The sequence below is a fragment of the Acidocella aquatica genome (assembly GCF_030160635.1).
In the GTDB taxonomy this organism is placed as follows: Bacteria; Pseudomonadota; Alphaproteobacteria; order Acetobacterales; family Acetobacteraceae; genus Acidocella; species Acidocella aquatica.
Genome location: NZ_BSOS01000088.1, coordinates 1 through 56,329 on the forward strand (window position 1 = coordinate 1; position 56,329 = coordinate 56,329).

Annotated in this window: 52 protein-coding genes and 2 riboswitches (1 of these 54 cut by a window edge); of the genes, 22 read left to right on the forward strand and 30 right to left on the reverse strand. The window is 62.7% G+C overall.

Going from position 1 to position 56,329, the window contains the following annotated elements; all coding sequences use genetic code 11:
- Positions 1-207: 207 nt before the first annotated feature.
- A complete protein-coding gene (locus tag QQJ84_RS15215; protein ID WP_284259161.1) occupies positions 208-2,205 on the reverse strand; it encodes a protein-L-isoaspartate(D-aspartate) O-methyltransferase in 1,998 nt (665 codons plus the stop codon).
- Between the two features lie 299 nt (positions 2,206-2,504).
- On the opposite strand from QQJ84_RS15215, the gene QQJ84_RS15220 reads away from it, so the two are divergent.
- Complete coding sequence (locus tag QQJ84_RS15220) at positions 2,505-3,884, forward strand: aromatic ring-hydroxylating oxygenase subunit alpha (RefSeq protein WP_284259162.1); 1,380 nt, start codon at positions 2,505-2,507, stop codon at positions 3,882-3,884.
- 102 nt (positions 3,885-3,986) lie between these two features.
- Here QQJ84_RS15220 and QQJ84_RS15225 read toward each other — a convergent pair whose 3' ends face one another.
- The gene (locus tag QQJ84_RS15225) at positions 3,987-4,745 is read right to left on the reverse strand and encodes an SDR family NAD(P)-dependent oxidoreductase (protein WP_284259163.1); all 759 of its coding nucleotides are present in this window, start codon (positions 4,743-4,745) and stop codon (positions 3,987-3,989) included.
- On the opposite strand from QQJ84_RS15225, the gene QQJ84_RS15230 reads away from it, so the two are divergent.
- Positions 4,744-5,133, forward strand: coding sequence for a hypothetical protein (locus QQJ84_RS15230; protein WP_284259164.1), 390 nt, complete (start codon positions 4,744-4,746; stop codon positions 5,131-5,133). The genes QQJ84_RS15225 and QQJ84_RS15230 overlap by 2 nt on opposite strands.
- A gap of 82 nt (positions 5,134-5,215) precedes the next feature.
- Positions 5,216-5,743, forward strand: coding sequence for a MarR family winged helix-turn-helix transcriptional regulator (locus tag QQJ84_RS15235; RefSeq protein WP_284259165.1), 528 nt, complete (start codon positions 5,216-5,218; stop codon positions 5,741-5,743).
- A gap of 107 nt (positions 5,744-5,850) precedes the next feature.
- Here QQJ84_RS15235 and QQJ84_RS15240 read toward each other — a convergent pair whose 3' ends face one another.
- The 10 genes from QQJ84_RS15240 to QQJ84_RS15285 form a co-directional block, all read right to left on the reverse strand.
- On the reverse strand, positions 5,851-7,047 hold the full coding sequence (locus tag QQJ84_RS15240; protein WP_284259166.1) for a YbfB/YjiJ family MFS transporter: 1,197 nt from the start codon (positions 7,045-7,047) through the stop codon (positions 5,851-5,853).
- A gap of 244 nt (positions 7,048-7,291) precedes the next feature.
- Entirely contained in the window at positions 7,292-8,659 is a 1,368-nt protein-coding gene (locus QQJ84_RS15245; RefSeq protein WP_284259167.1) for an L-serine ammonia-lyase, read from the reverse strand.
- A gap of 3 nt (positions 8,660-8,662) precedes the next feature.
- Positions 8,663-9,229 carry a sarcosine oxidase subunit gamma gene (locus QQJ84_RS15250; protein WP_284259168.1) on the reverse strand — a complete coding sequence of 189 codons (567 nt, stop codon included), beginning with the start codon at positions 9,227-9,229 and terminating at the stop codon, positions 8,663-8,665.
- On the reverse strand, positions 9,222-12,200 hold the full coding sequence (locus tag QQJ84_RS15255) for a sarcosine oxidase subunit alpha family protein (RefSeq protein ID WP_284259169.1): 2,979 nt from the start codon (positions 12,198-12,200) through the stop codon (positions 9,222-9,224). Before QQJ84_RS15255 ends, QQJ84_RS15250 begins: the two co-directional genes overlap by 8 nt.
- Positions 12,197-12,466 (reverse strand): sarcosine oxidase subunit delta, encoded by a 270-nt coding sequence (locus QQJ84_RS15260; RefSeq protein ID WP_284259170.1) that lies wholly within the window; start codon positions 12,464-12,466, stop codon positions 12,197-12,199. Before QQJ84_RS15260 ends, QQJ84_RS15255 begins: the two co-directional genes overlap by 4 nt.
- A 13-nt stretch (positions 12,467-12,479) precedes the next feature.
- Positions 12,480-13,733, reverse strand: coding sequence for a sarcosine oxidase subunit beta family protein (locus tag QQJ84_RS15265; RefSeq protein ID WP_284259171.1), 1,254 nt, complete (start codon positions 13,731-13,733; stop codon positions 12,480-12,482).
- A 181-nt stretch (positions 13,734-13,914) separates the two neighbouring features.
- Positions 13,915-15,195, reverse strand: a complete 1,281-nt coding sequence (gene glyA / locus QQJ84_RS15270) for a serine hydroxymethyltransferase (protein WP_284259172.1) — start codon at positions 15,193-15,195, stop codon at positions 13,915-13,917.
- 142 nt (positions 15,196-15,337) lie between these two features.
- On the reverse strand, positions 15,338-16,546 hold the full coding sequence (locus QQJ84_RS15275; RefSeq protein WP_284259173.1) for an aminopeptidase P family protein: 1,209 nt from the start codon (positions 16,544-16,546) through the stop codon (positions 15,338-15,340).
- Between the two features lie 345 nt (positions 16,547-16,891).
- Positions 16,892-18,328 carry a purine-cytosine permease family protein gene (locus QQJ84_RS15280; RefSeq protein WP_284259174.1) on the reverse strand — a complete coding sequence of 479 codons (1,437 nt, stop codon included), beginning with the start codon at positions 18,326-18,328 and terminating at the stop codon, positions 16,892-16,894.
- A 16-nt stretch (positions 18,329-18,344) separates the two neighbouring features.
- The gene (locus QQJ84_RS15285) at positions 18,345-19,127 is read right to left on the reverse strand and encodes a creatininase (RefSeq protein ID WP_284259175.1); all 783 of its coding nucleotides are present in this window, start codon (positions 19,125-19,127) and stop codon (positions 18,345-18,347) included.
- 488 nt (positions 19,128-19,615) lie between these two features.
- Here QQJ84_RS15285 and QQJ84_RS15290 point away from each other — a divergent pair, with 488 nt between their 5' ends.
- Genes QQJ84_RS15290 through rfbH form a run of 5 tightly spaced genes read left to right on the forward strand, consistent with a single transcriptional unit; the run spans position 19,616 to position 25,047 of the window.
- On the forward strand, positions 19,616-20,509 hold the full coding sequence (locus QQJ84_RS15290) for a LysR substrate-binding domain-containing protein (RefSeq protein ID WP_284259176.1): 894 nt from the start codon (positions 19,616-19,618) through the stop codon (positions 20,507-20,509).
- Positions 20,510-20,556: 47 nt separating this feature from the next.
- Positions 20,557-21,843, forward strand: coding sequence for a hypothetical protein (locus tag QQJ84_RS15295; protein WP_284259177.1), 1,287 nt, complete (start codon positions 20,557-20,559; stop codon positions 21,841-21,843).
- A gap of 35 nt (positions 21,844-21,878) precedes the next feature.
- Positions 21,879-22,682 (forward strand): glucose-1-phosphate cytidylyltransferase, encoded by an 804-nt coding sequence (gene rfbF / locus QQJ84_RS15300; protein WP_284259178.1) that lies wholly within the window; start codon positions 21,879-21,881, stop codon positions 22,680-22,682.
- A complete protein-coding gene (gene rfbG / locus QQJ84_RS15305) occupies positions 22,670-23,728 on the forward strand; it encodes a CDP-glucose 4,6-dehydratase (RefSeq protein WP_284259179.1) in 1,059 nt (352 codons plus the stop codon). The genes rfbF and rfbG overlap by 13 nt, the downstream gene beginning before the upstream one ends.
- Complete coding sequence (rfbH, locus tag QQJ84_RS15310; RefSeq protein WP_284259180.1) at positions 23,725-25,047, forward strand: lipopolysaccharide biosynthesis protein RfbH; 1,323 nt, start codon at positions 23,725-23,727, stop codon at positions 25,045-25,047. Before rfbG ends, rfbH begins: the two co-directional genes overlap by 4 nt.
- On the opposite strand, the gene speE is transcribed toward rfbH, so the two are convergent.
- The 5 genes from speE to gcvT all read right to left on the reverse strand — a co-directional run bounded on the left by speE (position 25,032) and on the right by gcvT (position 30,904).
- Positions 25,032-25,895 carry a polyamine aminopropyltransferase gene (speE, locus tag QQJ84_RS15315; protein WP_284259181.1) on the reverse strand — a complete coding sequence of 288 codons (864 nt, stop codon included), beginning with the start codon at positions 25,893-25,895 and terminating at the stop codon, positions 25,032-25,034. The genes rfbH and speE overlap by 16 nt on opposite strands.
- Before the next feature lie 110 nt (positions 25,896-26,005).
- On the reverse strand, positions 26,006-26,458 hold the full coding sequence (gene speD / locus QQJ84_RS15320) for an adenosylmethionine decarboxylase (protein WP_284259182.1): 453 nt from the start codon (positions 26,456-26,458) through the stop codon (positions 26,006-26,008).
- Between the two features lie 133 nt (positions 26,459-26,591).
- Complete coding sequence (gcvP, locus tag QQJ84_RS15325) at positions 26,592-29,462, reverse strand: aminomethyl-transferring glycine dehydrogenase (protein WP_284259183.1); 2,871 nt, start codon at positions 29,460-29,462, stop codon at positions 26,592-26,594.
- Positions 29,462-29,839, reverse strand: a complete 378-nt coding sequence (gene gcvH, locus QQJ84_RS15330; RefSeq protein ID WP_284259184.1) for a glycine cleavage system protein GcvH — start codon at positions 29,837-29,839, stop codon at positions 29,462-29,464. The genes gcvP and gcvH overlap by 1 nt, the downstream gene beginning before the upstream one ends.
- 12 nt (positions 29,840-29,851) lie before the next feature.
- Positions 29,852-30,904, reverse strand: a complete 1,053-nt coding sequence (gcvT, locus tag QQJ84_RS15335; protein WP_284259185.1) for a glycine cleavage system aminomethyltransferase GcvT — start codon at positions 30,902-30,904, stop codon at positions 29,852-29,854.
- Between the two features lie 45 nt (positions 30,905-30,949).
- Positions 30,950-31,059: riboswitch (glycine riboswitch) on the reverse strand.
- A riboswitch (glycine riboswitch) is annotated at positions 31,060-31,164 on the reverse strand.
- A 101-nt stretch (positions 31,165-31,265) separates the two neighbouring features.
- Here gcvT and QQJ84_RS15340 point away from each other — a divergent pair.
- Positions 31,266-32,051, forward strand: a complete 786-nt coding sequence (locus tag QQJ84_RS15340; protein ID WP_284259186.1) for an ABC transporter ATP-binding protein — start codon at positions 31,266-31,268, stop codon at positions 32,049-32,051.
- 181 nt (positions 32,052-32,232) lie between these two features.
- Complete coding sequence (locus tag QQJ84_RS15345; RefSeq protein WP_284259187.1) at positions 32,233-33,114, forward strand: J domain-containing protein; 882 nt, start codon at positions 32,233-32,235, stop codon at positions 33,112-33,114.
- A 157-nt stretch (positions 33,115-33,271) separates the two neighbouring features.
- Here QQJ84_RS15345 and rnhA read toward each other — a convergent pair whose 3' ends face one another.
- Both rnhA and QQJ84_RS15355 read right to left on the reverse strand, forming a co-directional pair.
- The gene (rnhA, locus tag QQJ84_RS15350; protein WP_284259188.1) at positions 33,272-33,751 is read right to left on the reverse strand and encodes a ribonuclease HI; all 480 of its coding nucleotides are present in this window, start codon (positions 33,749-33,751) and stop codon (positions 33,272-33,274) included.
- A complete protein-coding gene (locus QQJ84_RS15355; protein WP_284259189.1) occupies positions 33,741-34,700 on the reverse strand; it encodes a homoserine kinase in 960 nt (319 codons plus the stop codon). The genes rnhA and QQJ84_RS15355 overlap by 11 nt, the downstream gene beginning before the upstream one ends.
- 45 nt (positions 34,701-34,745) lie before the next feature.
- On the opposite strand from QQJ84_RS15355, the gene QQJ84_RS15360 reads away from it, so the two are divergent.
- The gene (locus QQJ84_RS15360; RefSeq protein ID WP_284259190.1) at positions 34,746-35,312 is read left to right on the forward strand and encodes a hypothetical protein; all 567 of its coding nucleotides are present in this window, start codon (positions 34,746-34,748) and stop codon (positions 35,310-35,312) included.
- Positions 35,313-35,350: 38 nt separating this feature from the next.
- Here QQJ84_RS15360 and QQJ84_RS15365 read toward each other — a convergent pair whose 3' ends face one another.
- Positions 35,351-36,391: a rod shape-determining protein gene (locus tag QQJ84_RS15365; RefSeq protein ID WP_284259191.1), complete on the reverse strand. Its 1,041-nt coding sequence runs from the start codon at positions 36,389-36,391 to the stop codon at positions 35,351-35,353.
- A 211-nt stretch (positions 36,392-36,602) separates the two neighbouring features.
- On the opposite strand from QQJ84_RS15365, the gene QQJ84_RS15370 reads away from it, so the two are divergent.
- Together QQJ84_RS15370 and QQJ84_RS15375 are read left to right on the forward strand one after the other, a co-directional pair.
- Positions 36,603-36,857, forward strand: coding sequence for a YMGG-like glycine zipper-containing protein (locus QQJ84_RS15370; RefSeq protein ID WP_348522685.1), 255 nt, complete (start codon positions 36,603-36,605; stop codon positions 36,855-36,857).
- A gap of 104 nt (positions 36,858-36,961) precedes the next feature.
- The gene (locus tag QQJ84_RS15375; RefSeq protein ID WP_284259192.1) at positions 36,962-37,198 is read left to right on the forward strand and encodes a YMGG-like glycine zipper-containing protein; all 237 of its coding nucleotides are present in this window, start codon (positions 36,962-36,964) and stop codon (positions 37,196-37,198) included.
- Positions 37,199-37,275: 77 nt separating this feature from the next.
- Here the strand turns inward: QQJ84_RS15375 and htpG are convergent, their stop codons facing one another.
- The 3 genes from htpG to QQJ84_RS15390 form a co-directional block, all read right to left on the reverse strand.
- On the reverse strand, positions 37,276-39,075 hold the full coding sequence (htpG, locus tag QQJ84_RS15380; RefSeq protein WP_284259193.1) for a molecular chaperone HtpG: 1,800 nt from the start codon (positions 39,073-39,075) through the stop codon (positions 37,276-37,278).
- A gap of 253 nt (positions 39,076-39,328) precedes the next feature.
- Entirely contained in the window at positions 39,329-40,108 is a 780-nt protein-coding gene (locus tag QQJ84_RS15385) for an inositol monophosphatase family protein (RefSeq protein ID WP_284259194.1), read from the reverse strand.
- Positions 40,105-41,097, reverse strand: coding sequence for a c-type cytochrome (locus QQJ84_RS15390; RefSeq protein WP_284259195.1), 993 nt, complete (start codon positions 41,095-41,097; stop codon positions 40,105-40,107). Before QQJ84_RS15390 ends, QQJ84_RS15385 begins: the two co-directional genes overlap by 4 nt.
- 94 nt (positions 41,098-41,191) lie before the next feature.
- Here QQJ84_RS15390 and QQJ84_RS15395 point away from each other — a divergent pair, with 94 nt between their 5' ends.
- Genes QQJ84_RS15395 through QQJ84_RS15405 form a run of 3 tightly spaced genes read left to right on the forward strand, consistent with a single transcriptional unit; the run spans position 41,192 to position 43,561 of the window.
- Positions 41,192-41,929, forward strand: a complete 738-nt coding sequence (locus QQJ84_RS15395) for a 3-deoxy-manno-octulosonate cytidylyltransferase (protein WP_284259196.1) — start codon at positions 41,192-41,194, stop codon at positions 41,927-41,929.
- The gene (locus QQJ84_RS15400; protein ID WP_284259197.1) at positions 41,926-42,774 is read left to right on the forward strand and encodes a prephenate dehydratase; all 849 of its coding nucleotides are present in this window, start codon (positions 41,926-41,928) and stop codon (positions 42,772-42,774) included. Before QQJ84_RS15395 ends, QQJ84_RS15400 begins: the two co-directional genes overlap by 4 nt.
- A gap of 4 nt (positions 42,775-42,778) precedes the next feature.
- Positions 42,779-43,561, forward strand: a complete 783-nt coding sequence (locus QQJ84_RS15405; protein ID WP_284259198.1) for a DODA-type extradiol aromatic ring-opening family dioxygenase — start codon at positions 42,779-42,781, stop codon at positions 43,559-43,561.
- A 182-nt stretch (positions 43,562-43,743) separates the two neighbouring features.
- On the opposite strand, the gene QQJ84_RS15410 is transcribed toward QQJ84_RS15405, so the two are convergent.
- From QQJ84_RS15410 to QQJ84_RS15420, 3 genes are all read right to left on the reverse strand, one after another.
- Positions 43,744-44,295, reverse strand: coding sequence for an REP-associated tyrosine transposase (locus QQJ84_RS15410; protein ID WP_284259199.1), 552 nt, complete (start codon positions 44,293-44,295; stop codon positions 43,744-43,746).
- A gap of 83 nt (positions 44,296-44,378) precedes the next feature.
- Positions 44,379-45,278, reverse strand: a complete 900-nt coding sequence (locus QQJ84_RS15415; RefSeq protein ID WP_284259200.1) for a slipin family protein — start codon at positions 45,276-45,278, stop codon at positions 44,379-44,381.
- Between the two features lie 15 nt (positions 45,279-45,293).
- A complete protein-coding gene (locus tag QQJ84_RS15420; protein ID WP_284259201.1) occupies positions 45,294-45,743 on the reverse strand; it encodes a MaoC family dehydratase in 450 nt (149 codons plus the stop codon).
- A gap of 44 nt (positions 45,744-45,787) precedes the next feature.
- Between QQJ84_RS15420 and QQJ84_RS15425 the strand changes: the two genes are divergently transcribed.
- Both QQJ84_RS15425 and QQJ84_RS15430 read left to right on the forward strand, forming a co-directional pair.
- Positions 45,788-47,032: a DNA recombination protein RmuC gene (locus tag QQJ84_RS15425; protein WP_284259202.1), complete on the forward strand. Its 1,245-nt coding sequence runs from the start codon at positions 45,788-45,790 to the stop codon at positions 47,030-47,032.
- Positions 47,029-47,613, forward strand: coding sequence for an SCO family protein (locus QQJ84_RS15430; RefSeq protein WP_284259203.1), 585 nt, complete (start codon positions 47,029-47,031; stop codon positions 47,611-47,613). The genes QQJ84_RS15425 and QQJ84_RS15430 overlap by 4 nt, the downstream gene beginning before the upstream one ends.
- 260 nt (positions 47,614-47,873) lie before the next feature.
- On the opposite strand, the gene QQJ84_RS15435 is transcribed toward QQJ84_RS15430, so the two are convergent.
- Positions 47,874-49,076: a pyridoxal phosphate-dependent aminotransferase gene (locus QQJ84_RS15435; RefSeq protein WP_284259204.1), complete on the reverse strand. Its 1,203-nt coding sequence runs from the start codon at positions 49,074-49,076 to the stop codon at positions 47,874-47,876.
- A gap of 220 nt (positions 49,077-49,296) precedes the next feature.
- The gene (locus QQJ84_RS15440) at positions 49,297-49,476 is read right to left on the reverse strand and encodes a DUF3309 family protein (protein WP_284259205.1); all 180 of its coding nucleotides are present in this window, start codon (positions 49,474-49,476) and stop codon (positions 49,297-49,299) included.
- Between the two features lie 173 nt (positions 49,477-49,649).
- Between QQJ84_RS15440 and lpdA the strand changes: the two genes are divergently transcribed.
- Positions 49,650-51,041, forward strand: coding sequence for a dihydrolipoyl dehydrogenase (lpdA, locus tag QQJ84_RS15445; RefSeq protein WP_284259206.1), 1,392 nt, complete (start codon positions 49,650-49,652; stop codon positions 51,039-51,041).
- Between the two features lie 3 nt (positions 51,042-51,044).
- Positions 51,045-51,812 carry a pyridoxine 5'-phosphate synthase gene (locus QQJ84_RS15450; RefSeq protein ID WP_284259207.1) on the forward strand — a complete coding sequence of 256 codons (768 nt, stop codon included), beginning with the start codon at positions 51,045-51,047 and terminating at the stop codon, positions 51,810-51,812.
- Positions 51,813-52,015: 203 nt separating this feature from the next.
- Here the strand turns inward: QQJ84_RS15450 and argJ are convergent, their stop codons facing one another.
- Together argJ and QQJ84_RS15460 are read right to left on the reverse strand one after the other, a co-directional pair.
- Entirely contained in the window at positions 52,016-53,245 is a 1,230-nt protein-coding gene (argJ, locus tag QQJ84_RS15455; protein WP_284259208.1) for a bifunctional glutamate N-acetyltransferase/amino-acid acetyltransferase ArgJ, read from the reverse strand.
- Positions 53,245-54,126 carry a peptidylprolyl isomerase gene (locus tag QQJ84_RS15460; RefSeq protein WP_284259209.1) on the reverse strand — a complete coding sequence of 294 codons (882 nt, stop codon included), beginning with the start codon at positions 54,124-54,126 and terminating at the stop codon, positions 53,245-53,247. The genes argJ and QQJ84_RS15460 overlap by 1 nt, the downstream gene beginning before the upstream one ends.
- 111 nt (positions 54,127-54,237) lie before the next feature.
- Here QQJ84_RS15460 and QQJ84_RS15465 point away from each other — a divergent pair, with 111 nt between their 5' ends.
- Positions 54,238-55,143: a bestrophin family protein gene (locus tag QQJ84_RS15465; protein WP_284259210.1), complete on the forward strand. Its 906-nt coding sequence runs from the start codon at positions 54,238-54,240 to the stop codon at positions 55,141-55,143.
- A gap of 123 nt (positions 55,144-55,266) precedes the next feature.
- Positions 55,267-56,329, forward strand: partial view of a preprotein translocase subunit SecA gene (secA, locus tag QQJ84_RS15470; RefSeq protein WP_284259211.1) — the 5' end (the start) only. 1,646 nt of this gene lie beyond the right edge of the window; 1,063 of the gene's 2,709 nt are visible here — the first part of the coding sequence; it begins with the start codon at positions 55,267-55,269; its stop codon lies beyond the right edge, outside the window.

Sequence of the window (56,329 nt, forward strand, 5' to 3'; positions counted from 1 at the left end):
CGACATCGAGGGCGTATGAATGGCACCCGTGACCGCGCAGCTGATGATGACTTTGTTGTCGTGCATAGAATATCTCCCCTCGGACGCAACCTGCGCCCGATATATTACAATGTTGTACGCTTGTATATGGTAATCTGCCTAGCTTATCCGCGGGCTTTTTGTCACAACCCGGCGCCCCAAGCCAGCACGCGCGGCGCGCTGGAGATGTCACAAACCAAAGGGATAGGTATCGGGTAGCCCCTCAAGCTCTTTGGTCTCGAAGGGGGTCACCGCCTGGGTTGAATCGAACCAGACATACTCGTCGAATTGCTCCGGCAGAACGGCCTGGAAATAATGGCTGCCGCGTTCGGTCTCCGGCCGGTAAATGACACCTATCGCCCGTTCCAGATGGGGGGTCAGCAGTTTAGCGCGCGCCCGCGGGGCTGACTCGGCGCGCAACGGCAGCATAAAGCGTGGATGGCCGGTTTCATGGCAAAGCCGCTCATAGCTTTGTGGAAGCGATGGGCGCACGGATTTGATCTCCATCACGCCGTCCCAGCTGGAAGCCGCGGCCACTGTTCCTGAATGGGTGCCAAAACCTATGGCATAGGCGCCATCGCCAAAACTGCCTTTGCACAATTGGCCGATGTTGAACTCGCCGCGCGCCGCCATCTCCGTCGCCGCGGCATTGCCGATGTGGGAGTTATGCGCCCAGACGATGGCCTTGGCGTCCGTGCCATGAAAATCCAGCAGCGCCTTCAATGTCTCGAACATATGGTTGTCGCGCAGATTCCAGGAGGCGCGGCTGCCCTGATACATGATCCGGTAATACCGCTCGGCATCGCTCACCAGCCGGGCGTTTTGCATCGCATCCATGAAGCGTTCACCATCGTGCACGGTATAGTCGCTCTGTTTGCGCACGATATCCTCAAGCATGCGGACCACCTCAGCCTCGCAGTTCCGCAAATTTCCGTTCGACGCCGCGCGGCCATATGTCGCGGGGTCACTTTGCCAGGGCGTCAGGCAGCCATATCGCTCCCGTGCGATCTTCGCGGAATCCGGATCGACTTCATCCAGATATTTTAGAATTACGCCGATGGAGGTGTAGAGACTGTAGAGATCAAGCCCATAAAACGCGATCCGCCGGGGGGCGGCATAATTTTTATTATGGGCGTGCAGCCAATCCACGAACGAGCGCATCTCCTTGTTGCGCCACATCCAGGCCGGGAATCGCGCAAATGCCGTCCATTCACTGGGCGGATATTCAAAATGGCGCACATAATGGTCAAGGCGCGCCACATCGGGCCAGTCGCCTTCGATCGCGACAAAGCGGAAGCCTTTGCGTTCTATCAACTCCTGGGAAATGCGCTGCCGCATCAGATAAAACTCGGCTGTGCCGTGGCTCGCTTCACCAAGCAACACAATTTTCGCATCACCGATCCGCTCCAGCAGCCTCTCGAGATTTGCCTCGCCGATTGAGCCGAACGGTTCAGCCGCAACGGAAATGGCGCCCACGATATCCGCCTCGGCCAATCGCCGCCGCGCCGGGCCTGGCTCTGGCGGAGCCGGCGCATTTTCCTCGCTCCAGCCCTCATTGCCAATGAGCGGCACAAACCGGACATCGGCGAGGTCCTCGCTTTTGAAAGCGCCGCCGGGGAGCCTGGTCACGCGCACAAGCTCCTGGGCGCGCGGATTGATGCCCACCGGAATGACCAGCCGGCCGCCGATCTTCAGTTGTTCCTTAAGCGATTGCGGAACCTCCGGCCCGCCTGCCGTGACGATGATGGCATCATAGGGTGCCTCCGGGGGCCAGCCCAGGCTGCCATCGGCATGCAGGACATGGATATTGTCATAGCCAAGAGCCTTCAGCGCCGCGCTTGCCGTCTCGGCCAGTTCGCCGATGCGCTCCACCGTGTAGACCTGCGCCGCAATTTCGCCCAGCACAGCCGCCGCGTAACCCGAGCCGGTGCCGATTTCGAGAATTTTCTCACCGCCCGCCAGACCGAGCGCCTCCGTCATCAGCGCCACGATATAGGGCTGGGATATGGTCTGGCCCGCCGCGATGGGAAGCGGCGAATCCTCATAGGCAAATTCCCGAAGCCGGTCTGAGATAAAAGCTTCCCGCGGCACTTTGCGCAACGCCGCCAATACCAGGCTGGATTTGATTCCACGCGCTTCTATCTGATTTTCCACCATATCCGCACGAAGCTGCGAAAGGTCACGCATAACGCCTCCATCTGGCCCGCCATCACCCCGATGGTGAAAATCCGGACCATTCCCGCACAATGGCCGCCCGAGAATTTTTTGGACGGATCGATCAAAGATCACCGTCACCTATAATCATAAATTGGTGGAAATCTCCTTGATTGAAATCAATGTTGCACCGCAGCAGGCGCCCTCCGTGCCTTCATCCGCCGCGCCATAACCGGACAGTATTATGCTAGCATAATATATTGACTTTCCCATGACGGATCGTATGCTGGCGCAAAAGCCCCTTGGGGCCGAAAAACGGGAGTTGCCAGAGCATGCCGAAGATCGCCCCAGCCTATCGCGATACCTCAGCGCCAAGCTATCAGGAGGTCATTAAGCATGATCCGCGGCCGGCCCCCGCGCTGTTTACCGCCTATTCCGAAGCCGCAATCGACGTGCCGGGCGTGCCGCGCTCCCAATATACCAGCCCCGAGTTCGCCCAGGCGGAATTGGAGCGCATGTGGCCGCGCGTCTGGCAAGTGGCATGCCGCGAGGAGCAAATTCCCGAAACCGGTGACCTTGTGGTCTATCACAGCCCCGGTGCCTCGCTGCTCATCGTCCGCAGCGGACCCGATGAAATCAAGGCATTTTACAATAGCTGCCTGCATCGCGGCATGCAGCTTTGCGCGCATGACACCAGCGTGCAAAAACTCACCTGCCCGTTTCACGGCTTTGCCTGGAACCTCGATGGCAGCCTGGCGCATGTCCCGGCGCGTTGGGATTTTCCACAACTCGAAGAAGCAAAATTCAACCTGCCCGAAGCGCGCACCGGCCGCTGGGGCGGGTTTGTGTTCATCAACCGGGACCCGGATGCAGCGCCGCTGGAAGACTACCTCGCCAATCTGCCGGAACACTTTGCCGATTGGCCGCGCGAGAGCGTTTATCTGGCGCAGATGATCCACAAGACAATGAATGCGAACTGGAAAACCTGCATTGAGGGATTTATCGAATCCTTCCACCTCGCCGGCATTCATTCGCAGGCGCTGCCATTTGGCGGCGACGCCAGCACGCAATATGATGTCTGGCCCGGCAACGAGACAATCAGCCGTTTTCTCGAACCCGTCGGCGTGCAGAGCGATCAGTATCCCCGCAGGCTGAATGAGCAGGAGATCCTTGAAGCCTCGCTCGCGACCGTGTTTGGCGGCAGTGAATTTCCACAACTGCCCAAAGACATGCGCGCCCGCACATTCCTTGCCACCGCGACGCGCCAGGCGATGAGCGCGGCGGATGGCCGCGATTATAGCACGCTCTCGGACACGGAAGCGGCGGACGCGATGCAATATTCGGTATTCCCGAATTTCGTCCTGTTCCGCTCCCTTACCTATCCTTATGCCTACCGGTTCACACCGGTGCGCGATAATCCGAATCAAGCCGTGTTCGACTTCATGATTTTTAAGCCAAAGCCGCAAGACGGATCGCCGGTACCCGAAACGGAGCATGTGGATTTAGGCCCCGGCGACAGTTTCGCCGCGTGCGGCGCATTGCCGCCGTGGCTTGGACAGATTTATGACCAGGACTCGGTGGGGCTGGCAATGTGCCAAGCGGGCCTGCGCGACGGTGGCACCGCCGGCGTGATGTTCTCTGCCTATCAGGAAGTGCGCATCCGCCATCTTCATCAGACCTTGGCACGATATCTGGCAATGCCGCCGCTATAGCGCGATCCTGCTTTGGCGGCCTGATTAAAAAAAGACCGCCTCATCATTGAGGCGGTCTTTTTTATCTCCGGGATAACCCGGCTTTCGCCGGGCCTTTCACGGTCAGAACTGAACGCGTTTGGTGTAACCGCCATCAATGATGAGATTGGTGCCGGTGATATAAGATGCCGCCGGACTCGCGAGAAATGCCACCGCCTTCGCCACATCATCCGGCGCCCCGAAACGCCCCAGCGGAATCTGTGCCAGCGTGGCATCATAAAGACCCGGCATGGCTCCCTTGATCATTTCCCAGTTGCCGCCCGGATAGCTCACCGGACCGGGAGAGACAATGTTGACGCGAATACCCTCAGCGGCCCAGGCCTGGGAGAGCTGCTTGCCGTAAGTTATAAGCGCCGCCTTGATGGCGTTAAATGCCTGAGGAATCAAAAAAGTCTCCACCGCCGCGGTGCTCGACATCAAAATCACCGAACCACTGCCGGATTTCGCAAGATAAGGCTGCAATGCCTCGCACCCATCAACCGCGCCAAGCATGTCGATTTCAAAACTCTGTTGCCAATCCTGTGTTGCGGCATTGCCCGAAGAGCTGAGGCTATGGATAAAAATATCCGCGCCGCCCAGTTTTTCGGCGAGGCCACCCAGAAAAGATTTGTAACCTTCGCGATCGGTCAGCGTAAATGCTTGCGCGATCACCTTTGCACCATTTTTCGCCAATGCGGCGCGATGCGCCTCCAAGGCTTCGGCATTACGGGAAAACATGCCGATTTCCGCACCCTCGGCCGCCAGCAATTCCGTAATCGCCTTGCTGATGCCACGCGCCGCGCCGCCGATAATAACCTTCCGCTCCTTGAGTCCTAAATCCATGTTATTATTCCTCCTGGTTTTGATTTTCCGCGCAATTTTCATGATCAGTCAGAGATTAAGTATGCACGCTTATGACCCGCAAGTGAACCACCAAAGGCAATGTTTTGAAAAAAATTTAGCGATTCCTTCTGATGCAGAAGCCACCGCCCAACAGCCGGCCGCAGTGCAGCATCACGCCCCATGGCGGCCACGCGCCGAAGCGGAAAAGCCATTTCCCGCAAGCAGCGTCCGGGCAGGCGTCAGCGTGGTTAATTGCATCGCAGAGTTTTTATCCTGCATTTTCTTAAAATTTTCCGGTAATGTGGTAATCGGCGCAATGGTTGCGCACAGATATATGCGAGAACATAATCATATGCAGGAACAATGGATTGCCCGGCGGGCGTTCTGAAGCCCATGCTGTTCGCACCATTGCATTTAACGGCCCAGCTGATAAACCTGAACAACCCGGCTAATTGATTGAGGAGCAGGTCTTGCCGCGAAGCGTTAAGGAGGGAAGGCCAGGCACCTCGCGCCGGCCCAATACCATTACAAAACCCGAAATGGACCCGGTAAAAAACGGCGCCGCCTACATGCTCCAGGTGGTGGCGCGGCTGCAGACAACCAGCTTCATCGGCAGGGTTGCGGGAAGTGGCGTGCATCCCGCTGGCGCGTATGTATTGCATGAGCTTTGGCGGGCAGCACCACTATCGCAGACGGAATTATCAAAACGGCTGGACATCGGCAACGCCACCGTCGGGCAGACCGTCAAGCGGCTTGAAAGCCGAGGTCTGGTCAAGCGGAAACAATCGACTGAGGACCGCCGTGTCGTCATGGTTGAGCTTACCGCAAAGGGGCGCTCACTGGAGATTTTCTTTGACCGCGAGACCCAAGGGTTGACCGCGGAGATCAACGGCGTTCTGGGCTTGAAGGGCACAGAGACGCTAACAAAGCTGCTGACCCGTCTTGCGGATCATTTCCGCGCAAGCCTCTCAACGGATGACCCAGAGAAACCAGAATGACGCGATAATTCACGGCAACTTCTGATTTTCTGGTAAATTTCAAAGCACAATGAAAACCACGGGCCGCAAATCATGTCGCCGGCAGAGGCACGCAGGATGGAGCTACGTCACGATGTCCTCATGCCCCGCGCCATCCGCGCTGTTAGTAAAATCAGCAGAAAACCACCGGCCATTGCCAGCGCCCCGATGCTGAACAGCAGACCGTAGCTGCCCGTTACACGAAACAGATGCGACAGCAGCGCCGCGGCAATTGCCTGCGTCACCGAATAGACCATGGCCGCCAGCCCCCAATCCGCCGCGAGCCGGGCCGAGGGCACCATGCCCGCAATGGCCCCTGCCACCAGCATCACCGTTCCCAATGCCACCGCTCCAACACAAATGGCGGATAAAACCAGTGCCGCGGCAGCATGCGTGAATAGCGGTATCGCAACGGCGAAGCCCATCACCAAAAAACCGCTGCCCAATGCAGGCAGAAAGCCGAACCGGTCCGCAACCCGCCCCAACACAGGCGGGCCCAGCATGGCCGCCACGCCAACCCAGGCCGCCATCATCGCGCCAGCCGCTACGCCGCGCCCCAAGCCAAGCGCCACGAAACTGGACCAGAAGAGCATGTGTGGCATGAATCCAAGCGCTGCGAGCGCATAGGCGGCGATCAGCACCACCACAGCACGCGGCGGCAAGCCATTGGCAACATGCCGGGGCGCCGGTTCAACGCGCGAGTCTGGCATTATCAACGCCACGGCCAGCGTCGCCACCGCGCATAAAATACCCAGCGCACTCCAGGTAAAAGCCAGCCCGCGGAGCAGGAGATGCGGCATCAGCAGCGCGCTGAAGGCCGTGCCCGCGCCCATCCCCGAAAACGCGAACCCGCTCACCCGTCCGCGCACCGCGGCTGGCACCCTGCCCACAACCGATGACGCCATCAGCACCATTATGATCCCACCGGTCACGCCAGAGACCAAACGCCAAAGAGCAAACCAAACCCAACCCCAGTTCAACGCGCAGCATAACGTCGCGGTGGCCGTGACGCCCATTGACAGCACCATCGCAGGTTTCGCCGGATAAGAGCGGCGCCACGCCCTGGCCACCGCCACGCCGATGAAATATCCTGCGAGATTCGCGGTGGCAAACCAAAAGGCGTCCGCGGCGCTGTACCAATGCGCCTGGGCCAGCGCCGGCACGAGCGGCGCGAAGCTGAAGCGGGCAATGCCGATACCCACAAACATGGCCAGCAAGCCGCTGAGCGCGGCACGGGCGACAGGAAAGGACGGCGCCGCCGCCGTTATCAATGCCGCTTGGCGCATGAAGAGCTTTCTGGCTGGTCTCGCGTTATCGTTGAATATCAACGGAAATTACCAACGCCCGGGATAAAATTGGCGCGGGAGTTTCGGATGCCCTTGCGGATATCCCGAAATAACCACGATGCGAACAACATATTTCGTCAACAGGCCGGTTTGGATAACCGGGAGGACATCCGTGCCAGGCCATATGCGCCTCCGCAATGGGCAACCAGGGCGGCAAAATGCAGAAAAAATCCCTGAAAAATCTTCAACATTCGATAAAATTCGCGGCAAGTCCGCCGAGTGATGTTTCCTTGTATTTTGAGTTCATGTCCGCGCCGGTTTGGCGCATCGTTGCAATAACCTGATCGAGCGAGACGAAATGGGAACCATCGCCGCGTTTGGCCAGCGAGGCCGCGCTGATCGCCTTGATGGCGCCAAACGCATTGCGCTCGATGCAGGGTATCTGCACCAGCCCGCCAATCGGGTCGCAGGTCATGCCCAGATGATGCTCCATGGCGATCTCTGCGGCGTTTTCCACCTGCTCGTTGCTGCAGCCACGCGCCGCCGCCAGCCCGGCGGCCGCCATCGATGCCGCAACCCCGACCTCACCCTGGCAGCCCACTTCAGCGCCGGAAATCGAGGCATTGGTCTTGAACAATCCGCCGATCGCGGCAGCCACGAATATGAAATTCCGCATGCCCTCGTCCGACGCGCCAGGGCACATCGTACGGTAATAGCGCAACACCGCGGGTATGACACCAGCAGCGCCATTGGTCGGCGCGGTGACGATCCGCCCGCCGGCCGCATTTTCCTCGTTCACCGCCATGGCAAACAGGCTGACCCAGTCCATCTTCTCATGCGGGGCCATGTCGTTGCGGTTTGTATCGGCTTCAAGCCGTTCGTGCAAAGCTCTGGCGCGGCGCGGCACCTTCAACGCGCCTGGCAACAGGCCCTCGCCACACAACCCCCTGTCGATCACGGCCATCATGATGGCAATCATCCGATCCACATACGCAATAACCTCCGCCTCCGGGCGGAGCGCGAATTCGTTTGCGCGCACAATCGCAGCGATCGTCAACCCCGTCTCCCGGCCTATGCGCAAAAGATCAACCGCATGATCGAATGGATAAGGCACCGGCGCTAAAATCGCGCCGCGTTCGCCTGGCTGGTCCTCGCGCACCACAAACCCGCCGCCAACCGAACACCAGCGCTCCGCGGCAAGGCAGGCGCCGGTGTCATCCAGCGCCTCGAACGCCAATGTATTGGGGTGGCGCGGCGCCGGTGTTTCACGGTCAAATGTGATATCGGTTGCGGGGATAAACGGAATTTCCCTTCCACCTAATGCGAGCCTGCCACGTAGCGAAATATCCGCGACCAGGGACTCCGCGCGGCCGGGGTCCACTGTATCGGGCAATTCGCCGGCCAGCCCAAGAACAACCGCCTTGTCCGTGGCATGCCCCTTGCCCGTCCACGCCAGCGAACCAAACAGCGTAACGCGCAGCCGCGCGACGCGCGCAGCCACCCCCGCCGCCATCAATCCTGCAACAAAATGATTGGCCGCACGCATCGGCCCCGTGGTGTGCGAAGACGATGGGCCTATCCCGGCCTTGAACAGCTCAAATACGCTTATCATCGTCTATTCCGGGTATTCACGGCCGACGATGGATAGCAGACTCCAGACATAGGGCACAAAAGATCGCCAAACCTCCAGATAAAAACTAAACTCATCCTGGCGCCAAAGCACGGCTTCCGCCTTAAAAAAATTCGTGCGTGTCACCATCCCAACCGGAAAGGCGGCGAGGTCAAAATCAAGCGCGCAACCGCTGTTGAGAATATCAGGCACTGCCGCGCCATTGAGCATGAGGCCGGTCTGGCGATGGCTGATGTCCGTCAGCGAATAACGCCTATCCGTCAGCCGCGCCGCGAGGAGTGGCGCCACGCTAGCGGCCTCGGTTTCGGGCCAGAGCAACAGCCATTCATCCGGGCTTAGGCGCATCGCGCCGCGGCTGTTCACCACCGAGGCGCGGTTAAGCGGCACCGCGAGATCGATGCCAAGCGCCTCCGCCGCCGGGCCGATCGCGGCTTCGCGCAACCGCAGCAGAAAACGCGCGCCGCCATTAACCGGGGTGTAGCGCCGGTCACCCGTATCCGCGCAGGGGGGAACGCGCCGCGCTGGCGCAACCATGTGCACAAGATTAGCCATTGAGCCTGACTCCTTCCGGGTCATAGAAAACGGATGAAACCACCGTGACGCGCGCATCGCCGCTTTCAAGCGGGACATGGAGCGTCTCGCCGGTTCGTGCCGCGCCGTCGCGCAACAAGGCCAACGCGATCGACCGGCCGAGGGTCTCGCTCCAATAGGAGGAGGTGATGTGGCCAAGCATTGTCATCGGCTTGGGTTGCGCGGGGTCGGCGACGATATGCGCGCCTTCCTCCAGCACAAGAGCCGGATCGGCGGTGAGCAGGCCGACAAGCTGCTTGCGGTTGGTCTGCGTGGCGAAGGCCTCGCGCGCGAGAGCCCGCTTGCCCACGAAATCAGGCTTCGCCTTGCCAATCATCCCGCTATAACCAACATCGGCTGGCGTCACCGTGCCGTCGGTCTCCTGGCCAACGATGATATACCCCTTCTCCGCGCGCAGCACATGCATGGTCTCGGTGCCATAAGGCGTGATGCCATGCGCAAGCCCGCTCTCCATCAACGCCTCCCAAACGCTCCGGCCATAATCGGCGGGCACGTTGATCTCAAAGCCGAGTTCACCCGTGAAGCTGACACGGAACAGCCTGGCGGGAACCCCCGCGATGCGGCATTCCACCATGCTCATATGCGGCATGGCCTTGGCGGAAATATCCGCCCCCTCCACCAGCGGTTCAATAACCTGGCGCGCCAGCGGCCCCTGTAGCGCGATCACCGCATATTGCTCGGTGGTCGAGGTCAGCCAGACATCGAGTTCGGGAAACTCGGTTTGCAGATAATCCTCCATCATCGCCAGCACACGCGGTGCGCCGCCCGTGGTAGTGGTGACGTGGAAACATGTCTCGGAGACCCTGCCGATCACCCCGTCATCAATGATGAAACCGTCCTCGCGCAGCAATATGCCATACCGCAACCGTCCCGGCTGCAGCTTGGTCCATGCGTTGATATACATGCGGTTGAGAAACTCCGCCGCATCGGGGCCAACCACCTCGATCTTGCCCAGAGTTGAGGCATCGAATATGCCCACGCCGCCACGCACCGCGCGGCACTCCCGCGCGACCGCCGCGCGCATGTCCTCCCCGCCTTGGGGAAAGTAGCGCGCACGCTTCCAAAGGCCGACATCCTCAAACACCGCGCCCCGCTCGGCCGCCCAGCCGTGAATCGCGGTGCGGCGCTCGGGCTCGAACAATTCGCCGCGCGCGTATCCGGCGAAATAGCCAAACGGCACCGGCGTATAGGGCATGCGGAACGTCGTGGTGCCGATCGCGGAAACCGGCTTGCCCAGTTCCGCCGACATAATTCCCAACGCATTCATGTTGGAAAGCTTGCCCTGGTCAGTCGCCATGCCGGTGGTCGTGAAGCGCTTGACATGCTCAACCGAGCGCATCCCCTCGCGCAACGCCAGCGAAACATCCTTTGCGGTGACATCGTTCTGATAATCAACAAAGGCGCGCACGGAAGTTGGATCCACATGACCCGGCACAACACCGATGAAGCCGCCGCGCGCGAGCGGCGCATTCGTGACCTGATAGGTAACCGCGGCTCCCCCCACGGCGCCGGCGCCCGCCGCGGCACCAGACTCCAACGCCTCCTTCAACGTCTGCAAACCCGCCCCGGCCCCCGCGACGCGGCATGCCTCGGCCGGCGCGCCCGGTAAAAACGCATCCAGTGTGGCATCAAACACCAATTTGCCGCGGCTCTGCGAAAAGAGATGCACGCTGGGCGTGAAGCCGCCCGACATCAGAATGGTGTCACAGTCAATCCGCTGCTCAGCACCACCCGCCAGCGAAACCACGGTGGCACGGGCCACGCGCAGCCGCCCGCCCGTGCCCGAAACGGTGGAGGCCAGATAAATCGGCAACCCCGCCCGGCGCGCCGCCGCGGCATAGGGGCCATCCGCGGCCGGGCGCATATCCACGATCCCCGCAACCGCGCAACCGGCGCGGTGCAGCGCCAGCGCGGTCCGGTAGGCGCTGTCATGCGCGGTGAACACCAGGGGCTTGCGGCCCGGCAAAACACCGTAGCGTTCGGCATAGATACGCGCCGCCTCCGCCAGCATGATGCCCGGACGGTCATTATCAGGGAAGACCAGCGGCCGCTCGATCGCGCCAGCCGCGATCACCACCTCCTTCGCCCGCACCTGCCAGAGCCTGCCCCGGGGCGATGTATCATCCGGCTCACCGGCATGATCAGTCAGCGACTCCGCAAGCCCGAGCATGTTATGCGGAAAATAGCCAAAAGCGATGGTGCGCGCCAAAACCTTAACCTTTGGGAACGCCGCAAGCTGGGCCAGCGCCGCCTTGAGCCAGTCCGCCGCGGGCAAGCCGTCGATCACCGCATCCGGTTCCGCGAGGAGCGAGCCACCCGGCTCGGCTTGTTCATCGCACAAAATCACCCGCGCGCCGGTTTTGGCGGCGGCCAGCGCCGCGGCGAGGCCAGCAGGCCCGGCGCCGATCACCAGCACATCGCAATGCGCGAAACGCTGCGCATAACACGCGGCGTCCGGCGTTTGCGGCGACCGGCCGAGACCTGCCATTTCGCGAATGCGCGGCTCGAAGAATTTCGTCCACGCCTTCCTCGGCCACATGAAGGTCTTATAGTAGAACCCGGCCGGAAAAAAGCGCCAGAGCAGATCGTTCACGGCCCCGTAATCGCGCACCAGCGAAGGAGACCGGTTCTGGCTTTCCGCCTTCAGCCCGTCATACAGCTCCACCTGGGTGGCGCGCAGATTAGGCGTATAATGAGCGTCATCGCAGCCAACGCCGGCAAGCGCATTCGGCTCCTCGGCCCCCGCCGAGAGAATGCCGCGCGGACGGTGATATTTGAATGACCGCCCAACGAGATGCACGCCATTGGCCAGTAGTGCCGAAGCCAGCGTATCGCCCTGATAGCCCTTGTAATGCTTGCCATCGAAGCTGAAGCCAAGTGTGCGCGAGCGGTCGATCCGCCCGCCCGCCGCAAGCCGGTAAGCCTGGGTCATGGGCGTGTCTCCCCGATGCGATAGCTCGCCTCGATATGGTCAGTGTAGGTGTTGCGTTTGACGTTGAAGAACCGCCCGCAGCCATAGGCATGGCGCCAGCGCTCGGCGTGGTCTCCGCGCGGATTGTTCCGGCAATACAGAAATTCGGTCCATCCGGCGTCATCGACCTGGCCCGGATCGGCGGCGCGCACAACATGAGCCTCGCCGCCATAGGCAAATTCAATTTCGGGCCGGTTGCCGCAATAGGGGCATGGAATTAAAAGCATCTCCTGGCTTCCTTCAGTGGGCGACGGCGGCGGCGGCGGCTTCATCAATCAGCCGGCCGGCGCCAAAACGTTCAAGATTAAATGGGGCATTGATCGGGTGCGGCTCGTCCCTGGCGATGGTATAGGCGAAGAGATCCGCCGAGCCGGGCGTCGCCTTGAAGCCGCCGGTCCCCCAGCCACAATTCACATAAAGCCCAGGCACCGGGGTTTTTCCCAAAATAGGCGAGCGGTCAGGCGTGACATCGACAATCCCCCCCCAGTTGCGCATCATCCGCATGCGGCGAAAAATGGGGAATAATTCGCAGATCGCTTCCAACGTGTGCATCGGAATATGCAACGCGCCGCGCTGGCTGTAGGAGATATAGGCATCAGTCCCCGCGCCAATCACCAGTTCGCCCTTATCGGACTGGCTGATATAGGCGTGAATCGTGTTCGACATCACGACGCACGGAAAAATCGGCTTCACCGGCTCTGACACCAGCGCCTGCAACGGATAGCTTTCCAGCGGCATGCGCAGCCCGGCCATCGCCATCACCAGCGAGGTGCTGCCCGCGGCGCTCACGCCGATGCGGCGCGAGGCGATCGGCCCGCGTGTGGTCTGCACACCTGTCACATGGCCGGACGCATCACGCTCGATCCCCGTAACCTCGCAATTCTGGATGATATCAACGCCCAGCGCATCCGCCGCGCGAGCATAGCCCCAGGCCACCGCATCATGCCGCGCGGTGCCGGCCCGGCGCTGCAGGGCCGCGCCAGTGACGGCATGGCGCATACCGGGCGCGATGTTCAGGGGCGGGCAAAATTCCTTGGCCTGCTCAGGCGTCAGCCACTCATTATCAACGCCGTTCAGCCGGTTGGCGGAAACATGGCGTTTGAAACTCTGCTCGTCATGCACATTATGCGCCACCATCAGCACGCCGCGCTGCGAGAACATGACATTGTAATTCAGCTCCTGGGACAAGCCCTCCCAAAGCTTCAACGCATGGTCATAAAGCGCCGCACTTTCGTCGAACAGATAGTTCGAGCGAATGATGGTGGTGTTGCGCCCGGTATTGCCGCCGCCGATCCAGCCTTTCTCGAGCACCGCGATATTGCGCATGCCGTGCTTCCTGGCCAGATAATACGCAGCGCCCAGCCCATGGCCGCCACCACCGACAATGATGGCGTCATAAGATCGCTTTGGTTCAGGCTCGCGCCATTGGGGCTTCCAGCCTTTATGGCCGTTAATCGACTGCCGGATCAGCGCGAGTGCGGAGTAGCGTTGCATCAGATCATAACGCCTTAAGTTTTTGGTTGATTGCTGCGGATATTCGAAATCGCGGAAACGCCGCCCCGGACCTGCGGGCTAAAGCCTGATCGCTTTAAGTGCGATCAGACTCTGGCCGCTTTTCTGAGGGCGATTCACGCTTTCGGCTCGCTCGGTTGAGCGAACCTCAAACGATCGCGCTCTAACGAAACGACGGATAAAGCGGAAATGCGTCGCATAATTCATTCACTTTCCCACGCACGGCGCGTGTCACGGCCTCCTCTTCAGGCTTGCCGATGGAACCCAGCATCTCGCTGATCAACGCAGCGACATGCTCAAATTCACCGGCGCCAAAGCCGCGCGTGGTACAGGCCGGCGTGCCCAGCCTGATCCCGGAGGTAATCGCCGGTTTCTCCGGATCAAATGGAATGCCGTTTTTGTTGCAGGTAATGCCCGCGCGGTCGAGCGCCTGCTCGGCGGCTTTGCCCGTCAGCCCCTTCGGCCTGAGGTCGACCAGAACAAGGTGCGTATCCGTGCCGCCCGAAACAATGCCGCACCCTCTGTTCGCAAGCCCTGCGGCCAGAACAGCCGCGTTCTCGACGACCGCGCGCGCGTAGGTCTTGAATTTCGGGCTCAGCGCCTCGCCAAACGCGACCGCCTTCGCCGCGATGACATGCTCAAGCGGCCCACCCTGAAGCCCGGGAAACACCGCCGAGTTCAGCTTCTTCGCAAGCGCCTCATCATTCGTCAAAATCAGCCCGCCACGCGGCCCGCGCAAGGTTTTATGCGTCGTGCTGGTGACGACATGCGCATGCGGAAACGGGCTGGGATGCACCCCCGCCGCGACCAGGCCCGCAATATGCGCGATATCGACCATCAGAAACGCGCCAACCTCATCGGCAATCGCGCGGAAGCGGGCAAAATCGATAACACGGGGAATGGCCGAGCCCCCGGCAATAATCAAACGCGGACGGTGCTCATGCGCCAGACGCGCCACCTCGTCGTAATCGATCGTTTGCGTTCCGGGATTCACGCCATATTGCACGGCATTCAGCCATTTGCCCGAGAGGGTCGGCGCGGCGCCATGCGTCAGATGCCCGCCATGGGCGAGGCTCATGCCCATGATGGTGTCGCCGGGCTGCAGCAGCGCGAACAAAACCGCGCCATTCGCCTGCGCGCCCGAGTGCGGCTGGACATTTGCAAACGCACAGCCGAACAACAGCCTGGCGCGGTCAATCGCCACCTGCTCGATCACATCCACATATTCACAGCCGCCATAATAACGCCGGCCCGGATAACCTTCCGCGTATTTATTGGTTAAAATGCTGCCCTGCGCCTCCAGAACCGCAGCCGATACGACGTTCTCGCTCGCAATAAGCTCCAGCCCATGGCGCTGGCGGTTCAGCTCATGGCGCAACGCATCCGCGATCACTGGATCGGCGGCCGCGAGATCCAGATCAAAAAAATCTTGTATATCCTGCATTTTTTGGTCCTGATCTGACATGATGTTCTTAACGTTTTTCACAACATCTCCCCTTCCCGGCATTCTATTTTGGCAATGGCTGCCCCGTGACACGTAATTTTATATTGCGATTAAGCATCATTTCCGTGTCACGGGGTGTACGTCACTTCACGATGAGGTGCTCAGGCCCGTAGGGGAAAGCCGTGATGTTGCGGTTTCCATCCTCGGTGAGGACGAGAATATCATGCTCACGATAGCCACCCGCGCCAGGCTTGCCCTCGGGGATGGTGATCATCGGCTCCATGGAGACGACCATGCCCGGCTGCAGCACTGTCTCACAATCCTCGCGCAGTTCCAACGCGCCCTCGCGGCCATAATAATGGCAAAGCACACCAAAGGAGTGACCGTAACCGAAGGAGCGGTACTGCAGCAGCCCCTCGGCGGCATACATCTCGTTCAGTTCGCGCGCCACATCGGCGCATTTCTTGCCCGGCACCAGCAGCTCCTTGCCACGATCATGCACACTGCAATTAAACTCCCACAAGCGGATGTTTTCATCAGTCGCAGTTTCGGCAAACAACGTGCGTTCCAGCGCGACGTAGTAGCCGGCAACCATGGGGAAGCAGTTGAGGCTGAGAATGTCACCGCGCTCGATTTTACGGCTGGTCACCGGGTTGTGCGCGCCATCGGTATTGACGCCCGATTGAAACCAGGTCCAGGTATCCATCAACTCGCCATGCGGCCAGACCTTTGCGATTTCGCGCACCATCGTAGCCGTCGAATGCAGTGCCACCTCATGCTCGGGAACACCAACCTTGATCGCCTCAACGCAGGCGGCGCCGCCAATATCGGCGATCCTCGTCATTTTCGTGATATGCTCGATTTCTTCAGCCGATTTTATCATGCGCAGACGCTGCGCCGAATAAGCGATGTCTACGAACTCAATGGTGGGGAACTCTGCCTTTAGGAGATTCAGCAGGTCTATATTGACGTGATCGAACTCGATGCCAAGACGCTTCACGCCTCCGACCAGCTGCCGCACGGCATGGAAGTAATTGTCTTTCCGCCAATCCGTGTATGTGATGTTGTTGCCAAACGTCCGGCGCCAGGGCTGGCCCGCATCAATACCCGCCGAGATGCTGGTGGATATGTTGTGGTCAACCAGCAGGCCGTAGCGGCGGCCGAAATAACAATACAAGAAGTCGGAATAATAGCAGATATTATGATACGACGTGAACAATGCAGCATCGATGTTCTGCTCTGCCATATGCCCGCGAATGCCGGCCAGGCGCCTCGTCATCTCCTGCGCGGAGAAGGTCGGCTGCACCTTCACACCATTATTCGCAAAATTCTGTAAACGTTCTTGTTCCACGTTCGTTTTCTCCATTAGAATTTTTCATCATTGGCTTTTATCGCCTTTAGATAAATTCCTCTGTATTTATAGGACAGTCAAATGATATGTTTTCACCAAAAAGATGAGTTTAATTCATCATAATGGCGCGTCACACGCACATCGGCGGCGCCTGGCGAAACTGGTTAGCGTATCTCTAAAGGACAGCCGACACGGCTTGATCGCGCAAAAGGCGGCATGCGCCCCAAACGCCATGCAGCCGGACAATGAATGCCCGGCTGCATGTTTTTATTCCGAAATCAGCTTGTCAACCGAGCTCAATTACACGACTGGCAAGCAGGTTTGCGATCGTTCCTTCCGGCTCGTTTAAGCGTGCGCCTTGGCATATACGGCCGCCTTGATATACGACCTGGCCATCGCCCAATAAACCAGCCCCGCGGAGATGATGCCCGCTTCGACGCTCAAATCACCCCACCCTAGAACATTCACCATCAGCGGGCTGGCATAGGTCGATGAGTTGGAGAAGACCAGAGACATGACGATGCCAACGGAAAAGGCGATCACGCCGGGCCAGAATATACCGCTTTGATACCAATAACGCCCACTCCCCCACTTCATCATATCGGCAGAGTTGTAGACCCCATCACGAAGGAAGTAGTCCACGATGATAATCGCCGCCCACGGCCCAGTCCAGAAGACCATGTAGTTCAGGAAATTCTGATAGACATCGAAAAATGCGCCGTAATACACTACAGCAACGCGCACGAGTACCGTGAAAAATGCAATGACCGCTAACGAAACCAGGCGCGACATCGGGAGACGCAGGGCCAGCAGCCCCAAGCTCGCGGTATAGCCATTGGGAACATTGGCGGCCACACCACCAAAGATCACCGCCATCAACAGCGGCACCATGAACCAGGTCGGCAAGAACTGCCCCAGCGCACTCACAGGGTCGTTGCCGAGATTGCCACCAACGGCGATCGCGAACACCACACCAATGACTTCACACAAGGCAAGAGAAACGAACTGCCCGAGACCTGCCGACAACGCGATCTTCTTCCAGCTCATGCCCGGCGGAAAATAGCGGCTATAATCGGAGGCAAAATTTGTCCAGCCAATCGGGTAGGATGCGATGATCCCCACCGCGACCAGCCAGGCGCTGAACGAGCCCTGATGGTTGTTGAAAGTCAAAAGCTGGTGCATCGGCACATGCGGCACCACAAACAATGCCAAGCCGAAGAATAGCGCCGCCAGGACCACGGCAATAAGCCCTTCCGCCGCAATGATCGTCGCATGTCCATATATCGCGATGAGAAGTTCCGCGGCCAGCACGAGCGCGAGAGCGACCCACACGGCACCATGCCCGCCAAATCCGGCAAGCTTGAAGAGTTCCTCAAGCGCCTCCGTGGCGACGATCGAGTTGATCGAGAACCAACTTAGCGCCGAAACCACATTCACGACCTTCGGCAGCACGGACCCCAATTGCCCGAAGCTGACACGTGAAGTCATCATACCTGACGTACCCGTTTTCGGTCCCTGGATCGAGGTCAGGCCAACCATCAGGCATCCGATCAGATTGCCTGTGATGATCGCGATAATCGCCTGGCTGAATGTCACACCAACGGATAGCGCGAACGCACCCGTTACGATTACGACATAATTGACATTCGCCCCGACCCATAATTTGAACAGTTCAAACGGTGAACCATGGCGGTCGGCAATGGGTATCGGGTCGATCCCGTGCTGCTCAACCGCGCCAACCTTGTCCGATGCGACATATTCATGATCTAATCTGTTGCTCATTGTAAAACGTCCCCTTTTATTTTTGTTGCCAGGCCGGCTCTGTTCCCAGCGCGCCCGTTATGCCCTCAACCGTTACATCAAACAGGATCTTCCCCTTCTCCGCGGTTGCCGCGGCAGGCGATGAAAGACAACCTGATTCCGGCGTCCATTCAGGGATCGGCGGAAAAACCGTGTAGGGCGGAAATTTCGCCGGCGGCTGAATGGGAGCCAGCGACATATCAACAAGAGCAGGCTTCAGATGAAGCATCAGCGACGTCTCGAGGATGCCGCCATGCTCTACATCCCATCCCGTGAAATCCTCCGGGAAAACCTTCTGGATCGTGTCCTGGTTCACGAAATCCCAATAGGAGATGATGATCACCCGAAAATCATTTATGCCGCCCCATTTCAATTCCTGAATGGCGAGCTCCGTTCCTTCCGTCACGAACGGCAGATTTTCATAATGTCCGTTCATCAGCGCAACCCGGCGCACACCGTGCCGCGCGAACTCTTTCAGGATATCCTTCAACGCCAAGGTCAACGTATGGCCATCCAGACTTGCCGTGCCGCACATATGATTACCGCCGCCGCTTTTCTGCTGCGATTTGGCACCATAAGCGAAAGCCGGCGCAACCAGAGCCCCAACATTGCGCGCGACCGCCGCCGCAATGGCGCTGGGAATCACAACATCCGGATTCATCGACATATGCGGGCCGTGTTGTTCCAGGGCACCGAGCGGAATCAGCACCGGCTGACGCTCATCGACAGCACGCCGCCGATACTCGGTCCATGCCAGCTCATCAATTAAGACACTATCCATGAAATTATTTCCTTACTTGTTTAACGCAGAACTAGCCGCGTGACGTTCCTCGTCGTCGACAACCGATGTATTAAACTTGTCCCCGGTTTTCTTGTTTTCTTGAATATCTTTGATATACCAAGATATTTTTGTTTATGCTTGGCAGCCTCAACCCGCCCACGCCGCAGGGCGCCCGCAAAAGGATGAGCCGCCTCAACCCCTGATTGCAATCATTGCAGCACATGCGCCCAACGCCTCCCGGCGCTCCTAAAATCCGCCCTCCGTTTCACGCATCATCCGCCCCCCCTGACCGGCCGGAAACCATCCAGCCACACCCACCAACAAAACCTCGCCAGAGATATCGGCGGTAAATATTCAGCCAGGATGGAATCAGTATTCCCAATCCATCAAAGCCTATGCTAACATGAGTTTTGTTCAACAAATATGCGTTGTCAAACGAGAATATCTCATTATAAAATGAGAATAATTCACCTTATCGAGGAGGCGATGTGGGCTACGCGCCGCTAAATGCTCTCAGGGTTTTCGACGCCGTCTTCCGGCACCGCACCTTTTATGGCGCCGCGGATGAACTCAACGTAACACCCTCGGCCGTAAGCCACCAAATGCGGCATCTCGAAGAATGGCTCGACACCAGCCTGTTTGATCGCCGGGGGAAAACCCTTAGCTTCACGCAGAGCGCAACTTCGCTCGCCGGCGCCCTCCGCCTGGCATTTTCCGATATTGACACCGCATGCCAGGAGATGCGCCGGAAAAACAGAAAGCAACAATTAACCGTCGCCGTTATCCCCTCGGTTGCGATTTGCTGGCTGATTCCCAGGCTACCGTTATTTCGTGAGACGGCTCCAAAAATCGACCTCAAGATCATATACGCAATTTTCGGCCATGAAATTAACTTTGAAGACGTTGACATCGCCATCGTCTACGCGAAGGACAAACCCATTGCACCGAAAATGGACATCCTCCGGCTGCTCTCGGGCGCCAGCGTGCCTGTTTGCAGCCAGGGCTTTGTGCAAACCCACGCCCAGCTTACCGAGGCCGCGGACATCGCAAAATGCAATTTGCTGCATGACACTGACACCTCAGGCTGGCGCAAATGGCTCGGCGATGCTTATCCGGTCGCCAATCATGGCCCGGCGGAAATCATATTCGGTGATTTCAATCTTTTGCGCGCGGCTGTTCTGGCGGGGCAGGGCATCGCGCTTTGTCCAACCGATATCATCCAGGACGATCTCGCCGCGGGGCGATTGGTCCGCTTATCGGACCGGACCATCAATGACGAATATAATTACTTTGTCCTTCGCAGAGGCGCCCCCGCCAACGATCCGATCAGTGTCTTCTTCGACTGGTTAACCAAGAATGCCAGCCAGACATATCCTCTGTGAATTAAGGTGAACTTGCCCGGCGGCGGCTCTTGTGCGAGGGCCGCCGCATGCCTCGCTCTCCCACCCTGCGCCGTTACGCCATCAGCCTGGTCTACCTTGGGGTTTTTCTCGCCTGCTGGCTGCTCCGCGCGGTTGACCTGCCGCTCTACCTGGCCCTCACCGCCATCCCTGACGGTGTGCGCAAGGCGGTGCCCTTTGTTGACCTGGGCGCGATTTTGCAGGCAGGGGCCTGCTGGCGGCAGGGCGTGAATGTGTATCTGCCCAGCGCCTGCCTGGGCGGCGGGGTGTATAACTACGCGCCGCTGCTGCTGCGCGCTGCCTATCTGCCCATTGGCCCGGCCGATACCGCACTGGGCGGCGTGCTGCTCGCTCTGGGCTTCTGCGCGGCGCTGGCCCGCCTCCCGGTTCCGGCCTCGCGGGGTGAATTGCGGCTCAGGCTGGCGGCAACGGTTTCCACCACCAGTTTCTACGCGCTGGAACAGGGCAATCTGGACGCCGCGATCTTCATCGCCGCCGCGCTGGCGCTGCCTTGGCTGCTACTGGGGCCGCGGCGGCGGTTTGGCGCCTATGCGGTGTTTCTCCTGGCCGCGGGGGCAAAATTCTACCCCGCCGCGCTGCTGTTTCTGGCGCTGCGCGAGCGGCTGAAGCTGTTTCTGGCACTGGTGGCGCTGAGCGGCGGCGCGGCGGCGCTCTACCTGCTGCGGTTCGGGCACGCCACGGCCACCGCCATCCGCATCGTGCCGAGCAGCACGCCCTTCCGCGCCACCTTTGGGCAGATCGACCTGCCCCGCGGCTTCAACTGGCTGCATATCCTCACCGCCACGCGGCTGAACCAGTTTTTTGGCGCGCATGTGTTTTCCTCCGGCGCGCAGGTGGTGGCGCTGGCCTCCTGGCTGCTGTGCGGCGGCGCCCTGGGGTGGAGCCTGTGGCTGGCCCGCCGCTACGCCGGCTGGGAGAAGACCATCGACCCGGCGCGGCTGGTGTTTCTGCTCGGCGGCGCGGCCCTGCTCGTGCTCTGCTTCTTCGCGGCGCAAAACGTCTATTACCGCGCGATCTTCCTGCTCTTCACCCTGCCCGGCCTCTATGCGCTGGCCGCCCGCCTGCCCCGGCTTTTTCTCCCCGCCATTGTGCTGCTACTGTGGGAGGCGCCGGTGCGCGCACTCCTCGGCGTGCTCTCGCCCGCGTTGCAAACCGGCTTCTGGCTGCTGCGCGAGGCGCTGTGGTGGTGGGTAATCATACACCTGGCCGCGCTGCTGCTGGCCTTCGCCTACACGGCGCTGCAACGCCTATATGGCGCCCTGCGTGAAATTGACGCCCGCGCCGGGAAGCCTTAGCCATGCCAGTAGTGTAACCAAATGGAACCAGCGCCATGACGCATGAGGCTTTGCCGTTACGGGGGGTAAAGGCCGTGATCCTGGCGGGCGGGCGCGGCTCGCGGCTATCGGAGGAGACAGACTCCAAACCCAAGCCCATGGTCGAGATCGGCGGCCGCCCCATCCTCTGGCACATCATGAAAATCTACGCCCAATACGGCATCGAGGATTTCATCATCTGCCTCGGCTACAAGGGCGCGCGGATCAAGGAATATTTCTACAATTACAATCTGCACTCCAGCGACATCACGGTCGACCTGCGCTCAGGCATCACCATCCACCGCAGCGAGGCCGAGGACTGGCGCGTGACTCTGGTGGAAACCGGGCTGGAGACGCAAACCGGCGGCAGGCTCGCCAAAATCCGCAAATACCTTGGCGATGACGCCCTGTTCTGCATGACCTATGGCGACGCCGTGGCCGATATCGACATTGGCGCGGCGCTGCAATTCCACAAAAACCATGGCAAGCTCGCCACCGTGGCCGCCGTGCGCCCGCTGGCGCGCTTCGGCGCGCTGCATCTGGCGGGCGATCTGGTTGACCGTTTCGAGGAAAAGCCGGTGGAGGAATCCGGCCTCATCAGCGGCGGATTTTTCGTGCTCTCGCCGGTGGCGCTGGATTTGATCGAGGGCGACGCCACGCTCTGGGAAAAGGAGCCGATGGAAAAACTCGCGGCGGCGGGCGAGCTGATGGCCTACCGCCACCATGGCTTCTGGCAGCCGATGGACACGCTGCGCGACCGCATGCTGCTCGACCATTTCTGCGAAACCGGCACCGCGCCCTGGATGACATGGCAGGGCTGAAACGGCCGCAACCGGCATTCTGGGCCGGCAAGCGGGTTTTCCTCACCGGGCACACCGGGTTCAAGGGCGGCTGGCTCACGCTCTGGCTGCACCAACTCGGCGCCATTGTTGGCGGCTACGCGCTGGCGCCCAACACCACGCCGGATCTCTTCAGCCTCTGCGATGTCGCCGCGCATTGCGCGCATCATCTGGGCGATGTGCGTGACGCCGCGGCCCTGCATGCAGCGATGGCCTCCTTCCAGCCGGAGATCGTGCTGCACCTGGCGGCGCAACCGCTGGTGCGCGTCTCCTACGCCGCCCCGGTGGAAACCTTCGCCACCAACATCATGGGCACGGCAAACCTGCTGGACGCGGCACGGAAAATTCCAACCGCCCAGGTGATCCTCATCATCACCAGCGACAAGGTCTATGCCGAAAGCCGCACCGCCCGGCATGACGAGGCCAGCCCCCTCGGCGGGCATGACCCCTATAGCGCGAGCAAGGCCTGCGCCGAACTTGTCACCGCATCCTTCCCCATGCCGGCGGGCCAAAAAATCGCCACCGTGCGCAGCGGCAATGTCATCGGCGGCGGCGACTGGGCGGCCGACCGCCTGGTGCCTGATTTCTTCCGCGGCATTTTTGCTGGCGAAGCCTTGCGGATTCGCAACCCGGCGGCGGTGCGCCCCTGGCAGCATGTGCTGGACCCGCTGTGCGGCTATCTCCTCGCGGCGGAGCATTTGTGGAAAAACCCGCCAGCGGCCCGCGCGAGCTGGAATTTCGGCCCTGCCCCCGCAAGCGAGGTCCCGGTGGAGACACTCGCGGCCGAAATCTGCCGCCTATGGGGGGGCGGCGCGGCGTACCGCATCGAGCCGCCCCAGGCCGCCCCGCACGAGGCCCCGGTGCTGCGGCTGGACTCGGGTAAAGCCCGGCGCGAACTCGGCTGGCGCCCCGGCTGGGAGCTGCCCCAGGCGCTCGGCGCCACGGTGGCATGGTACCGGCATTACCGCGACGGCGGCGGCATGACCGCGTTCACGAAATCCCAGATCAGGGCGTATGAAAAAGCATGAGCAGTGAAGCGGAAGACTTGCGCAACGAAATCCTGCGGCTAACCGCGCGCTATGCCCAGCTTGCGCACGGCGCCCCGCCGTTTAACCCCGCACGCTCGCCCGTGCCGGTGTCCGGCAAGGTATACGGCGCCCCGGAAATGGTGAATCTCGTGGATTCCGCTTTGGAATTCTGGCTCACCACCGGGCGCTTCAACGATGAATTCGAGGCCAGGCTGGCAACCGTGCTGGAGAGCCGCTACGCCCTCACCGTCAACTCCGGCTCCTCGGCCAATCTGCTCGCCGTCACCGCGCTAACCAGCCCCTCGCTGGGGCGTGACGCCTTAAAGCCCGGCGATGAAGTCATCACCTGCGCCACCGGCTTCCCCACCACTGTAAACCCCATTCTACAAAACGGGCTGGTGCCGGTGTTCGTTGACGTCTCGCTACCCACATACAATATTGACATCACGGCGATGGAAGCCGCGGTCACCCCGCGCACCCGCGCCATCGTGCTCGCGCACACGCTGGGCAACCCGTTTGACCTCGGCGCCGTAATGGCGCTGGCGCAAAAACACGGCCTGCGCGTGGTGGAAGACTGCTGCGACGCGCTGGGCGCGCGCTATAATGGCGAGGCCGTGGGCAGCTTCGGCGAAATCGGCACGCTCAGCTTCTATCCGGCGCACCACATCACCACCGGCGAGGGCGGCGCGGTTTTCACCAAATCCAGCACCCATAAGCGGATTCTGGAATCCCTGCGCGACTGGGGGCGTGACTGCTGGTGCCCGCCGGGCAATGACAACACCTGCAAAAAACGTTTCGGCTGGCAACTCGGCGGCCTGCCGGAGGGCTACGACCATAAATACATCTACAGCCACCTCGGCTATAACCTGAAAATGACCGACATGCAGGCGGCCGTCGGGGTCAAACAGCTCGAGCGGCTGGATGGCTTCATCGCTGACCGGCGCGCAAACTTCGCCACTTTATACGCGGGGCTGAAAAAATTCGAGGAATTCCTCATCCTGCCCGAGGCCACCGCGAACGCGCAGCCATCGTGGTTCGGCTTCCCGCTCACCGTGCGCCCCGGCGCACCCTTCACGCGTGATGCCCTGGTGGCGCATCTACACGCCGCGCGCATCGCCACGCGCTATCTCTTCGGCGGCAATCTGATTCACCAGCCCTACATGCAGGGCCAGAACTTCCGGATTGCGGGCGCCACGCCGAACGCCGACCTGGTCATGACCTCAACCTTCTGGATCGGCGTATATCCGGCGCTCGGCCCAGCACATATCAACTACATGCTGGGCTGCTTTGCCGATTTTTTAACTCAGGCCGGCAGGTGACGCGCGATATACGGCGGCAGCCAGAACGCCGCCACATGCACATGCGGCGTCCAATACTCGCTCTTGCCCGCAATGCCCGCGGCCTCGGCACGCTTGGCAATCACCTCGGGTGAAAGCTGCGTCAGCGACGCATCCTTGCCCGCCCAGCCCAATGTCATATAGCCGCCCACATAGGTCGGCACCGCGGCGACATACGCGGTCACATGCGGGAAAAACTGCGCCCGGCGGGCGGAGGTCTCGCGCAGCTCGTCCGCCTGCATGAACGGCACGCCGCACTGGTTCACGATCAACCCGCTCGCGCTCAAAATCCGCGCCGCGTTCTGGTAGAACTCATCGGTGAACAGCACCTCGCCCACGCCGATCGGGTCGGTCGAATCCACAATGATCACATCGAACGAGGCATCGGGCGCGCGGCGCACATAGTCGATCCCATCACCCACGATCACCTCGGCGCGCGGATCATTCCAGGCATCCCCGCCAATACTGGGCAAAAATTCCTTGGAGAGGCGGATCACCTCGCCGTCAATCTCGGCCATCACAGCGCGCTCAACGCCCTTGTGCATCAGCACATGCTTCAGCACGCCGCCATCACCCGCGCCGATGATCAGCACGTTCTTGGCGTTGCCGTGCGCCAGCAGCGGCACATGCGTCAGCATCTCCTGATACACGAACTCATCGCGCTCGGTGATCTGCACCACGCCATCGAGCGTCAGCACGCGGCCATGGCTATCAGTCTCGAACACGGCAATGTCCTGAAACGCGCTCTTCACGCGCGCCAGCTGGCGCACGAACCTGAAGCGCTGGCCCCAGTCCGGGTAAAGGGTCTCATTCAACCAGGTATCGGTCATTTGGCAATATTCCTCATCGCATCGGTCAGCAGAAAAATCGGGGAGCTTGCGCCCCCCGGGGTTCAAAACCTCACGCGGGTCACGAGGGGCGCAGCCCCTCGCCCACCCATTTACGCGATCAGGCCGCGTTTCTGTTCGTTAACCTGCACATGCGTCGGCTTGAAAGCCTCGCGCAGGAACGGGATCACCTTGTACGGGTCGCAAACGCCGCACATGAACACATCCAGCGCCGCGAAATTGCGTTCCGGCCAGGTGTGGATGGAGATATGGCTCTCCGCCAGCACAACCACGCCGCTCACGCCACCGTTGGGGGTGAAGTGGTGAAAATGGTGGTGCAGGATGGTGGCGCCGGCTTCAATCGCCCCGGCGCACAGGGTTTTGTCGATCAGCTCCGGGCTGTCGAGATTCGACGCGCCCCAAAGGTCGATCAACAGGTGCATTCCGGCATATTTAATGCCGTCGCGTTCCACGAAATAGTCTTTAGCCGGCTCCAAGGAGACCGTGGACGTCTGGTTTTCGCTCGGAGATTCCGAGACCATCCCCAGTCGGGCAAGTGCGTTCATTTCGAACCCCCTCAACTAGTAGACAGCCTGTAGAACGCAGCACCACGCCGCGCCCCCCTGGGCCAAGAGGGGGGGCTTATGAGGCCATACCCCCCCGGGCGCAAGAGGTTTTTGCGTAAAAAATTATGATATTTTATTCCGCCGCCGCTGCGTAAGCCTCCAGCGGGGCGCAGGAGCAAACGAGGTTCCGGTCGCCATAAACGTTGTCCACCCGTTTCACCGGCGGCCAGTACTTGGCGGCGGCCACAAATGGCAGCGGATGCGCCGCCTGCGCGCGGCTATAGGGGTGGCTCCATTGCGCCCCCGTTACCTCCTCCGCCGTGTGCGGCGCGTTCTTCAGCGGGTTGTCGGCCTGCGGCCACGCGCCTGATGCAATGCTGGCAATCTCCCCCGCGATGGCGATCATCGCCTCGCAGAAACGATCCAGCTCGCCCTTGTCCTCGCTCTCGGTCGGCTCGATCATCAGCGTCCCCGCCACCGGCCATGACATGGTGGGCGCATGGAAGCCATAATCGGCCAGCCGCTTGGCGATATCCTCCACCTGCACGCCCGATGTGGCGCCAAAGCCCCGGCAGTCGATGATGCACTCATGCGCCACCCGGTTCTGCGCGCCGCGATACAAAATCGGGTAATGCGGCTCCAGCCGCGCGGCGATGTAGTTGGCGTTGAGGATGGCGATCTTGGTCGCCCGCGTGATCCCCTCCGGCCCCATCAGGCGGATATAGGCATAGGGGATCGGCAGGATCAGCGCCGAGCCATAGGGTGCGGCGGAAACCGGCCCATAGCCCGTGGCCGGGCCGGCATCGGCGCGCAGCGGGTGGTTGGGCAGATGCGGCACCAGATGCGCCGCCACGCCGATCGGCCCCACCCCCGGCCCGCCGCCGCCATGGGGGATACAGAAGGTCTTGTGCAGGTTGAGGTGGCAAACATCCGCGCCGATGGAAGCCGGTGAGGTCAGCCCCACCTGCGCGTTCATGTTCGCGCCATCCATATAAACCTGCCCTCCGGCCGCATGCACGGCCTGGCAGATATCGCGGATGCCCGGCTCATACACCCCATGCGTGCTCGGGTAGGTAATCATCAGCGCCGCCAGCGCCTCCCGGTGCTGGGCGATTTTCGCGTTCAGGTCGGCAATGTCCACATTGCCGTCGCGGTCGCAGCCGACCACCACCACCTGATACCCCGCCATCGCGGCGGAGGCCGGGTTGGTGCCGTGCGCCGAGGCGGGGATGAGGCAGATTTTACGCCCCCCCTGGCCGCGCGCCTCATGCCAGGCGCGGATCGCCAGCAGCCCCGCGAACTCGCCCTGCGCCCCGGAGTTGGGTTGCAGCGAAATGCCCGCGAAACCGGTGACAGCCTTGAGAAACTCCCCCAGCTCGCCGATCAGCGCCGTGAACCCCGTAGTCTGCTCCACCGGCGCGAACGGGTGGATATTGGCGAACTCCGGCCAGGTGATGGCCTGCATCTCGGCGCTGGCGTTCAGCTTCATGGTGCAGGAGCCAAGCGGGATCATCGAGCGGTTCAGCGCGACATCCTTGTCCTCCAGCTTCTTCAAATACCGCATCATCGCGGTTTCGGAATGATGCGCCGAGAACACCGCCCCGGTGCAAAATTTGCTCCGCCGCAGCAGCCCCGCCGGAACCGCCGCCGCCGCCTCGCCCAGCACGCCGCCCAGCAAACTGGCCAGCGTCTCCAGCTCGGCGCGGGTCACGGTTTCATCCAGCGCAATGCCAACGCCCGTGGCATCCAACCGGCGCAGGTTGAACCCGGCCGCCAGCGCGCCCTGCATCAGCGCATCGGCGCGCGCCCCGGCCTCCAGCGCCAGCGTATCAAAAAACACCGCATGGCGCAGCGTGAACCCGGCCTTCACCGCCACATCGGCCAGCAGCCGCGCCTGCAAATTCACCCGCCGCGCAATGCGCCGCAAGCCCTCCGGCCCGTGCCACACGGCATAGAACCCGGCCATCACCGCCAGCAACACCTGGGCTGTGCAGATGTTGGAGGTCGCCTTCTCGCGGCGGATATGCTGCTCGCGCGTCTGCAACGCCAGGCGCATCGCCGGACGCCCGGCGGCATCCACCGAAACCCCGACCAGCCGCCCCGGCATATGCCGCTTATAGGCGTCGGAGGTGGCGAAATACCCGGCATGCGGGCCGCCAAAGCCCATCGGCACACCAAAGCGCTGCGCCGAGCCCACCACCACATCCGCGCCCATCTCGCCGGGCGGGGTGAGCCATGTGAGCGCCAGCAGGTCAGCGCAGACCACGGCCAGCGCGCCCGCCTCATGCGCGGCGGCGATTTCGCCCGCAAGGTCGCGCACCTCGCCGCTGCTGCCCGGATAATTCAACACCACGGCAAACGGCTTCGCCGCCGCGATCGCCGCCACATCCCCTGCCGCGAAATCCACCAGCACGAAACCCAGCGGCCAGGCGCGGGTCGCGATCACCGCGCGGGTCTGCGGATGCACATCGGCGGCAATCGCGATGGTGTCCGACTTGCTCTTGTTCAGCCCGTGCGCCATCGAAACCGCCTCGGCGGCGGCGGTGGCCTCATCCAGCAGCGAGGCATTGGCGATGCCCATGCCCGTCAGCTCGCAGATCATGGTCTGGTAATTGAGAATCGCCTCCAGCCGGCCTTGCGAAATCTCCGCCTGATACGGCGTATAGGCGGTGTACCAGCCCGGATTCTCCAGCACATTGCGCAAGATCACCGGCGGGGTGAGCGTGCCGTGATACCCCTGGCCGATCAGCGATTTCTTCATCACATTGCGCGCCGCCAGCGCGCGTAAATCGGCCAGCACGGCGGCTTCATCGCTGGCCTGGGGCAGCGCCAGCGGCGCGTTGGTGCGGATGCTCGAGGGGATCGTCTGCGCCATCAGCTCATCGAGGCTGAGCGCCCCGGTGGTGGCAAGCATCGCCGCCACCTGCGCGTCATCCGGGCCGATATGGCGCGCAACAAACCCATCCCCCGCCTCAAGCGCCGCCAGCTCCTCCAATGCGGACATTACAGGCTCCCCAAAAATTCGTCGTAGGCGGCCTTGCTCATCAGCGCGTTCACCGAGGTGGGGTCTTCCAGGCGCATGCGGAAAAACCAGGCCGTGGTCTCGGCCGCGGTGTTGACCAGCGCCGGTTCCTCAACGATGGCCTGGTTGTTCTCGGTCACGGTGCCGGTCAGCGGCGCATAAACATCCGAGGCGGCCTTCACGCTCTCCACCACGGCGCAGGCCTCATGCGCCACAATATTGCGCCCCGGCTCGGGCAGCTCAACGAACACGATATCGCCCAGCGCCTCCTGCGCATGGTCAGTGATGCCAATGGTGGCAAGGCCATCCTCGCCGATCTGCACCCACTCGTGGTCTTTGGAATAAAAAATCTGGGTCATGAAAAATACCTTTCAGCGGGCGTAATGATGGGGAACAAAAGGAAGCGGCGCGACAACACCGGGAATTGGCTTGTCGCGGACGATAAGGTCAAGCGCGGTGCCCTCGGCGGCGCAATCGGCGCGGACATAGCCCAGCGCGATGGGTGCATTCAGGCTCGGCGCGAAGCAGCCGGAGGTGACCGCGCCCACGCGCTCACCCTGCGCATTGCGTATCTCCGCCCCCGCGCGGGCCGGGGCGCGCCCGCTCACCTTAATGCCAACGAGCTTCTCCGCCGGCCCGGCCTCCAGCGCCGCGCGCACCGGCGCGGCGCCGAGGAAGTCCCAACCGGTCTTGCGGCGCTTGGCAATCGCCCAGGTCAGGTTCGCCTCGACCGGGTTGCGCCCCTCGCCGATGTCATTGCCATACAAACAAAGCCCGGCCTCCAGCCGCAGCGAATCGCGTGCGCCCAGCCCGGCGGGGGTGGCGCCGCGCTCCAGCAACAAACCGGCCAGCGCCTGCGCATCCTCCGCCGCGCAGCCGATCTCGAAACCATCCTCCCCGGTATAGCCCGAGCGGGTGACAACACAGGCGATCCCCGCAACATCGAGCTTCGCCGCATCCATGAACCTCAGCGCCGCCGCCTCGGGCAGCATCGCCACCGCCTTCGGCCCCTGCAGCGCCACCAGCGCCCGCTCGAAATGCGGGGTGATCGCCACGCCATGCGCCTGGATATGCGCCAGATCCACATGCTTGCGCCCGGCGTTGAGCACCAGTTGCAGATGCGTGCCGAAATTGGCCACCATCAGGTCATCAATAATGCCGCCCGCCTCATTAAGCAGCAGCGTATAGCGCTGGCGCCCCGGTTGCAGGCCCAGAATATCGCCCGGCACCAGCGCCTCGAACGCCCTGGCATCCACAACATGCGCCTGGCCCATATGCGAAACATCAAACAGCGCGGCACCTTCCCGGCACGCCTGATGCTCGGCGATGATGCCCGTATATTGCAACGGCATCTCATAGCCTGCGAACTCTACCATGCGCGCGCCGAGGCGGCGGTGCATTCCGTCCAATGGTGTTTTTATCACAATACCCCCAGAACCAATCAGTGCCCAGCCAAGTGCCGCGCGAACTGACCCCCCTCTGTTTGTGAACCTGAGAGATTCGGGCAAGGGCAAAACCCTCAACCCTTGACCCCGTCGGTGCGGCGGAGAAGAGCCCGCCGGCTTTCCAGAGTGCCCCGCTTACAGACGCAGCCCTTTCTGCCTGAGCGTTTCCGGGGGCCGGTTGCGCCTTCGGCGGCGAGGAAACAACCCAAAGGCCCCCCACACTCTCCTGCGTCCGAATAAGGACGATTACATAGTGACGCAGGGCACGGGTTTTGCAAAGCTGTTTTCTGAACCTAAATAAGGTTTTCTGAAGCTTCATGAAAATATGGGGATTTTGAGTATGTCAGAGCCGATTCAGCCGCCCCCCGCCCTCATCGTCGAAAACATCCACAAGCGATTCGGCGCCCTGGAGGTGTTGAAAGGCATCTCCCTCACCGCCCATGACCAGGATGTGATCGCGATTCTCGGCGCCTCCGGCTCCGGCAAAAGCACGTTTTTGCGTTGCATCAACCTGCTGGAAATGCCCGACCAGGGCAGCGTGCGCATCAAGGGCGAGCTGATAGAGATGCGCGAGGGCCGCAACGCCCGCAACGCCGCCAGCCCCAAACAGGTCGAGCGCCTGCGCTCGCGCCTCGCCATGGTGTTTCAGCAATTCAACCTCTGGGCCCATATGACCGTGCTGCAAAACGTCATCGAAGCGCCGCTGCATGTGCTGAAACTGGACAAAAAAACCGCCACCGCCCGCGCCGAGGCCATGCTGGAGAAGGTCGGCCTCGCCGCCAAACACCACGCCTACCCGGCGCAGCTCTCCGGCGGCCAGCAGCAGCGCGTCGCCATCGCCCGCGCCCTGGCGATGGAACCCGATGTGCTGCTGTTCGACGAGCCAACCTCCGCGCTCGACCCCGAACTGGTCGGCGAGGTGCTCAAAGTGATGCGCGACCTGGCCAAGGAAGGCCGCACCATGCTGGTGGTCACCCATGAGATGGGCTTCGCCCGCGAGGTCGCCAGCCGCGTGATGTTCCTGCACCAGGGCCTCACCGAGGAGGAAGGCAAACCCGCGGAGATGTTCACCAACCCGCAATCCCCGCGCTTCCGCCAGTTCCTCTCCAGCACGCTGAGGCATTAGAGTGTGATCGTTTGAGGTTCGCTCAACCGAGCGAGCCGAAAGCGTGAATCGCCCTCTATCTTTATAATTTAGAGACGGATTCAGACATTAGATGGAATCGCGCAGCGATTCCATCTAATGTCATCCGTCTCTGCGCGCCCGCACCCTGTTATAATCCGCGCAATGCCCCTAAATGATACGCATGGCAGACGATCCTTATAAAATCCTCGGCGTGGCGAAAGACGCCACACCGGAACAAATCCGCGCGGCCTACCGCAAGCTCGCGAAAAAACACCACCCGGACCTCAACCCCGGCAACAAGGCGGCCGAAGAGGCGTTCAAAAGCGCCTCGGCGGCCAATGAGCTGCTCTCCGACTCCGAAAAACGCGCCCGCTACGACCGTGGCGAAATCGACGCCAGCGGCGCCGAACGCGCCCCGCAAGGCTTCCGCCAAGGCCCCGGCGGCGCTGGCGCGGGCGGCTTCGGCGGCGGCAATTTCGAAGACATCTTCGCCAGCATGTTCGAGCAGCGCGGCCGCCCCGCAGGCCCGGCGCGCGGCCAGGATGCCCGCTACGCCCTCACCGCCGACTTCCTCGAAGCCGTGAACGGCACCACCAAGCGCCTCACTTTGCCCGACGGCCAGACCCTGGACGTGAAAATCCCCCACGGCACCACCGACGGCGACGTGCTGCGCCTGCGCGGGCGCGGCCAACCCGGCCGCAACGGCGGCCCCGCCGGCGACGCACTGATTGAAATCACCGTCGCCCCGCATAAATTCTTCCGCCGCGAGGGGCAGAACATCCGCATGGACCTGCCAATCTCCCTGCGTGAGGCTGTGCTCGGCGGCAAAATCACCCTGCCCACCCCCGCCGGCCCCGTGGCGCTGAGCATAAAACCCCATAGCGACACCGGCACCGAAATGCGCCTGCGCGGCCGCGGCGTGCCCGCCCACAGCCACCACCACGCCGGCGACCTGCTGGTGAAACTGCGCGTCACAATCGGCCCCGCAGACGCGGCGCTGGAAGACTTCCTGAAAACCTGGGAACAACCAGATTTCGACCCCCGCGCCGGCATGACGGTTTAGAGTGCGATCGTTTGAGGTTCGCTCAACCGAGCGAGCCGAAAGCGTGAATCGCCCTCAGAAAAACGGCCAGAGCCTGATCGCATTTAAAGCGATCAAACACCGGAGCGGGGAATGTTTTCAGTGAGCAAGGCCAAGGGGCTTTGCCTGCTTCCCGAGTTCAGCCGCCAACTCCCTGGGCTTCGACGCGTTCGCGGGCGGCGGTTGCGAGTTCGTCGGCGCGGTCGTTCATTGGGTTGCCGGAGTGGCCTTTTACCCATTTCCAGGTGATTTCGTGTGGTTTGGCGGCTTCCAGGATGAGTTTCCAGAGGTCCATGTTTTTCACCGGGTCGCCGCCCGCGGTGCGCCAGTTTTTGCGGACCCAGCCGGTATGCCAGCGGGTGATGCCGTCCTTGAGGTATTGGCTGTCGGTATTGAGGATGACGCGGCAGGGGCGGGTAAGGACGGCGAGGGCTTGGGCGGCGGCGGTGAGTTCCATGCGGTTATTGGTGGTATCCATTTCGCCGCCGGAGAGTTCGCGCGTGGTGCCTTTGAATTTGAGGATGGCGGCCCAGCCGCCGGGGCCTGGGTTGGGGCGGCAGCCGCCGTCGGTCCAGATTTCGACCGCGTTTTCGGTGGTGGCGGGGGTATCAGAGGCCATAGGCGGCGGGCCCTTGGGCGGCGTTGTGGAAGCGCAGGCGACGGTAGTAGTCCAACGGGTCTTTGGGGGTGACCATGGCGCCTGGGGGTGTGTTCAGCCAGTCGTAGAGCCGGGTGAGCAGGAAGCGCATGGCGGCACCCTGGGCGAGCACGGGCAGGGCGGCGGTTTCAGCTTCGCTGAGCGCGCGGTGGGCCATGTAGCCGCGCAGCAGCGCGCGCGATTTGGTGACGTTGAAGCTGAAATCCTTCTCGAAGCACCAGGCGTTGAGGCAGATGGCGATGTCGTAGGCGTAGATATCGGTGCAGGCGAAGTAGAAATCGATCAGCCCGGAGATTTCGCCGTCGAGGAAAAAGACATTATCGGGAAATAAATCGGCGTGGATGTGCCCGGTGGGCAAGTTTCGCGGCCAGTTGGCGACGATACCGTGCAGCATCTGCGCCAGTTCGCCGCCCAGCCCCGGCTGCACGCTATCCGCGCGCGGGGCGGATTTTGCGAGCAGTTCGGCCCAGGCGTCCGGCGCCAGGGCATTGGCGCGGGTGGGGGCGAATCCGGCGCCTGTCAGGTGCAGTTTGGCCAGTGCCGCGCCCAGCGGTTCGCAATGTTCCACCAGCACCCGGCGCGGCCACACGCCGGGCAGGAAGGTGGTGATGGCGGCGATCTTGCCGGCCAGCGGGTTGAGGTTTTTGCCGTCGCGCGCGCGCACCGGGAGCGGGCAGGAGAGGCCATGCGCGGCCAGATGCTCCATCAGGCCCAGAAACCAGGGGAGATCAGCGGGGTCGACGCGTTTTTCGTACAAGGTGAGAATAAAATCCCCCTGCGTGGTTTTCAGCGCGTAGTTGCTGTTCTCCACCCCCTCGGCGATGCCGCGGAAGGCGACCATCGAGCCGATGTTGTAATGCGTGAGGAATTCGGCCAGGGCCTCGTCCGTAACTTCTGTATAAACCGCCATGGCGTGTAGATGACCTTTACAAAAAAATCTGGCAAGGGAGGCACCATGAAACAGTTCACCACCCCCCTGCTTTCGCTTGCTATGCTGGCCGCCCTCGCCGGTTGCGCCTCAACGCCCGCATCCTCCACCCCGGCCGCGCCGCCGGCGCCCAAGCCGGTTGCGCAGCAATATTGCCCGCAGGTGGCGGTGCTCGCCCAGACGCAGAATTTAACCACCTTCCTGCCGGGCCGTTCCGATGTGGGGGCGCAGGTCACCACGGCGCGGATCACCGGGGTCGCGGGGTCGTGTCTGCTGAAGGTGAAAAAAAATCTGCTGGAAGTGAAATTCCAGGCTGGATTCAGCGCCAGCAACGGTCCCGCCAACCAGGGCGCGCCGATCACCCTGCCGTATTTCGTCGCCATCACCCAGGGCGATACCATCGTGCAGGAAAATTATTACAGCATCGTCCTGAAATTCAACGGCAATGCCAGCATCGCGCAAGCCACCAGCAAGCCGCTCGCGGTTGAGCTGCCCAACACGCCCGATAGCGCGCAGACGCAGATTCTGGTTGGGTTTGAGATGACGCCTGAGCAGCTCAGCTACGCCGCCGCCCATCCCGCCACCGCGCCATAGGCCGGGCCGGCCGGGGATGAACCCCGGCCCCGGGAGGTTTAATACATCGAGGACAGGACGGTGCGCAGGCGCTTGATCTCCTCCAGCGCGCGCCCGGTGCCCAGGGCGACGCATTGCAGCGGGTTCTCCGCCACCATCACGGGCAGGCCGGTGGAGACGCGCAGCACCTCGTCGAGCCGGTGCAGCAGGGCGCCGCCGCCGGTGAGCATGATGCCCTTGTCGACGATATCGGCCGCGAGTTCCGGCGGGGTGTTTTCCAGCGCGACCTTCACGGCCTCGACGATCTGGCCCACCGGTTCGGCCAGGCTTTCGGCGATCTGGCGCTGGGTGACGGTAACCTCGCGCGGCACGCCGTTGATCAGGTCGCGGCCCTTGACGAAGCGTGAGGGGCCGTCGTCGGCGCTGTCCATCCAGGCGGCGCCGATGTCCATCTTGATGCGTTCGGCCGAGCTTTCGCCGATCAGCAGGTTAAAGGCGCGGCGGATGTAGGAGATGATGGCTTCATCCATTTTGTCGCCGCCGACGCGCACGGAGCGGGCATACACGATGCCGCCCAGCGAGATGACGGCGACTTCGGTGGTGCCGCCGCCGATATCGACAACCATGGAGCCGGAGGGTTCGGTGACGGGCAAATTGGCGCCGATGGCGGCGGCCATGGGTTCCTCGATGAGGAAGACCTTGCGCGCCCCGGCTGATTCAGCGGCTTCCTGGATGGCGCGGCGCTCCACGGCGGTGGAGCCGGAGGGGACGCAGATGATGATGATGGGCGAGGAGAAGCCGCGGCGGTTGTGCACCTTGCGGATGAAGTGCTTGATCATCTCCTCCGCGACCTCGAAATCGGCGATCACGCCGTCGCGCAGGGGGCGGATGGCGGAGATGTTGCCCGGCGTGCGGCCGAGCATCATTTTGGCTTCCTCGCCGACGGCCAGCACATGTTTGCGGCCCTTTACATCGGCGATGGCCACCACGGAGGGTTCCGCCAGCACGATGCCGCGGCCCTTGACGTAGACCAGGGTGTTCGCCGTGCCGAGATCGATTGCCATGTCGGCCGACATGAGGCCGAGAAGTTTAGAGAACATCAAAAACCTTTCTTAAGCTGTTTTGCGTCTGGCCGCTCCAGAGGCAAAGCAGAAATCCGAGGCAGGGATTACAGCCAGGGGTGACGGGCGGCAAGGCCCGCGCCAGATAGGATGCATTGTTGCGGGACTTTAATTGCCCGGTCAGCCAAGCGCTGTGGCACTCCCCATGCCTGGGGTCATATAAGGCTCTTTAAACTGCGAAAGGTTTTATATGATGAATTTAAGTCCGCGTGTTCTGCCCGTGCTGCTGCTGGCCACCCTCGCCCTTGCTGGTTGCGGGTATAGCCCTGGGCCGCGCGCACTCTCGGGCGGTGCCATCGGCGCGGGTACGGGCGCTATTCTGGGCGCGGTGACGGGCATCGGCCCGGGGGCGGGTGCTGCCATCGGCGGTGGCGTGGGGGCTGTCGCGGGTGCCGCCATCAGCCCGCGCGACCTCAACCTTGGCAAGCCGATCGTCGGGAACTGAGCCGCGGGAAAGACAGCCCGGAATGGTCGTTGTTATTTCGTTCTGTCTTGAATTTCCGCGGCGGCGGACCATATCAAACTGAATAATTACAGTGGAGATTTGCCATGTTGCGTAAATTGACGGTTGGCTTGATGTTAGCCGGTTCATTGACGGCGCTTGCCGGCTGTGGCGACACGACGGGGCAGCGCGCGCTTTCGGGCGGCGCGATCGGTGCGGGCGGCGGGGCGATTATTGGCGCGGTGACCGGCATGGGCGCCGGTACGGGGGCGCTCATCGGCGGTGCCGCGGGCGCCGTGACGGGGGCCGCCACCAACAAGAGCCAGATCAACCTCGGTAATTAGCCCGGGGGAATGAGTCTGGCGGTCTGTCAGGGTGACAAAAAAGCCGGGGAAAATTATTCCCCGGCTTTTTTATGCGGCTACGCCCCGGCGATGGCGTTGGCGATGTGGCGCACGAAGGCGGCGGGGTCTTCGGGGAGGTCGCCTTCCTGGAGTTTGGCGAGGTCCAGCAGCAGATTGGCCTCGCTTTCCAGCTCCGCGCGGGTTGCCAGGGCCTGGATGAGCTTGTGGCCGGGGTTGATCTCCAGCGCGGGCGGCAGGCCGAACACGGGGCGCCCGGCGCGGCGCAGCATGCGCTGCATGGCCAGATCCGGCCCGGCCTCGCTGGCCACCAGCATCGCCGGGCTGTCCTTCAGCCGGGTTGAGGCGGTGACGCCCGAGACCTTGCCTTCCAGCGCCTTGGCCAGGTTTTCGCAGAGCGCGGTGATGTCCGCACTGCTTTCCGCCGGCGCGAAGAGGCTGGCGGCCTGGGAGGCGCTTTTTAGTTTTTTGTCCTTGTAGCTCTCCATCCGTGTTGGCCAGAAGGCGTCAATCGGGTCGGCGAGGAGCAGCACCTCGTAGCCTTTTTCGGCGAAGCCTTCGAGCTGGGGCGAGGTTTTGAGGTTGGTGGCGTCGCCCGCGAGGTAGTAGATGTCGCTCTGGCCCTCGGGCATGCGGGCGATGTAGTCATCGAGCGTGGTGGCGTCCTCCTTGGTGGAGGCGAAGCGCAGCAGGCCCGCGATATCGGCGGCGTGGCCGGTGTCGTCGTAGAGCCCCTCCTTCAGCACGGCGCCGAAATTATCCTGGAAGGTTTTGAAGGTTTCGGAATCCTTGGCCTGGGATTTCAGCTCGGAGAGGACACGGTTGACCAGCGCCTTGCGGATTTTATCCAGCACGGGGGTGGCCTGCAGGATTTCGCGGCTGACGTTGAGGGGGAGATCTTCAGTGTCGACCACGCCGGTGACGAAGGAGAGCCAATTGGGCAGGAGCCTGGCTTCATCGGTGATGAACATGCGCTTCACATGCAGGCGGACCTTGGATTCGCGGGTTTCCTCCACCGGCATGAAGGGTTTGCTGGAGGGGATGAAGAGCAGGGCCGAGAATTCCAGAGTGCCCTCGGCGCGCCAGTGGATGGTGGCCCAGGGTTCGTCCCACGCGTGGCCGGTGTGGCGGTAGAAGGCGGTGTAATCCTCCTTGGAGATTTCGGATTTGTTGCGGCGCCAGAGGGCGTTGCCCTCGGTGACGGAGGCGAACTTGCCGTCTTCCTCAAGCTCGATGGGCAGGGCGATATGGTCGGCCCATTTGCGGATGATGGTTTTGATGCGCAGCGGCTCGAGGAACTCCTCCGCCTCCGGCTTGATGTGCAGGATGATGGTGGTGCCCGATTCGTCGCGCGCGGCGGGTTTGATTGTGTATTTCCCCTTGCCGTTGGAGAGCCAGGCCCAGGCCTCCTGGTGCCCGGCCTTGCGCGAGATGACCTCGACCTCATCGGCCACCATGAAGGCGGAGTAGAAGCCGACGCCGAACTGGCCGATCAGGCTGGGGCGCTCCTCCGGGCTTTTTGCGGCCAGGGAGGAGGTGAAGGCGGCGGTGCCGGAGCGGGCGATGGTGCCCAGGTGGTCCGCCAGCTCCTCCTTGCTCATGCCGGTGCCGTGGTCGGAGATGGTGATGGTCTGGGTTAGTTTATCGGTGGAGATTTTGATGGCGGGGTTTTCAGGCAAGGCCAACGCGCCATCGGAGAGGGCGAGGAAGCGGCGTTTGTCGGTGGCGTCAGCGGCGTTGGCGACCAGCTCGCGCAGGAAAATTTCGCGGTCGGAGTAGAGGGAGTGGACCACGAGGTCGAGCAGGCGGCCGACCTCGGTGCCAAAATCATAGGTTTCTGCGGTGACGGTTTCGGTCATGCGATCCTCTGGGTAGGGGGGATTTGTGGACCGATCAGTTAGGTGAGAGCGGTGGCGGGATCAAGGGCCGGGTGCTTCACGTGAAGCTTTTGTGAGGGATTTACTATAACATATTGTTAGTAATGCTTAATTTTTTACTTGCACCCCAATTTGTGCGGGTTTGGTACGAAAAAGGAATGAATGGACGGCGGCGGACTACGTGATTGCCTCACGTCAATCACGCTCTACCTTATGTTTTACGATCAATATTGGTTTAGCCGAGAGCCTTTAGCGCCGCCGCGTGAAGGGCGGGGTTGGCGGCGGCCAGCACGGTGCCGTCGCAGCCCATGCGGAGTTTTTCGCCGGACCAGCCGGTGATGGTGCCGCCGGCGGCTTCGATGACCGGGGCGAGGGCCACCCAATCCCATGGTTTCAGGCCGAATTCGGCGACGATGTCGATCTGGCCGAGGGCGAGCAGGCCGTAGGCGTAGGCATCGCCCCCCCAGTAGATGCGCCGCGAGGCCGATTGCAGGCGTTTGAAGCGGGCGGCGGCGGCATCGGTGGGGAACATCTCGGGCGCGGTGGAGGAGAGTTCGGCCTCGGCCAGGGTGGTGATGGGGCGCGGACCGATGGTGCCGCCGAGGGGGCCGGTGAAGCGCGCGGGAACATCGCGCCCGCCGCGCCAGCGCTCGTTGGTGATGGGCTGGTCGATGAAGCCCAGGATGGGGACGCCATCCTCCAAGAGACCCAATAGCGTGCAGAAGGTGAGGCGGCCGGTGATGAAGGCGCGGGTGCCGTCGATCGGGTCGATCACCCAGACGTATTTGGCGTCTGCGTTGTGGTCGGCGAGTTCCTCGCCCAGAATACCGAAATCGGGGAATTTTTCGCGCAGGATGGTGCGCAGGGTCTCTTCGGCCAGCTTGTCGGCCACCGTGACCGGGCTTTCATCGGATTTATCGTCCGAGAGAACGCCGGTGCGGAAATAGGGGCGGATGGCGGCCCCGGCGGCGTCAAGCGCCGCCTCCGCGGTGGCGAGCAGGGCCGCAAGGTTCACGGCAGCTTCTCGGGGGTGTCAGAGTTGCTGTTGAGATAGGCGATCACGTTCGCGCGGGCCTGCGCGTTTTTGATGCCGGGATAGGCCATCATGGTTCCGGGCGCGTAACCCATGGGGTTCTCCAACCAGGCGCTCAGGGTGTCATCGGTCCAGGCGGCGCCGGCCTTGCTCTTGACTGCGGCGGAATAGCTGAAGCCGGGGGCGGAGAACGCCTTGGCGCCGATGATGCCATACAGATTGGGGCCGACGCCCGCGGCGCCGCCCTTGGCCAGGGTGTGGCAGGCGGCGCATTGCTGCATCACCAGGGCTTTGCCCTTGGCGATGTCAGCCGTTGCGAAGAGCGTGTCGATGCTGGGCTCTGTTTCCGCGGCCGGGGCGCCGGCAGCGGCCGGGGTCGCCGGAGCGGCGGCCGCGGTGGCGGCTTTGATTTCATCGGCGGCCGGCAGCGGCACGGGGGTGGCGGCCAGGGTGCGCAGATAGGCCACGACATCGGCCCGGGTCTGCACGTTTTTGATGCCGGCGTAGGACATGCCAGTGCCGGGGGCGAAGCTCATCGGCGCGGCGAGCCAGGCGTTTATGTTGTCATAATTCCAGTTGCCCTTGGCTTTGTCCTTCACGGCATCGGAATAGGCGAAGCTGCCGGAGAACATCGGCGTGCCCATGAAGCCATAAAGATTGGGGCCGACACCCGCGGCGCCGCCGGGGGTGAGGGTGTGGCAGGCCGCGCATTGCTGCTGCACGAAGGCGGCACCCTTGGCGACATCGCCAGTGGCGATGAGCGGGATGATCGACTCCAGCCCGGCCGCTGCCGCGGCCACGGGGGCTGCGGCGGTTTGCAGGCCGGTGATTTTGATCGCCGGGGTTTTTGGCGCCTCGTCGGGCACCACGATGCTGGCGATGCGGTTGGCACCCCAGAAAATCAGCCCGGCGGTCAGCAGACCGGCTGCGATTTTGTTGCCCAGCAGACTGTCCTTGCCTTTACCGCTCATGCCTAAACCTGACCCTCTCGTTATTTGCCGCAATTGCGCTTACCCCTATAGCGATTTAGGCAGGCACGACAAGCATCAGCGAGACAGTGATAACGTGACACCGATCATCCTCATCCCCGCCCGCATGGGCTCCACCCGTCTGCCCGACAAGGTTTTGGCCGATATCGCCGGGCTGCCGATGATTGTGCATGTGTTGGAGCGGGCGCGCGCGGCCGGTTTGGGGCCGGTGGCGGTGGCCTGCGGGGAGGCGGTGATCGCGCGCGCGGTGGAGGCGGCAGGCGGGGTGGCGGTGTTGACCGACCCCGGGCATCCATCGGGCTCGGACCGGATTTTTGATGCGCTGAACCTGCTCGACCCCGGCGGGGTGCATGATGTGATTATCAATCTGCAGGGGGATCTGCCGAGTATTTCGCCGGAATATCTGCATGCGGTGCTGCGCCCCCTGGCGGACCCGGCCTACGATATCGCGACGCTGGTGGCGCCGGTCACCTCGGAGGAGGAGGCGAAGGCGCATTCGGTGGTGAAATGCGCCTGTGCGTTTGGCGAGGGGCAGGAGGTGGCGCCGGCGCTGTATTTTTCGCGCAACCGCGTGCCCTCGGGCGCGGGGGCGCTGTGGCACCATATCGGGATTTATGCCTACCGCCGGGCGGCGCTGGCGCGGTTTGTGGCCCTGGCGCCCTCGCCGCTGGAGTTGCGCGAAAAACTGGAGCAGTTGCGCGCGCTGGAGGCGGGGATGCGCATTGGCGTGGCGCGGGTGCCGGCGGCGCCTTTTGGGGTGGATACGCAGGCGGATTTGGAACTGGCACGCAGGAATTTGGGGCATTATTCATGAGCAGCATCGCTTTTCAGGGCCAGTTTGGCGCCTATTCGGACCTTATATGCCGGCTCTCCTACCCGGAGATGACAACCCTGCCCTGCGAGACGTTTGAGGCGGCGATTGAGGCGGTGCACGAGGGGCGGGCGGAGCTGGCGATGTTGCCGCCGGAGAATTCGCTGGCCGGGCGGGTGGCGGATATGCATGCGCTGCTGCCGGAGAGCGGGCTCTCGATCATCGGTGAGAAGTTTTTGCGCATCGAGCACTGCCTGTTGGCGCCGCCGGGGGCGAGCATTGCGAGCATCAAGCGGATACATTCGCACCCGGTGGCGCTGGGGCAGGTAAGGCGGTTGATCCGCGAGCTGGGGGCGACCCCGGTGGTGGAGTATGACACCGCCGGGGCGGCGGAGATTGTTGCCGCGAAGAACAGCATGGAGGATGCGGCGATTGCCTCCTCGCTGGCGGGGGAGCTGCACGGGTTGCAGATTTTGCGGCGCAATGTGGAGGATGAATCCCACAATACGACGCGGTTTTATGTGATGGCGAAGGAGCCGGTTGTTTTTGCGCCGGATACGCCCAATTTGATGACGACGTTTGTGTTTAACGTGCGCAATGTTCCCGCGGCGCTGTTCAAGGCGCTGGGCGGGTTTGCGACGAACGGCGTGAACATGACCAAGCTGGAGAGCTACATGGTGAACGGGACTTTTACCGCGACGCAGTTTCTGGCGGAGGTGGAGGGACACCCGGCGCAGGAGAAACTGCGCCTGGCGTTTGAGGAGCTGACGTTTTTCTCGACCGAGATAAAGATTTTGGGCACTTATCCGGCGGATGCGTTCCGGCTCGCGCAGCGGGCGGGGGGCTAGGGCGATGTTGCCAGCACTGTTTTTGAGCCACGGCTCGCCGATGATGGCGCTGATGGACACGCCGGCGCGGGATTTTCTGATGGGGCTGGGCGGGCTGCTGCCCCGGCCGAAGGCGATTTTGGTGGCCTCGGCGCATTGGGAGACGCAGACGCCGATGCTGAACGCGCCCGCGCGCAATGATACGATTCATGATTTTTATGGCTTCCCGAAGGAGCTTTACACGCTGCATTATGCCCCGCCCACCGCGCCGGAGCTTGCCGAGCGGGTGGCGCAGAGCCTGCGCGAGGCGGGGTTTGCCGCGGGGATAGACACCGCGCGCGGGCTGGACCATGGGGCCTGGGTGCCGCTTTTGCTGGCGTATCCGCAGGCGGAGATTCCGGTGTTGCAGCTCTCGGTGCAGTCGCACCTGGGGGCGGCGTATCACCATGCCCTGGGGGCGGCGCTGGCGCCGCTGCGGGCGGAAGGCGTGCTGGTGGTGGGCAGCGGCAGTTTCACGCATGATTTAAGGCGGTTTCGCCGGGGGATGCCCGAGATTGACGCGCCGGAGACGCCGGATGTGACCGCGTTCTCGGATTGGATGGACGAGAAGCTGCGCGCGGGGGATGTGGCGGCGCTGGTGGACTACCGGCGGCTGGCGCCCTTTGCGGCGGAGGAGCACCCGACGGAGGAGCATTTGTTGCCGCTGTATGTGGCGATGGGCGCGGCCGGGGCGGGAGCGGCGGTGAAGCGGCTGCACAGCTCGACGGAGTATTCGTTTTTACGGATGGATGCTTATGAGTTTGGGTAGGGGGTTTGCCGTTTTGGGATGATGCCGGAGCGGATAGGGTGGGCTGGCGAAAAAGGGGGATGTGTGGCGCTGCGCTTACCCATCCTACGGGGGCTGGAGGCGACCTTCCGGCTTAGATAAAAGTCCATGGTGCGACTTTCTCCCCCGCGAGCGGAGCAGCCGTAGGGTGGGTGAGCGCAGCGCTACCCATCGGTTTCTTGCGTCCAAGCTTCGCCCATATCATTCAGCGTGGCGCCGCTGCCGGCCCAGGCCGTTGGGTAAAGCCCGATTTTCACCGTGCGGTGAAATGATGAATACGGCCACTGCGCAACCTCAGTAACGAGGCCGTGTTTCACGGGGTTGAAATGGATATAGTCCATATACGCGGCGTAATCTTGTTCATCGCGGATGGTATGTTCCCAGAACCGCCGCTGCCAGATCCCGCGCTCGGCCTTGGCGCGGCGGCTTGGCGAGAGGAATTCACCTCGCGGCATTTCCTTGGAAAATGTGGTTTTAATCGCCTGCCACCGCGCTGAAAAATCCGCGTCACCTTCAGGCAAAGTCCATAGGCAGTGCAGATGGTCTGGCAGGACCACCCAGGCGTCAATATGAAACGGGGCGTTTGCTTTAACCTTGCGCACTGCATCGCGCAGGATATCGACATGTTGCACGAGGAGTGGGCGTTGGCGATCATACAGATTGACGGTGAAAAAATAAGTGCCGCCAGGGAGTCTGTTGCGCCGGTAATCCGTCATGGCGGGAGGATGCTGGAGCGGAATGAATGGGGCGGGCAAAAGGGATGGGTGGCGCTGCGCTTACCCATCCTACGTTTGCCGCATTAAGCCTTTGGCACCGAGCCGCTGCCGGGCGGGGGAGAGAATGCTGTTGCGGATAAAGGTTTGGGGCGGTCGGGGTTGTTGACGTTTAGCGCGATGCTCGCACCCAGGGCGTTGGCCATGCCGGTGGGGACCAGGATGGTGACGCCGCGGTCTTTGTTCATGTCGTAGATCAGGCCCATCTGGCGGATTTGCAGGGCGACCGGGTTGTTTTCGTAAATACGCGAGGCGTCGGCGATTTGTTCGGCGATGGCGACCTCGGCGCTGGCGAGGGTGACGCGGGCCTGTTTCTCTTTTTCGGCCTGGGCGTTGCGGCTCATCGCATCGTTGAGTTCGGGGGGGATTTTGACGTCGCGGATTTCAACCGAGATGTCGCCGATGCCCCAGCCGTCGGATTTTTTGGTGATGTAGGCGCGCAGTTTCTCGTCCATCGCCTCGCGGTTGGAGAGGATGTCGCCCAGGGTGGTGGCGCTGATGACTTCGCGCAGCGAAGTCTGGGCGATCTGCGCGATCATGTTGCGGTAGTCGGTGAGTTCGGTGGCGGCGCGCTTCACATCGGAGACGCGCCAAAACATGATCGAGTCCATGGTGACGGAGACGGCATCGGCGGTGAGTGTGTCCTCCGCCGAGATGCGGGTGCTTTGGCGGCGCGTGTCGACCACGGTGTAGACCAGCTCGAAGGCGGGGATGAGGAAGTAGAGGCCGGGGCCGCGCACGCCGGCGTAGCGGCCAAGGCGCAGGACAACCGAGCGCTCCCACTCGGCGGCGGTGCGCAGGGTGAGGGCGAGGATGACGCCGATGAGCACGATGACGCCGCCGATGACGGGTTGTTGCAGCAGATAGCCGATGGCGGCGCCGGCAATGATAACGAGGAAGGCAATGACGGTGACGGCGCTGTTCATGGTGGTTCCCTTATGTCAGGCGTTACGCCGGGCGATCATAACAGAGCTGACCATTTCCTGCACGATATCATTATGTTGGTTGAGCGTGGTGAAGCGGTTGGTGACGACGCCGCTGCCGGGCCGTCTGGCGCTGGGGCGCACGGAGAGAACTTCGAGGCGCAGGCGCAGGGCATCGCCGGGGCGCACGGGTTTGGGCCATTTGAGCGATTCGCAGCCAAGGCCGAGCGCGCCGGGGGCGGGGTTGTAGAAACCGGCGGTGATGAAGCGGTTCATGGTGAGGGCCGCGGTGTGCCAGCCGCTGGCGATGAGGCCGCCGGTGATGCCCTGGGCGGCCACCGGGTCAACATGCATGGGCTGGGCGTCGTATTTTTCGGCGAATTCGATGATCTCGGCCTCGGTGACCGTTATCGGCGCGCTCTCGAACACCTGGCCGGGGTGGAAATCCTCAAGATACTGGTAGTCCATGCTGGCGGCTCCCGCGAATCGTTTAAGCTTGCTAGGCTGGTAGCATGAACATGCAACTCCTGCTCCTGGCTTTTGTTGGGCTTATCGGCGTGGCGGCCATGGTTTTTGGCTGGGCCGCGATGCGCGCGGCGCGCGCGGCGCCGGAGCGGCTGCAACTGGGGTTGGACAAGGTGCTGGCTGCCAGCCGGGCGGAGGCGGAGTTTTTGCGCGCCAGCCTGGCCGCGATGGAGGGGCGGCTGGCGGGGGCGATCCAGACCGGGACGACCGATGCGCTCTCGCAGGCCTTTGCGCAGATAAGCGGGGCGACGCAGAACATGGCCAACGCCGTGGAGGGGCTGCGCCGGGCGGCGGCGGAAGATTCGCAGCGCACCATCGCATTGCTGGAGACGCGGCTGGGGGCGATCCAGACCTCGGTGAACGAAAAACTGCACGAGGCGGTGGAACAGCAGATGACCAACAGCTTCGCCCGCGTGCTGGAGCAGTTCGCCCAGGTGCAGCAGGCGATGGGGGAGGTGCAGTCAGCCGCCGCGCAGATAGGGGATTTGAAGCGGATATTCTCCAATGTGAAGACGCGCGGCGGCTGGGGCGAGGCGCAGCTGGGCGCGATGCTGGAACAGGTGCTGCCGCCCGGTGCGTTCGAGCGCAATTTCGCGCTGCGGGAGGGGCAGCGTGAGCGGGTGGATTTCGCGCTGCGGATGCCCTCGCGCAGCACCTTGTGGCTGCCGGTGGATTCCAAATTCCCGACAGAGGATTATGAGCGCCTGCTGAACGCGGCCGAGAAGGCGGATGTGGAAGGCGAGCGGGCGGCGCGCGAGGGGATCGCGGCACGGGTGCGGCTGGAGGCGAAGAAGATCCGCGAGAAATATATCTGCCCGCCGGAGACGGTGGAGTTTGGCGTGATGTATCTGCCCAGCGACGGGCTGTTCGCCGAGGTGGCAAGGATTCCCAACCTCATCGACGAGATACGGGTGCGCGAGAAGGTGATTATCCTGGGGCCGACGCTGTTGCCCGCGCTGTTGCAGACCATCCACCTTGGGCATATCACGCTGGACCTGGAGAAGCGGGCCGGGGAGATCGGCAAGCTGCTGGGGGCGACGCGCGCGGAGATGAGCAAGATGGACGATGTGCTGGGCAAGCTCGCCAATAACGCCGCGGCGATGACGACCAATATTGAAAAGGCGCGGGTGCGGACGCGCGCCGTGGGCCGGGTGCTGCGCACGGTGGAGATGGTGGAGGCCGGGGCGGCGCAGAGCCTGCTCGGGCTGGAAGCCGATGAAGAGGAAGCATGATGATACGCCGCGCCTTTTTGTTGTTGGCCTGCCTGGCGCTGAGCGCCTGCCACCATACCCTCTCGCCGCAGGATGTGAACGTCGCCGGGCTGGTGCCGGACCTCGCCTTCAACATGACCGATGTGAATACCGGCAAGCCGGTGAGCGCGGCGGATTTTAAGGGCAAGGTCACGCTGCTGTTCTTTGGCTATACCAACTGCCCGGATGAATGCCCGGCAACCATGTATAACGCCGCGCGCGTGCTCAAACAGATGGGCGATGCCGCCGCCAAGGTGCGTGTGGTGTTTGTCACCGTCGACCCCGACCGCGATACACCCGCCGTGCTGGCGAAATATACTAGCCAGTTCGGCCCCAACTTCGCCGGCCTGCGCGGCACCGCCGACCAGCTCTACGCCCTCGCCCGGCGCTACCGCGTGGTGTTCTCAGTCACCAAAACACCGGTCTATACCGTCACCCACTCAGCCGCCGTTTATGTGTTCAACGCCCGTAACAAGCCGCAGTTCATCATCGCCGGGCTGGATACCAACACCCCCGACATCCAAGGCATCGCCGCCGATATCGCCTACGTCGCGAAGCAGTAAACCCCCGGGGCGGGCGATAGCGCTGGGGTAGGCAAGGCCAGGGGACGCCGTCCCCTGGACCCCTGCGAAGGGCCGCGCCCTTCGAACGCGTTAATAAGGTTTCTGAAAAGGGCTCGCCACACGGGCGTTGAAGAGGCTGGAGCGAGCCCTTTTCAGAAACCTTGGTAATGGATTCCAAAGGCTCAGCCTTTGGCGGGGTTCCAAGGGGCGGCGCCCCTTGGCCTTGCCTACCCCAGCACCAACGCTCGCCCCGAGGGGGGTTATCGCAGCGTGGCGCAGAAGGTGGCGATGCGTTCGCAGGCGCGGGCCAGGGTGGCCTCGGAGGTTGCGGTTGAGATGCGGATATGGGGGCTCATGGCGAAGGCGGCGCCCTGGACGACGCTGACGTGGGCTTCGTCCAGCAGGGCGGCGGTGAAGTCTGTGTCGCTGGTGAGGAGGCGGCCGGCCTGGGTGGTTTTGCCGAGGCATCCGGTGATGTTGGGGAAGACGTAGAAGGCGCCGTCGGGTTTGTGGCATTCGATGCCGGGGATTTGGTTCAGGCGGCTTACGACGAGGTTTCGCCGGGATTGGTAGGCGGCGGCGCGCTCGTGCAGGAGGTCTTGCGGGCCTTCGAGGGCGGCGAGTGCTGCTGCCTGGCCTATGGAGGAGACGCCGGAGGTGGTGGTGGCCTGGACCACGGTGCAGGCTTTGATGAGCGCGGGCGGCAGGGCGGCGAAGCCGATGCGCCAGCCGGTCATGGCGTAGCTTTTGGAGACGCCGGTCATGGTGACGGTGCGATCGGCGAGGTCCGGCGCGATGGCGGCCAGGGTGGCATAGTTGAAATGATCGAAGAGCAGATGCTCGTAAATATCATCCGAGAGGATCCAGATTTCCGGGTTGCGGCGCAGCACCGCGGCGATGGCTTCCAGCCCGGCGGGGCTGATGGCGGCGCCGGAGGGGTTGTTGGGGTAGTTGAGCAGCAGCAGCTTGGTGCGCGGTGTGATCGCGGCTTCGAGATCTTCGGGCTGGAGGACGAAGCCTTTGTCCTGCGGGCAGGGCACGAAGACGGGGGTGCCGCCGGCGAACTGGATGGTTTGCTCGTAGCCGGCCCAGGCGGGGGCGGGGATGATGACTTCATCGCCGGTGTTGATGACGGCCATGACCACGTTGAAGATGGCCTGTTTGCCGCCGTTGGTGATGAGGATGCTGGCCTGCGGGACATCGAGCTTCTGGTCGCGCAGGTATTTGCGGCGCACGGCCGCCCGCAACGCTTCGGTTCCGGCCAGGGGGGGGTATTTGGTCTCGCCGCGCCGGGCGGCGGCGTGGGCGGCTTCCACCACATGTTCGGGGGTGGGAAAGTCGGGCTCGCCGAGGGAGAGGGAGATGACATCGTGGCCTTCGGCGCGCAGGGCGCGGGCGCGGGCGGCCTGGGCGAAGGTGGCGGCGAGTTCGGTGCGGCCGACGCGGGCGGAGAGTGCTGGCATGGCGCGGACATAGCCATGCCAGCAGGCTTAGTGCAAGAATTCAGCCGTTAGAGTGCGATCGTTTGAGGTTCGCTCAACCGAGCGAGCCGAAAGCGTGAATCGCCCTCAGAAAAACGGCCAGAGTGCGATCGTTTGAGGTTCGCTCAACCGAGCGAACCGAAAGCGTGAATCGCCCTCAGAAAAATAGCCAGAGCCTGATCGCACTTAAAGCGATCAGGCTCTAGTAATGGTAATGGCCCATCATTCCCATGCCGCCGAAAAGCCAAACGATGACCAGGATCACCAGGAGGAAGCCCAGCACGCCGCCTAAGCCGGAGCTGCCGTAGTTGCGATGGGCGTAATAGCCGCCGCCGCCGCCAAAGAGGAGAAACAGGATTAAGATCAGCAGAATAAGTGACACGTTGCGCTCCGGGGTGAGTTTTGTTCGTTTTGTTAACGTTGTGTGCTGGGGCGGCCTGGATAAGGACCGTTATTATTAAACTGCTGTTATGAGGCGTCCGAATTGCTTGAGGCGGGCTGCGGGGGTATGAGGCCAGCGCATCTTTTTGAAACCATATGGCGCGGAGCGGAAAAATGGCTGAGAATTTCGACCTTATTGTGATCGGTTCCGGCCCTGGCGGGTATGTATGCGCCATACGCGCGGCGCAGCTGGGCATGAAGGTCGCCTGTGTCGAGAAGCGCGCCACGCTGGGCGGCACCTGCCTGAACATCGGCTGCATCCCCTCCAAGGCGCTGTTGCAGTCCTCCGAGGTGTTTCATCAGGCCGCGCATGGGTTGAAGGACCATGGCATCGCGGTTGGCGAGGTCAGCTTCGATCTGGCGCGCATGCAGGCCCGCAAGGGCGAGGTGGTCGGCGCCAATACCAAGGGCATCGAGTTTCTGTTCAAGAAGAACAAGATCACCTGGATCAAGGGCGCGGCGAGCTTCACCGGCCCGAACGCGATTGAGGTTGCGGGCACCGCTTACACCGCGAAGAGCATCGTCATCGCCACGGGCAGTGAGTCTGTGCCGCTGAAGGGGGTTGAGGTTGATGAGACGCGCATTGTCACCTCCACCGGGGCGCTGGAGCTGGATAAGGTGCCGGGGCGGCTGGTGGTGATCGGCGGCGGGGTGATCGGGCTGGAGCTGGGCAGCGTGTGGGCGCGGCTGGGGGCGCAGGTGACGGTGGTTGAATTCCTCGACCGCATTACCCCCGGCCTGGATGGCGAGATTTCCAAGGCATTCCAGCAGTCACTGACCAAGCAGGGCTTCAAGTTCAAGCTCGGCCACAAGGTGACCGGCGCCAAGACCAGCAAGACGGGCGTTACGCTGACCATTGAGCCGGCCAAGGGCGGCGCGGCGGAGACGCTGGAGGCGGATATCGTGCTGCTGGCGATCGGCCGGCGGGCCTATACCGAGGGGCTGAACCTGGCGGCCGCCGGGGTGGCGGCGGATGCGCGCGGGCTGGTGCTGACCGATGGGCATTACGCCACCAACGTGCCGGGCATTTATGCGATCGGCGATGTCATCGCCGGGCCGATGCTGGCGCATAAGGCCGAGGAAGAGGGGGTGGCGCTGGCCGAACTCCTGGCCGGGCAGGCCGGGCATGTGAATTACGACGCCATTCCGGGCGTGGTGTATACTTGGCCGGAAGTGGCCAATGTGGGCAAGACCGAGGAAGAGCTGAAGGCCGCGGGGGTTGAGTACAAGGTTGGCAAATTCCCCTTCATGGCCAATGGCCGCGCGCGCGCCATGGGCGAGATGGAGGGGTTTGCCAAAATTCTTGCCGATAAAACCACTGACCGGCTGCTCGGCGCGCATATCATCGGGCCGGACGCCGGGACGTTGATCGCCGAGCTGGTTACCGCCATCGAATTCGGCGCCTCGGCCGAGGATGTGGCGCGCATCTGCCATGCGCACCCCACTTTGAGCGAAGTTGTGAAGGAAGCCGCACTGGCCGCCGACGGCCGCGCGCTGCATATTTAGCCGATGAGCGAACATACATCCGCGCGTGGGGCTGATGGGGCGGCCGCGCGCCAGACAATACGCTTAGGCGTTAACGTCGATCACGTCGCCACGCTGCGCAACGCGCGCGGCGGCGGGCATCCAGACCCGCTGAGCGTGGCGAAAGCCTGCGTCGCGGCGGGGGCGGATGGGATCACCATTCATCTGCGCGAGGACCGCCGCCATATTCGCGACGCCGACGCGGAGGCGATTTGCGGCTGGGCCGCGGTGCCGGTGAATTTCGAGATGGCGGCGACGGCGGAGATGACCGCGATCGCGGTCAAACTGCGCCCGCATGGCGTTTGCATCGTGCCGGAGCGCCGCGCCGAGATCACCACCGAGGGCGGGCTGGATGTGATCGGCCAGCGTGAGGCGCTGCGGCCGATCATCGCCCGGCTGAACGCGGCGGGGATTATTGTCTCGCTGTTCGTCGACCCCGACCCGGCGCAGGTGCGCGCCGCCGCCGAGGTAGGCGCCGCCGTGGTGGAACTGCACACCGGCGCCTACGCCAACGGGCACCCCGGCGAGCTCGAACGGCTGCGCGCCGCCGCCGCGCTGACCACGCAGCTGGGGCTGGAATGCCACGCCGGGCACGGGCTGACCTTCTCCAATGTCACCCCCATCGCAGCACTGCCGGAAATCCGCGAACTCAATATCGGCCACTTCCTGATGGGCGAGGCGCTGCTTACCGGCCTGCCAGCCGCGATCAAGGAAATGGCCCGCCTGATGAACGCGGCACGAACCACGGCTTAGAGGGCGATCGTTTGAGGTTCGCTCAACCGAGCGAGCCGAAAGCGTGAATCGCTCTCAGAAAAACGGCCAGAGCCTGATCGCACTTAAAGCGATCAGGCTCTAAGGGACGAACACCGGAGCGGGGGTGTTTTCAGTGAGCAAGGCCAAGGAGCCCTGCCCCTTGGCCTTGCCTGCCCCAAAAATTCACCCCCAGCACCTGGGCTTCAGCTGCGGTAGGAGCCGTTGATGTCGATGTAGCCGTGGGTCAGGTCGCAGGTCCACACGGTGGCGCGGCCCTGGCCGAGGCCGATGTCAACTTCGATGTTGATTTCCTGGCCTTTCATATGGGCCACCACGGGGGTTTCATCGTAGCCGGGGACGATGCCGCCGGCCTGGGCCATCCAGGTGCCGCCGACGGCGACGCCGAGTTTGTCACGGTCGGCTGGTTCACCGGCCTTGCCCACGGCCATGACGATCCGGCCCCAGTTGGCGTCTTCTCCGGCGATGGCGGTTTTCACCAGGGGGGAGTTGGCGATGGCCATGGCGATTTTGCGCGCCGAGGCGTTGGAGACGGCGCCGTCCACGGTGATCTGCACAAGTTTTTGCGCGCCCTCGCCGTCGCGCACGACCATAAGGGCCAGCTCGTGCATCACCTCATGCAGGGCGCGGCGGAATTCGCCCAGCTCGCCGGGGTCTTCGGTGGGGGCGTTGCCTGCCTGGCCGGTGGCGAAGAGCAACACGGTGTCAGACGTGGAAGTATCAGAGTCGATGGTGATGCAGTTGAAGGTGGTATCCACGCCCTTGCTCAGCATCGCCTGCAGGGCGGGCGCGGGGATTGCGGCATCGGTGAAGATGAAGGAGAGCATGGTCGCCATATCGGGCGCGATCATGCCGCTGCCCTTGGCGATGCCGGTGACGCGCACTTCCACCCCGCCCAGCCGCGCGGTGCGGGTGGAGGCTTTGGGGAAGGTGTCGGTGGTCATGATGGCTTGCGCCGCTTCGGCGAAGCGGTCAGCCGCCAGGTTGGCTTTCAGCGTATCCAGCACCGCGACGATTTTATGCGCCGGCAGTGGTTCGCCGATGACCCCTGTGGAGGCCAGGAAAATTTGTTCGGGTGTGGTGCCCAGCGTGGCGGCGGCGGCGGCGGCGGTGGTCTCCACCGCGCGGACGCCGAGCAGACCGTTGAACACGTTGGCGTTGCCCGCGTTGACGACGAGGCCGCGGGCGAGGCCGCCTTTAATGGCTTCGCGGCAATAGCTCACCGGCGCGCCGGGGCAGAGGTTTTTGGTGAAAACCCCGGCCACCGTCGTGCCTTCGGCGAAGTCTGCGAGCAGCACATCGGTGCGGCCCTTGTAGCGGATTCCCGCCTCGCCGGTGGCCAGCCGCACCCCTGCCAGGGGGGGCAGCTTTGGCAGCGGCAGCGCCAGCGGAGAGGTGGGGATCGGCCCGGCCATTATTGTGCCGGGGCGGCCTGCGGGGCGGCGGTGCCGTCCGCGTTGTAGACCTGGACCTTCACCTTGCTGCGCACATCGGCCAGCGTGGCCTTGATGGCGTTATCAGCCAGGGTCTGGCGGATCTGCGCCTGCACATCGGCCAGTGCTGGGGTCGGGCCCTTGCGCTTGCCTTCGCAGAGGATGACATGCCAGCCAAACTGCGTCTGCACCGGGGCCTTGGTGTATTGGCCGGGGGCAAGCGCGAAAGCGGCGTCGGCGAAGGCCGGGACCATTTCATCCTGGCTGAACCAGCCCAGCTCGCCGCCGTTGGCGGCGCCGGGGTCGATGCTGTCTTTCTTCGCGAGGGTGGCAAAGTCAGCGCCCTTGTTCAGCTGGTCGATGATCGCCTGCGCCTCGGCCTGGGTTTTCACCAGGATATGGCGCGCGTCGATCTGGTCCGGGCCGGGTTTGCCGGCATAGTCCTTGTTGTATTCGGCCTGCACGGCGGCGGGCGAAACGGCGCTGGCGATGTGCTTCTGCACATAGGCATTTTCCAGCTTCACATCGGCGGCCGCTTCCATCGCGGCGGCAACGGCCGGGTCTTTCTCCAGGCCTTCCTTTTTGGCGGCCACGAGCAGGGCCTTGCGGTCAATCTCCTGGCTCACGAGGATGGGGAAGAGCTGGTTGGGCGGCATCTGCTGCATCTGCGCCGGAATGTCCTGCGCGTCGGCCTGGATATCGCTGAAGTGGATCTTCATCCCGTTGACCGAGGCAACCACCGGGTCGGCCTGCGGCGCGGGCGTGGCGGCGGGGGCGGGCGCGGGGGTGGACTGCGCGAAAGCGGCCGGGGCGGCGAGGCTCGTCATAAGGGCCAGAACCGAGAGCTTAGTGGTGAAACGCATGGAGCAAAATACCTTCCAGTTTTTGCGCACCTATGAGCCAACTGCCCAAATCCGGCAAGACTGGGGGCTAAGCCATGTTGCCGGGCGCGGGGCCGGCCTGTATGCCGGGGCATGATTATCCGCCCCCGCCCCACCGCATTTGGCCTGTGGTTTATCCTGCGCGGTTCGATCGTCCCCGAAATAGCCTCCCGCCTGCTGGCCGTGCTGGGCATATCGATCCTGGCGGTGTGGCTGCACCAGCTGGCCCCGGCGTATTTCCATGACATAAACCCCGCCCCTTTCACCCTGCTGGGGCTGGCGCTGTCGATCTTTCTCGGCTTCCGCAACAACATCTGTTACGAGCGCTGGTGGGAAGGCCGCAAGCAATGGGGCGAACTGGTGGCCGTGAGCCGTGACCTGCTGCGCGAGGCGGTGACCCTGCTGCCTGGCGGCACCCGCCAGCGCGTGGCGCGCCGCACCGTGGCGTTTGCCCATGCCCTGCGCGGCCAGCTGCGCGATGAGCCGCAGGAGAGCGCGCGGCCCTGGCTGGCGCCTGGCGAATGGGAGGCTCTGCCCCGCGGCCGGAGCCGGGCGGCGGCGATTTTGGGGGCGCAGGCGGCGGATTTGAACGAGGTGCGGCGCCAGGGGGCACTTGGGGACATATTGTACCGCGCATTTGCGGACCATCTGGCGGCGATGAGCGCCGTGCAGGCCGCGTGCGAGCGCCTGCGCACAACCCCGCCGCCGTTTGCCTACTCGCTGCTGCTGCACCGCACCGCCTGGCTGTTCTGCCTGCTGCTGCCCTTTGGCATGGTGGACAATCTGGGACTGGCCACCCCCCTCCTCACCATGATCCTGGCCTATGCCTTCTTTGGCCTGGACGCGCTGGGCGAGCAGCTTGAGGAGCCGTTCTCCCTCTCGCCGAACGGCCTGCCGCTGGACGCGCTGGTGCGCAACATCGAAATCGCGGCGGGCGAGGCGCTGGGCGACGCCACCCTGCCCGCGCCCCTGCTCCCTGAGCAATTTCTGCTTTTGTAAAATTAATATAATGTTTTTAACCCCGCCCCGGTGCGAAAAACAGGCCGCGAATTGACCCTGCCCCCCCCCGCGACTATGTGAACGGCGCAGAACCCTCTTTAGATATGCGGAATCCGCCCAGAAATGTTTGCCAGTCTTGCCCGCGCCGTCTTCGGTACCAGTAACGACCGTGCCTTGAAGGGGTTCCGGCGCCGCGTCGCCGCGATTGCCGCTTTCGAGCCCGCGCTGAGCGAACTCAGCGACGAGGCCCTGCGCGCGAAAACAACGGAGTTCCGCGCGCGGCTGGAAAAGGGCGAGACCCTGGACGAGCTGCTGGAGGAAGCCTTCGCCGTGGTGCGCGAAGGGGCCAAACGCGTGCTCGGGCTGCGCCATTTTGACGTGCAGATGATCGGCGGCATGGTTCTGCATTCCGGCAAGATCTCGGAGATGAAGACCGGCGAGGGCAAAACCCTGGTCGCGACGCTCGCCGTGTATCTCAACGCCCTGCCTGGGCTTGGGGTGCATGTTGTCACCGTGAACGACTATCTGGCCAAGCGCGATGCCGAGTGGATGGGCCAGCTCTACCGCTTCCTCGGGCTTAGCACCGGGATCATCATCCCCGGGCTGGACGATGCCCAGCGCCGCGAGGCCTACGCCGCCGATATCACCTACGGCACCAATAACGAACTCGGCTTTGACTATCTGCGCGACAACATGAAGTACCGGCTGGAGGACATGACCCAGCGGCCGTTCAACTTCGCCATCGTTGACGAGGTGGACTCCATCCTGATCGACGAGGCGCGCACGCCGCTCATCATCTCCGGCCCCTCCGACGAGCCGACCGAGCTCTACAGCAAGGTGGATGCCGTGGTGCAGGACTTTTTGCATCGTGGCCGCAAGGAGGATGGCACCCACGAATTCTACGAGAAGGACGAGAAAGCCCGCACCGTGGTGATGACCGACCATGGCTCGGAGATCGTCGAGGACATGCTGCGCGAGGCCGGGCTGCTGACCGAGGGCAATCTCTACGATATCTTCAACATCTCGCTGGTTCACCATGTGCAGCAAAGCCTGCGCGCGCGCGTGCTGTTCACCCGCGATGTGGATTACATCGTGCGCGACGGCAAGGTGATGATCATTGACGAGTTCACCGGGCGCATGCTGGAAGGCCGGCGCTATTCCGACGGGCTGCACCAGGCGCTGGAAG

Excerpts from the sequence above, each read along its gene's own strand:
- QQJ84_RS15225 (WP_284259163.1), bottom strand. The coding sequence starts at position 4,745 with ATGGATTTAGGACTCAAGGAGCGGAAGGTTATTATCGGCGGCGCGGCG.
- gcvH (WP_284259184.1), bottom strand. The coding sequence starts at position 29,839 with ATGACCCAGATTTTTTATTCCAAAGACCACGAGTGGGTGCAGATCGGC.
- QQJ84_RS15410 (WP_284259199.1), bottom strand. The coding sequence starts at position 44,295 with ATGACGGATTACCGGCGCAACAGACTCCCTGGCGGCACTTATTTTTTC.
- QQJ84_RS15250 (WP_284259168.1), bottom strand. The coding sequence starts at position 9,229 with ATGGCTAATCTTGTGCACATGGTTGCGCCAGCGCGGCGCGTTCCCCCC.
- QQJ84_RS15365 (WP_284259191.1), bottom strand. The coding sequence starts at position 36,391 with ATGTTCTCTAAACTTCTCGGCCTCATGTCGGCCGACATGGCAATCGAT.
- rfbF (WP_284259178.1), top strand. The coding sequence starts at position 21,879 with ATGACGCATGAGGCTTTGCCGTTACGGGGGGTAAAGGCCGTGATCCTG.
- lpdA (WP_284259206.1), top strand. The coding sequence starts at position 49,650 with ATGGCTGAGAATTTCGACCTTATTGTGATCGGTTCCGGCCCTGGCGGG.
- QQJ84_RS15360 (WP_284259190.1), top strand. The coding sequence starts at position 34,746 with ATGAAACAGTTCACCACCCCCCTGCTTTCGCTTGCTATGCTGGCCGCC.
- QQJ84_RS15415 (WP_284259200.1), bottom strand. The coding sequence starts at position 45,278 with ATGAACAGCGCCGTCACCGTCATTGCCTTCCTCGTTATCATTGCCGGC.
- QQJ84_RS15355 (WP_284259189.1), bottom strand. The coding sequence starts at position 34,700 with ATGGCGGTTTATACAGAAGTTACGGACGAGGCCCTGGCCGAATTCCTC.
- rfbG (WP_284259179.1), top strand. The coding sequence starts at position 22,670 with ATGGCAGGGCTGAAACGGCCGCAACCGGCATTCTGGGCCGGCAAGCGG.
- rnhA (WP_284259188.1), bottom strand. The coding sequence starts at position 33,751 with ATGGCCTCTGATACCCCCGCCACCACCGAAAACGCGGTCGAAATCTGG.
- QQJ84_RS15425 (WP_284259202.1), top strand. The coding sequence starts at position 45,788 with ATGAACATGCAACTCCTGCTCCTGGCTTTTGTTGGGCTTATCGGCGTG.
- QQJ84_RS15435 (WP_284259204.1), bottom strand. The coding sequence starts at position 49,076 with ATGCCAGCACTCTCCGCCCGCGTCGGCCGCACCGAACTCGCCGCCACC.
- QQJ84_RS15260 (WP_284259170.1), bottom strand. The coding sequence starts at position 12,466 with ATGCTTTTAATTCCATGCCCCTATTGCGGCAACCGGCCCGAAATTGAA.
- gcvP (WP_284259183.1), bottom strand. The coding sequence starts at position 29,462 with ATGTCCGCATTGGAGGAGCTGGCGGCGCTTGAGGCGGGGGATGGGTTT.
- QQJ84_RS15255 (WP_284259169.1), bottom strand. The coding sequence starts at position 12,200 with ATGACCCAGGCTTACCGGCTTGCGGCGGGCGGGCGGATCGACCGCTCG.
- QQJ84_RS15420 (WP_284259201.1), bottom strand. The coding sequence starts at position 45,743 with ATGGACTACCAGTATCTTGAGGATTTCCACCCCGGCCAGGTGTTCGAG.
- QQJ84_RS15405 (WP_284259198.1), top strand. The coding sequence starts at position 42,779 with ATGTTGCCAGCACTGTTTTTGAGCCACGGCTCGCCGATGATGGCGCTG.
- speD (WP_284259182.1), bottom strand. The coding sequence starts at position 26,458 with ATGAACGCACTTGCCCGACTGGGGATGGTCTCGGAATCTCCGAGCGAA.
- QQJ84_RS15215 (WP_284259161.1), bottom strand. The coding sequence starts at position 2,205 with ATGCGTGACCTTTCGCAGCTTCGTGCGGATATGGTGGAAAATCAGATA.
- rfbH (WP_284259180.1), top strand. The coding sequence starts at position 23,725 with ATGAGCAGTGAAGCGGAAGACTTGCGCAACGAAATCCTGCGGCTAACC.
- QQJ84_RS15460 (WP_284259209.1), bottom strand. The coding sequence starts at position 54,126 with ATGCGTTTCACCACTAAGCTCTCGGTTCTGGCCCTTATGACGAGCCTC.
- argJ (WP_284259208.1), bottom strand. The coding sequence starts at position 53,245 with ATGGCCGGGCCGATCCCCACCTCTCCGCTGGCGCTGCCGCTGCCAAAG.
- QQJ84_RS15220 (WP_284259162.1), top strand. The coding sequence starts at position 2,505 with ATGCCGAAGATCGCCCCAGCCTATCGCGATACCTCAGCGCCAAGCTAT.
- QQJ84_RS15370 (WP_348522685.1), top strand. The coding sequence starts at position 36,603 with ATGATGAATTTAAGTCCGCGTGTTCTGCCCGTGCTGCTGCTGGCCACC.
- QQJ84_RS15390 (WP_284259195.1), bottom strand. The coding sequence starts at position 41,097 with ATGAGCGGTAAAGGCAAGGACAGTCTGCTGGGCAACAAAATCGCAGCC.
- QQJ84_RS15240 (WP_284259166.1), bottom strand. The coding sequence starts at position 7,047 with ATGCGCCAAGCGGCATTGATAACGGCGGCGGCGCCGTCCTTTCCTGTC.
- QQJ84_RS15465 (WP_284259210.1), top strand. The coding sequence starts at position 54,238 with ATGATTATCCGCCCCCGCCCCACCGCATTTGGCCTGTGGTTTATCCTG.
- QQJ84_RS15375 (WP_284259192.1), top strand. The coding sequence starts at position 36,962 with ATGTTGCGTAAATTGACGGTTGGCTTGATGTTAGCCGGTTCATTGACG.
- speE (WP_284259181.1), bottom strand. The coding sequence starts at position 25,895 with ATGACCGATACCTGGTTGAATGAGACCCTTTACCCGGACTGGGGCCAG.
- QQJ84_RS15345 (WP_284259187.1), top strand. The coding sequence starts at position 32,233 with ATGGCAGACGATCCTTATAAAATCCTCGGCGTGGCGAAAGACGCCACA.
- glyA (WP_284259172.1), bottom strand. The coding sequence starts at position 15,195 with ATGCAGGATATACAAGATTTTTTTGATCTGGATCTCGCGGCCGCCGAT.
- QQJ84_RS15280 (WP_284259174.1), bottom strand. The coding sequence starts at position 18,328 with ATGAGCAACAGATTAGATCATGAATATGTCGCATCGGACAAGGTTGGC.
- QQJ84_RS15295 (WP_284259177.1), top strand. The coding sequence starts at position 20,557 with ATGCCTCGCTCTCCCACCCTGCGCCGTTACGCCATCAGCCTGGTCTAC.
- QQJ84_RS15450 (WP_284259207.1), top strand. The coding sequence starts at position 51,045 with ATGAGCGAACATACATCCGCGCGTGGGGCTGATGGGGCGGCCGCGCGC.
- QQJ84_RS15230 (WP_284259164.1), top strand. The coding sequence starts at position 4,744 with ATGTTATTATTCCTCCTGGTTTTGATTTTCCGCGCAATTTTCATGATC.
- QQJ84_RS15340 (WP_284259186.1), top strand. The coding sequence starts at position 31,266 with ATGTCAGAGCCGATTCAGCCGCCCCCCGCCCTCATCGTCGAAAACATC.
- QQJ84_RS15265 (WP_284259171.1), bottom strand. The coding sequence starts at position 13,733 with ATGCAACGCTACTCCGCACTCGCGCTGATCCGGCAGTCGATTAACGGC.
- QQJ84_RS15430 (WP_284259203.1), top strand. The coding sequence starts at position 47,029 with ATGATGATACGCCGCGCCTTTTTGTTGTTGGCCTGCCTGGCGCTGAGC.
- htpG (WP_284259193.1), bottom strand. The coding sequence starts at position 39,075 with ATGACCGAAACCGTCACCGCAGAAACCTATGATTTTGGCACCGAGGTC.
- QQJ84_RS15285 (WP_284259175.1), bottom strand. The coding sequence starts at position 19,127 with ATGGATAGTGTCTTAATTGATGAGCTGGCATGGACCGAGTATCGGCGG.
- QQJ84_RS15245 (WP_284259167.1), bottom strand. The coding sequence starts at position 8,659 with ATGATAAGCGTATTTGAGCTGTTCAAGGCCGGGATAGGCCCATCGTCT.
- QQJ84_RS15400 (WP_284259197.1), top strand. The coding sequence starts at position 41,926 with ATGAGCAGCATCGCTTTTCAGGGCCAGTTTGGCGCCTATTCGGACCTT.